The following is a 56,591-nucleotide window of genomic DNA, read 5'->3' on the forward strand; positions in this document are numbered from 1 at the left end:
CAATATGAACCCGTCCGTTCTGAAAGCGGCGTCGAGCACGAGCACGTCCGGCACACATCTTCCCGACGCGGGTCGCTGCCCGGGGGAATCCAGGAAAATGTCGCGGAGCATGTGCGCCTCATCGAGGATGCCGATGCCCACGGTTCCCGGCTGGTCCTCTTCCCCGAACTGTCCCTGACCGGCTACCGCCTGGACCAGCTCGCGGCCCCGGACTCATGGCTGACAACCGATGACTCCCGCCTCAGCCCCGTCCGTGAAATCTGCCGCCGGACGGGAATCACCGCTGTGGTGGGCGCTCCCTTCCGGGAAGCCGACGGCACCAAGCGGCTGGCCTCGCTGGTACTGCACCCGGACGGCAGTACCGAAACGGCATTCAAGACCCACCTGCACGGCCAGGAGCGGGAGCTGTGCGTACCGGGAAACGGAGCCGGCCTCATCGAGGTGGACGGCTGGCGGATCGCCCTGGCACTGTGCTTTGATGCCGCGGTGCCAGGCCACGCTGCTGCCGCAGCCGAGGGCGGGGCGGACGTGTACTGCGTCTCCGCGCTGTACACCAGAAACGAGGAGCACCGGCTTGCCCTGCATCTCGGCGCCCGTGCCATGGACTACCGCATGTTTACGCTCCTCGCCAACCTGGGCGGCAGTACGACAGTGGGGGAGTCCTGCGGACTGAGCGGCGTGTGGAGTCCCGACGGACTGCCCCTGGCGAGTGCGTCAGGAACGCGGACCAAAGTGGTGACCTGCCTCCTGCAACGGGGCGTCGTGAGGAGATACCGGGCCATCCGGGGCGTTTCGACGCCCGGCAACCCCTAATTTGACGTTCATCACGCCCGTGGCATTGTCCTAACCAGCCGGGGACAGGGTAACGTTTTTTCCATGGCTGACTCTTCCGTGCACATCCCTGCCCTCGGTACCCTCCTGACCGCCATGGTCACGCCGTTCACCAAGGACGGCGCCGTGGACTATGAGCAGGCAGCGGCACTGGCCACCAAGCTGGTGGACGACGGCTGCGACGGCCTGGTGGTCACCGGAACCACCGGCGAAACCTCCACCCTCACGGACGAAGAGAACCTGGGCATGTTCCGGGCCGTCAAGGAAGCCGTGGGCGGACGGGCGGCCATCATCGCCGGCACCGGAACCAACGACACCGCACACTCCGTGCACCTGTCCCAGCAGGCCGCAGCCCTCGGCGTCGACGGCCTCCTGCTGGTCACCCCGTACTACAACAAGCCCAGCCAGGCAGGCGTCCGCGCCCACTTCGAAACGGTCGCCTCCGCCGTCGACGTGCCCGTCATGCTGTACGACATCCCGGGCCGCTCCTCCATCGCGATCGAACCCGACACGATGATCCGCCTGGCGCAGCACCCCAACATCGTGGCCGTCAAGGACGCCAAGGCCGACTTCGTCGCCGCCACCCGCGTCATGGCCGAAACGGACCTCCTCTTCTACTCCGGCGATGACGGACTGACCCTTCCCTGGATGGCGCTGGGCGCCGTGGGACTGGTGGGCGTCACAACGCACGTGGCCACGCGGCGCTTCCGCGAACTCATCGATGCCGTCAACGCCAACGACCTCGGAACCGCCCGGAAGATCAACTTCGAACTCCAGCCGGTAGTCCGCGCAACCATGACCCGCCTCCAGGGTGCCGTGGCGGCCAAGCAGATTCTTAAATGGCAGGGAGTCCTGCCCAACTCGATTGTCCGTTTGCCCCTCGTGGAGCCGGACGAAGCCGAGATCGAAATCATCCGCGGGGATTTGGCGGAAGCGGGGCTGGTCTACTCCTGACGGCGAAGACCGGCACCCTTCCGCCTGGAAAGTAGTGCAATATGACCCAAATCGCCCTAACCGGCCTTGTCACCCCTCCGCGCCTGCCCCAGGGCACGCTGCGGATCGTTCCGCTCGGCGGACTGGGGGAAATCGGCCGGAACATGGCTGTGTTCGAAATCGACGGCAAACTGCTGATCGTGGACTGCGGCGTCCTCTTCCCGGAGGAAACCCAGCCCGGCGTCGACCTGATCCTGCCTGATTTCTCCTACATCGAAGACCGGCTGGACGACATCGTCGCCGTCGTCCTCACGCACGGCCACGAGGACCACATCGGCGCTGTCCCGTACCTGCTGCGGCTCCGCAACGACATCCCACTGGTGGGCTCGCAGCTGACCCTCGCCCTGATCGAGGCGAAACTGCAGGAACACCGCATCCGGCCTTACACCCTCACGGTGGAGGAAGGCCAGGTTGAGAAGTTCGGGCCGTTCGAGTGCGAGTTCGTGGCTGTCAACCACTCCATCCCCGACGCGCTGGCCGTGTTCATCCGCACCGCAGGCGGCACCGTCCTGCACACGGGCGACTTCAAGATGGACCAGTTGCCCCTTGACGGCCGCATCACCGACCTGCGGCACTTCGCCAAGCTCGGCGAAGAGGGCGTGGACCTTTTTATGTCCGACTCCACCAACGCAGACGTTCCCGGCTTCACCACCGCGGAGAAGGAAATCGGGCCCACGCTGGAACGGCTCTTCGGCCAGGCCACCAAGCGCATCATCGTGGCGTCCTTCTCCTCGCACGTCCACCGGGTCCAGCAGGTCCTTGACGCGGCGGCGAAGCACAACCGCAAGGTGGCGTTCGTGGGGCGGTCGATGGTCCGCAACATGGCCATCGCCGAGAAGCTCGGCTACCTGGACGTGCCGCCGGGGCTGATCGTGGACATCAAAAACATCGATAACCTGCCGGACAACCGCGTGGTGCTGATGTCCACCGGTTCCCAGGGCGAGCCGATGGCCGCGCTGTCCAGGATGGCCAATGGGGACCACCGGGTGGTGGTGGGGGACGGTGACACCGTCATCCTGGCCTCCAGCCTGATCCCCGGTAACGAAAACGCCGTGTTCCGGATCATCAACGGGCTCCTGAAGCTCGGCGCCGACGTGATCCACAAGGGCAACGCCAAGGTCCACGTCTCCGGCCACGCCGCGGCCGGGGAACTCCTCTACTGCTACAACATCCTCGAGCCGCTCAACGCCATGCCCGTGCACGGCGAAACCCGGCACCTGATCGCCAACGGCAAGATCGCCATCGAGTCCGGCGTTCCGGAGGCAAGCGTCATCCTTGCGGACAACGGCACGGTCATCGACCTCAAGGACCACCGCGCAGACGTGGTGGGCCAGGTTGAGGTGGGCTTCGTCTACGTGGACGGCTCCAGTGTGGGCGAAATCACCGACGCCGACCTCAAGGACCGCCGGATCCTCGGCGACGAGGGCTTCATCTCCATCATCACCGTCATCAACCGGACCACCGGCAAGGTGGTGTCCGGACCTGAAATCCACGCACGCGGCGTGGCAGAGGATGACTCGGTGTTCGACGACATCATCCCGAAGATCAACGCAGCCCTTGAGGAAGCCGTCCTCAACCACGCGGACCACACCAGCCACCAGCTCCAGCAGGTAGTCCGCCGGGTAGTTGGCACGTGGGTCAACCGGAAACTGCGCCGCCGCCCCATGATCATCCCCGTGGTGCTCGAGGCCTGACAAAAAGCGCTGCCCCCACGGCAGCGCCCTGGTGACGTACCCGAAAGGGCCCGGTTCCTGCGGAACTGGGCCCTTCGCGTCCAAAAGGTCCACGGCGTAGCGGCCAGGCAGGACCAGCCGCCCGGAAATCCGCGGAATTCCGGCCCGGTTCCGGTAGCGTGGCTATCATGGCCACACGTACTACTTCCGCGCGCAGTGGAACAGCCAGGGGCAGCTCCGGCACTAAATCCGCCGGGTCCACAGGCCGCGGTTCCGGGTCGGCAGCATCCAAATCCAGCAGGTCCGGGGGCTCCTCCACTACGGCCCGCACCCGCCAGCTTCCCGCCGTCGAACACCACCAGCCGTGGCTGCTGCGGGTGGTGGGCGGCGCCTGGCTGGCCATCGGACACCTGGTGGGCGGGGGAATCCGCCGCATCGGCCATGACGTCAGCGACCTTCCCGCCGAGGAACGGCGCGACGGTGCCGCACTGTTCAACCTTGTCCTCGGCGTCTTCATCGCCACCTTCGCCTGGTGGGGCCTGACAGGCTGGTTCCCGGATGCTGTCTACGCCGTGGTCAACGGCACCTTCGGCTGGATGTCCCTGCTGCTCCCGCTGATGCTGTTCGTCTGCGCCTTCAGGCTGTTCCGGCAGCCCTCCGACGGGCGCGGCAACAACAGGGTGGGGATCGGCTTCCTTGTCATGACATTCGCCGGCTGCGGCCTTGCCCACGTCCTGGGCGGCCAGCCCACCGTGGCCCAAGGCTTTGACGGCCTGCGCCAGGCCGGCGGAATGCTGGGCTTCCTGGCAGCCACCCCGCTCGCGGCCATCCACGCCGCCGTCCCACTGGTTCTCTACGGACTCCTTGCCTTCGTGTCCCTGCTGATCATCACCGCCACGCCGTTCACGGCCATCCCGCGGCGGCTGCGCGGAGCCTACGAGCACCTGATGGGCATCGACCTGATGGACCACGAGCAGTCCAAGGACACACACGACCGCAGCTACCTGGAGCGCACACCTCCCGCCGCACCCAAAAAGAAGAAGCGCCGCCTGTTCGGCAAGGACGAAGAGCCCGACGCCGGCCTGGAAGGCTACGTGGGCGACGAAGCCTTCGAGCACGCCGTCATCGATGACGACGACGACGACGATCCGCAGCCGCCGCGTCCCGCGCCCGGCGTCCGCCGGCCCACCCAGGCGGAGATCGCCGTCGAAAAGATCAAGGCGGCCCAGGGCCTCGGCGCCTCCGCGGCCGCAGCGGAGAACGCCACCGAAGCGATTCCGCTGATCACGCCCGGCATGCCCGCTCCCGGTACTCCTGCTCCCGGTCGCCCGCCGGCTTCGGCCGTACCGTCCGTGCCCTCGACGCCGGTGGCTCCCGCGCCGCCGCCCGTTCCCATCCCGCAGCGCACCGAGCAGCTGTCCCTTGCCGGCGACGTCACCTACACCCTGCCTGCTTCGGACTACCTGACGCCGGGATCCATCCCGAAGGAACGCACCGAAGCCAATGACGCCGTCGTCGCTGCCCTGACCGACACCCTCCAGCAGTTCAACGTCGAGGCCCAGGTGACCGGCTTCAGCCGCGGCCCCACCGTCACCCGGTACGAAATCGAACTGTCGCCCGGCACCAAGGTGGAGCGGGTCACGGCGCTGTCCAAGAACATCTCCTATGCCGTGGCTTCCAGCGACGTCCGGATCCTGAGCCCCATCCCGGGCAAGTCCGCCATCGGCATCGAAATCCCCAACACTGACCGCGAAACCGTCTCCCTCGGCGACGTCCTCCGGAGCCAGAACGCCCGCCGGACCGACCACCCCATGGTCATGGGCGTGGGCAAGGACGTGGAAGGCGGCTACGTCGTGGCCAACCTGGCCAAGATGCCCCACCTCCTGGTGGCCGGCGCCACCGGCGCGGGTAAGTCATCCTTCGTGAACTCCATGATCACCTCCATCCTCATGCGCGCCACCCCGGACGAGGTGCGCATGGTCATGGTGGACCCCAAGCGCGTGGAACTGACCGCCTACGAAGGCGTCCCGCACCTCATCACACCCATCATCACCAACCCCAAGAAAGCGGCAGAGGCCCTGCAGTGGGTGGTCCGTGAGATGGATGCCCGCTACGACGACCTCGCCAACTACGGGTTCAAGCACATCGACGACTTCAACAAAGCGGTGCGCGCCGGCAAGGTCCAGCCGCCCGTGGACTCCAAGCGGGTCATCCGTCCCTACCCATACCTGCTGGTGATCGTGGACGAACTCGCCGACCTCATGATGGTGGCGCCGCGCGACGTTGAAGACTCGATCGTCCGCATCACCCAGCTGGCCCGCGCCGCCGGCATCCACCTGGTCCTGGCCACCCAGCGGCCCTCAGTAGACGTGGTGACCGGCCTGATCAAGGCCAACGTACCCTCCCGCATGGCGTTTGCGACGTCCTCCGTGACCGACTCCCGCGTGGTTCTCGACCAGCCCGGTGCCGAAAAGCTGATTGGCCAGGGCGACGCCCTCTTCCTGCCCATGGGTGCTTCCAAGGCGATGCGCGTCCAGGGCGCCTGGGTGACGGAATCCGAAATCCACAAGGTGGTGGAGCACGTCAAGGGACAGCTGCAGGCCGTCTACCGTGACGACGTCGCCCCCGAGGCGGAAAAGAAGCAGATCGACGACGACATCGGGGACGACCTCGAGGTGCTGCTGCAGGCCACCGAACTCGTGGTCACCACCCAGTTCGGGTCCACGTCCATGCTTCAGCGCAAGCTGCGCGTCGGGTTCGCGAAGGCCGGCCGGCTCATGGACCTGCTGGAGTCCAGGGGAGTGGTGGGACCCTCGGAAGGATCGAAGGCCCGCGACGTGCTGGTGAAGCCGGATGACCTCGCTGCCGTCCTCGCAGCCATGAAGGGCCAGGAGGCTCCGGCATCGGCGGACGCACAGACCGCCGCCCTGAGTGACAACGCCAATGCGAACATCGCGCAGGGCGGCTATGCCGCGGACCTGGTGGCGGCGGACCTGGACCAGCGGAAGCAGAACGTCGAATATTACGACGGGTCGGATACGGCACCCGGGGGCTACGGCGACGACGACGACGGGTCCGAAGACGCCTGGTCCCTCACCGGACGCTAGCCCCAAAGACGGTAGCCTAAGAACGTGACTAGCACCGATGCAACCGCCGCCGGCCCAGGCCGTGCCGGGGTCTGGAACCTCCCCAACGTCCTGACCATGCTCCGCATCGCGCTGGTGCCGTTTTTCGTCTGGTTCCTCCTGGCCGATGCGCCCGGCCTGCGCAGCGAGTCCGGGCTGTGGCGCTGGGCGGCGGTGCTGGCGTTCGCCGTCGCAATCTACACAGACAAGCTCGACGGCGACATCGCCAGGAGCCGGAACCTCGTCACGGACTTTGGCAAGGTTGCCGATCCCATCGCGGACAAGCTCCTTACCGGGTCTGCCCTGGTCATGCTGTCGGTTCTGGGCGAACTGCCGTGGTGGATCACCCTGGTGATCCTGGTCCGTGAATGGGGCATCACCGGCCTGCGCTTCTTCGTCATCCGCTACGGCGTCATCCCCGCGTCCCGCGGCGGCAAGCTCAAGACCGTGGTGCAGACCGCGGCGATCTTCCTCTACCTCCTGCCGCTGGGTGCCTTCGCCCCCTGGCTGGCCTGGGTTGCGTTCGCCGTCATGATGGCTGCTGTCATCATCACCGTCTGGACCGGCGTCGAATATGTTGTTGAAGCGCTGCGCCTCCGGGCCAAGGGGAAGCTGCAGGCAAGGCCCGACCAGGGACAGGAACAGCCATGACGAACCTTCACCACCTCGCCCAACAGGCAGTGCGGCAGGCCCTTGAATCCGGGCGTACCGTAGGCACTGCCGAGTCGCTGACCGCGGGCATGGTGTCGGCCGTCCTGGCCGATACCCCCGGGGCTTCCGGCATGCTCCAGGGCGGTGTCGTCGCCTACCAGAATTCCGTCAAGCAATCAGTCCTGAACGTCCCGTCGGCGCTGCTGGCCAGTGTTGGGTCCGTGGACGGGGACGTTGCAGGCGCCATGGCGGCCGGAGCCCGCACGGTGCTGGGCGCCGATGTTGGTCTTTCCACAACCGGGGTAGCCGGTCCGGAAGGTCACGATGGGAAGCCGGTGGGCACTGTGTACATCGGCATCGCCACGGCCGCCGGCACGTCAGCCTTCGAGTATGTTTTTGACGGCAACCGGGCTGAGATCCGTGGACAGGCATGCGGCGCTGCCCTTGAACGGCTGCTCGAAGCGCTGTCGTCCTGACCCGGGTTCCGGCTGCCCTTGTCCCGGCGAAGTTACCGGGCGTAAAGTTACCGGGAACAAAAGCCGGTACCGATTAGTTATTACATTGTGTCGCTTCCGAAGAGCGGAGGCGCCTAGGATGAAAACACCACGACGGTTCGCCCCACGGCGGACCTGACCAATGAGGGAGCAAGGCGATACAGATGGTAAAGCAGCCCGTATCCGTAAACGGCGTTGTCCGCTGGAAGGATGTGGGCCTCGCCGATCAGGCCAAGAGCGAACAGAAGGAGCGCAAGATGGTTGTACTTCGTCACGAAATTGGTGATGTCCTGCGCGATGTCCGCCAGCGTCAGGGGCGCACGCTCCGTGAAGTTTCGCACAGCGCCCGTGTCTCCCTGGGATACCTCAGTGAAGTGGAGCGCGGCCAGAAGGAAGCGTCATCCGAGCTTTTGTCCTCGATCTGCTCGGCCCTGGATGTTCCGTTGTCCAGCATGCTCCGCGAGGTCAGCGACCGTGTGGCAGTAGCCGAAGGCGTTGCCGTTCCGGACACCGTTCCCCAGGAATTCTCCCAGCGTTACGGCCGTGACCTTGAAAGCGACCTTAACAACGAACTCAACGACGAACTTTCCACCGGTCTTCTCTCCGGCGCCCGCTAAGGGCAGCCCCCACCCGAAGTGGGCCTTGGAATACATGAAGCCCCTGGCCGCTGGCCAGGGGCTTCATCGTTGCTGTCCGGCATAGGGCCGGTTCGTCAGTCCCGCCCTGCGGCTGATGCGGGCGCGTCCTTGGGGAACCCGTCCCGCTCGTAGGTGGAGTTCAGCATCGCCATGTAGCGCGCCAGTTCTTCCAGGTCCTGCACCGGCCATTCGCCCAGGCGCTCACGGAAAACCTGCCGCCGGGCATCCTGAACCTGGTGCATCTTCTCCTCGCCCTTGGGCGTGAGCCGGATCGACTGCGCCCGGCCGTCCAGCGGATCTGCCTCCTTGGACACCAGCCCGATGCTTTCGAGGAACGCGATCTGGCGGCTGATGGACGGCTTGCCCACGCCGATGTTCATGGCAAGGTCGGTGAGGCGGATGGGGCCCTCGCGCCGGATGACGGTCAGCAGGCCGTAGGCTGCCGGCTCCATGTCCGGGTGGACCTGGCGGGACAGCTGGTTGGAGATGGCACGCGTCCGGCGCCAGAACAGGCTGATCTGGTGTTCGACGTTCTGCAGCGCAGCATCGACTGTCGCTTCGTCCGGGCGGCTGTCCGGCAGTGCATCGGGGGAGTTGCTCATGGCAACAATTCTAGGGTCCCGGAGCGTGAGAGAATTTTCGGATGCGAATCAGCGACTACTGGCGGCTCATGGATGACGAATTCGGTGCAGGCTACTCCCGCGTACTGAGCAGCACCCTGGTCCTCGCCGGCGTAGGCAGCCGGACTGCAGACCAGGCACTGGCCGCCGGTGTGGAGCCGCGCAAGGTGTGGCTCGCCGTCTGCGATGTCCAGGATGTTCCTGCGGAACGGCGGCTGGGACGCGACATCAAACCCCTTCGGGACTAGCAGTCCCTGCCGGTTGTCCGCCACCGGTATTTCCCTGACACGCCGCGCCGCTGTTCGAATACCTGTTCGGATAAAGCTATGCTTTCCATAACGGGTTATCCACATAGCCGTCGTCATCCGGCAGGAATGTCAGTGGGTCCCCTTAGCGTCAGAGATGACCAATAAACGGCCGCTGAGGCCACCATCGAGAAAGCATTAGAGGTGTCAACCATGGCGGCAGCCCCGGATCGTGCAAAAGCGCTGGAAGCAGCACTTGCCCAGATTGACAAGCAGTTCGGCAAGGGCTCGGTCATGCGCCTGGGCGATGAAGTCCGTGCCCCGATCGAAGTCATCCCCACCGGTTCCATCGCATTGGATGTCGCCCTGGGAATTGGCGGCCTGCCCCGCGGCCGCGTCGTGGAGATCTACGGACCGGAATCCTCCGGTAAGACCACCGTTGCCCTGCACGCGGTGGCAAACGCCCAGCGCCAGGGCGGTATCGCGGCGTTCATCGATGCCGAGCACGCCCTGGACCCGGAGTACGCCGCCAAGCTGGGCGTGGACACGGATGCCCTCCTCGTCTCACAGCCGGATACCGGTGAACAGGCCCTGGAGATCATGGACATGCTGGTCGGCTCCGGCTCCCTGGACGTCATCGTCATTGACTCCGTCGCAGCCCTGGTGCCCCGCGCCGAAATCGAAGGCGACATGGGCGACAGCCACGTGGGCCTCCAGGCACGCCTCATGAGCCAGGCCCTGCGTAAGATCACCGGCCGCCTGAGCCAGACCAAGACCACCGCCATCTTCATCAACCAGCTCCGCGAGAAGATCGGTGTTTTCTTCGGCTCCCCTGAAACCACCACCGGTGGTAAGGCCCTGAAGTTCTACGCTTCAATCCGCATCGACGTACGCCGTATCCAAACCCTTAAGGAAGGCGCCGATTCCGTCGGCAACCGGACCAAGGCGAAGATCGTCAAGAACAAGATGGCCCCGCCCTTCAAGGTGGCCGAGTTCGACATCATCTATGGCCAGGGCATTTCCCGTGAGGGCGGCATCATCGACATGGGTGTTGAGCACGGCATCATCAAGAAGTCCGGCTCGTGGTTCACCTACGATGGCGACCAGCTCGGCCAGGGCATGGAGAACTCGCGGCGGTTCCTCCGCGACAACCCGGAGCTGGCGGCTGAACTCGAGCGCCTGATCAAGGAAAAGCTTGGTGTCGGCGTGAAGCCGGCGGAGCCCGAATCCAAGGACTCGCCCAAGCTGAAGGCCGTCGACGGGTTCTAGCAGTTGACGGGAAGTGAACGGGAGCGGCGGCCCCGGAGTGCAGGAGGCCGCCCACGCGGCGCCCGCCGGGCCGCCCCTGATGAAGGGGTGGCGGGCGGGTTCGAGGATCCTGAGGCTCCGGGGTTTGGCGATGCGGAGCCCGATCCGGTGTCGGTTGCGCAGGCCATCGTCTACCGCCAGCTGACTGCTTCTGCCAAGAGCCGGCTGCAGCTGGCACGCAAACTCGCCGAACGGAACATCCCGGAAGACGTCGCCGAGGCGGTGCTGGACAAGTTCGAGGAAGTCCGGCTGGTTGATGACGCCGAATTCGCCGACATGTGGGTTCGCAGTCGCTCCCAGTCCCGGAAGCTGGCAAAGGGCGCGCTCCGGCGTGAACTCGCTGAGAAGGGCATCGACCAGGAGACTGCCAGCGCAGCGCTGGAGCAGCTCTCTGACGCCGACGAGGAAGCTGCGGCGCGGACCCTGGTGGAACGGAAGATCCGTCCGGGAACGGACCTCGGCGACCGGGCTGAGCGGGACAAGGCAACCCGGCGCCTGGCGTCCATGCTTGCGCGCAAGGGCTACCAGCCATCCCAGGCATTCCGGATCGTCGGCGAGGTCCTCGATTCGCACGCCGCTCCCGACAATGACCAGCCGGGAAGCCGGTACCCTTAACAGGTGAGTTTGACCATTCCTTCCCCCCTTTCCGGCGCCAACTCCTCCGAAGAGAGCGCACCCGCTGTGCTGTCCGGCGGACATAAGCCGCGCACGTACCAGGTGCGGACGTTCGGCTGCCAGATGAACGTGCACGACTCAGAGCGCATGGCCGGAATGCTCGAGGACGCCGGCTACATTCCCGCCGACGGCGAGCAGGCGGATGTTGTGGTGTTCAACACCTGTGCAGTGCGTGAAAACGCCGACAACAAGCTCTACGGCAACCTGGGCATCCTGGCACCCGTGAAGGCGGCCAACCCCGGAATGCAAATCGCGGTGGGCGGATGCCTTGCCCAGAAGGACCGCGAAACCATCCTCAAAAAGGCGCCCTGGGTGGACGCCGTCTTCGGCACCCACAACGTGGGCGCCTTGCCTGCCTTGCTGGACCGTGCCCGGCACAACAACGAGGCCCAGCTGGAAATCCTGGAATCCTTGGACGTCTTCCCGTCCACGCTTCCCACCAAGCGGGACTCCGTCTACTCGGGCTGGGTGTCCATTTCGGTGGGCTGCAACAACACCTGCACGTTCTGCATCGTTCCCGCTCTCCGGGGCAAGGAGAAGGACCGGCGCCCCGGCGACATCCTTGCCGAAATCCAGGCTCTCGTGGACGACGGCGCTATCGAGGTCACCCTCCTGGGCCAGAACGTCAACTCCTACGGCGTGGAGTTCGGTGACCGGCAGGCCTTTTCCAAGCTCCTGCGGGCCTGCGGCGACATCGAAGGCCTGGAACGCGTGCGGTTCACCAGCCCGCACCCCGCAGCTTTCACTGACGACGTCATCGACGCCATGGCAGAAACCCCAAATGTCATGCCGCAGCTGCACATGCCGCTGCAGTCCGGCTCTGACGGCATCCTGCGCGCCATGAAGCGCTCCTACCGGTCAACGAAATTCCTGGGCATCCTGGACAAGGTCCGCGAAAAAATCCCGCACGCCGCCATCTCAACGGACATCATTGTGGGCTTCCCCGGGGAAACCGAGGAAGACTTTCAAGCCACCCTGGACGTGGTGGAGAAGTCCCGTTTCGCCACGGCATTCACGTTCCAGTACTCCAAGCGTCCGGGTACGCCCGCCGCAGACCTGCCGGACCAGCTGCCCAAGGCAGTAGTCCAGGAACGCTTCGAACGGCTCACCGCCCTGCAGGACCGGATCGCCGCGGAAGAAAACCGGAAGCAGCTGGGCCGCCGCGTGGAAGTCATGGTCACCGCCCAGTCCGGGCGGAAGGCCGGGGAAACCCACCGGTTGTCCGGCCGGTCCCAGGACCAGCGGCTGGTGCACTTTTCCGTCCCTGACGGCGCGCCGGCCCCGCGCCCCGGTGACCTCGTGACAGTCACCATTACCGAGGCTGCCGCCTTCCACCTCGTGGCCGACCCCACCATCGGCGACTACAGCCTCCGCCGGTCACGAGCCGGCGACGCCTGGGACAGGTCCCAGGCGGATTCCTGCGGCGCGCCTGCACCCGGCTCCGGTGCCGGCCGCACGGGAGTCTCCCTCGGCATGCCGTCTTTGCCGCTGCGCACGCGCTGACCGGTGGGCACCCCGCCAGTCATCGCCGTCGTTGGCCCCACCGGTTCCGGCAAGTCTGACCTGGCCGTCAGCCTTGCCCTTGAGCTGGACGGCGAAGTGGTCAATGCCGACGCCATGCAGTTCTACCGCGGCATGGACATCGGCACCGCGAAGATCACCCAGGCCGAACGCAGGGGAGTACCGCACCATCTCCTGGACATCCTGGACGTCACGCAGGAAGCGAGCGTCTCCGATTTCCAACAACAGGCGCGGCAGCTCATCGGCGAAATCCACGCCCGGGGAAAGCGGGCCATCCTGGTGGGCGGGTCGGGTCTCTACGTGCGGGCCGCACTTGATGTCCTGGAATTCCCGGGAACCGACCCGCAGCTGCGCCAGCGGCTGGAGGCAGAGCTCGTTGCCCAGGGTACGTCAGCTCTCCTCGCCCGGCTCCATGCAGTGGACCCGGTCTCGGCCGGCCGGCTGTCCGATGACAGGCGGATCATCCGGGCCCTGGAGGTTTATGAACTGACCGGCCGTCCCTTCAGCTCCTTCATGCCGCAGCGGGAGTACGTCCAGCCTGCCGTGCAAATCGGCCTCGCTGTGGACCGCGAGGCACTCCGGGAGCGTCTGGCGCTGCGGGTCCATGCGATGGTGGACAACGGTTTGCTGGCCGAGGTGCGGCGGCTCGACGCGCAGGGGCTGCGCGAAGGAAAAACAGCACCCCGGGCGCTCGGCTACTCCCAGTTCCTGCAGGTGATCGACGGTACAGCGACCCAAGCGGAGGCGGCCGAAGACACCATCGTTGCCACCCGCCAGTTCGCACGCCGCCAGCTCACCTGGTTCCGTGCAGACCCCCGGATCAGTTGGCTGGACTGGCAGGACCCGCAGCTGCTTGACCGGGCCGCGGCGCTCTGCCGGTAGCCGGTTTTCAGCCCGCCGGGCACGGCCGGTACCCTTGGATCCATGGATGCAACCCTGGCAGAGACCACCGCGCCCGCTTTCCGCACGCTGGGCGGACTCCGCTTCTCGAAGGGGCACGGCACGGGCAACGATTTTGTCCTGGTAGCAGATCCCGAGGGTGCCCACACCATCACGGCCGATCAGGTTGCGGCGCTGTGCGACCGGCACCGCGGCATAGGCGGCGACGGCCTCATCCGGGCCGTGCCCTCGCGGTTCCTCCCCGAGGGGCGTGAACTGCTGGCCGGCACCCCCGAGGCAGAGTGGTTCATGGACTACCGGAACGGCGATGGCTCACTCTCGGAGATGTGCGGCAACGGCGTCCGCGTTTTCGTCCACTTCCTCCGCTCGGAGGGCCTCATCGACCTTCCCGACGGCGGTGCCCTCACCATCGGCACCCGGGGCGGGGCCAAGACCGTGGTCCGTACCGGCGATGACTACGCAGTGGACATGGGTCCCTGGGAGTTCATCTTTCCCGGCGAGGCCACGGCCAAAGCCATGGACTCCCTGGTGACCGCCGACGGCCTGGAAGTTCCGCGCCCGGCACTGTCTGTCAGCATGGGCAATCCGCACACGGTGGTTGCCCTTGCCGAGTTGTCGGAACTGGCGGGAACCCGGCTGTTCACTCCGCCGGGCGTCGAGCCCGTTCCTGCCAACGGGACCAACGTGGAGTTCGTTGTTCCGTCCGAACCACTGGTCCACGACGGCGTCGGGTCCGTCACCATGAGGGTCCACGAACGCGGTGTGGGGGAGACCCAGTCCTGCGGTACCGGAGCCTGCGCAGCCGCCGTCGCGATCCGGCACTGGGCCGGCGCCGAAGCACCTGACACCTGGCGGGTCCACGTCCCCGGAGGAGTGGTGGGCGTCAAGTTCTTCGCCGGCCCCGGAGGGCACGAGCATGTCGAGCTCAGCGGCCCGGCCGTTATTGTGGCAACCGGGACGCTTTCCTGACCTTCAGGATCCGGAAGGACTTTGACGTTGATTCCCTGGTCACGGTGAAGGCGCTGCCGAGTTCGGCCGTAAGCCAGCGCTGAAGGGAATCCGATCCCAGGTTCTTCTGCACCACCAGCCAGGCGGTACCGCCCGGCGCCAGCCGTGGCAGCCACAGGGTCAGCAGGCTGTGCAGCTCATCCTTGCCGATCCTGATGGGGGGATTCGACCAGATGGTGTCGAAGCCTACGTCCGGGTCCACTGCCTCCGGCGTGCTGGCAACGACGTTGGACAGGCCCAGCGCGGCGGCGTTTTCGTTGGTGAGCGCGATGCACCGCTCATTGACGTCCACGGCATAGACCCGGGCGTGCGGTGCCCGCAGGGCCATGGTGAGGGCGATCGGGCCCCAGCCGCAGCCAATGTCCAGCAGGTTGCCCGTGGGGGCTGGCGCCGGAACTTCGGCCAGGAGGATGGCCGTTCCCTTGTCGATCCCGTCCGGGCTGAAGATGCCGCTGGAAGTCCGCAGCCTCCGCGTTTCACCGGCCAGTTCAACAGTGAGGGGCTTGCGGGTAAAGGGGCCGGCGGGCGATGCGCTGAAATAGTGTGCGGACTCCATAACTGGCCAGAGTAGTTCCCCTTGCAGCGTAATGGGAAACTGCCCCCAATCACGCTCTGCTAATCTGGGAGGCATGTTCCTGATCTTCGAGTAGCCGGCACGGGCAAAGCCCGTCCCGAAGCCTGTCCTTCCGCGACAGCCTGTCCCGCAGCGATGCAGGTTATTCCTTCCGCTTGTGCACCGGACCAGACGCATCCCCGTTTGCTCCGGCAGCCGGACAACACTCGAAAGTCAGCTTTCCGCTGGTCCTCTCGCCGTTTTTCCGGCCCGTTCCGTTCCGCCGCCCGTACTTGGTGCGGCACGTCCGCCGCCGCCCCTTCCCGGCCCCCGGCGCAAAACCTCCCAGGAGAACCGCATGACCGCAGGCCGTCAGCCCAGCGCGAATACTTCCCCACAGACCAGCAATCGGCACTATTCTGGAAATGCCGAACCTTCAAAGGAGACCATGACCAGCCAGCCCAACACCGGATCCGATTCAGCCGCCCAGGACATGAGTCCTGAGGAAATCCAGGCTGTTATCGACCGGATTCTCTCCAAGGACGTACCGGCCAAAAACCTCAGCACGCCCCCCACCGACGAACGCGGAGACGGGAAGGTGCTGGGCAAGGCCCAGGCCATTTCCCGCCTGGATGAAGAACACACCACGTTCGACGGCGACCAGCAGGACCTCGAGGAACGCCGCGCACTGCGCCGCACGGCAGGTCTTTCCACCGAACTCGAAGACGTCACCGAGGTCGAGTACCGCCAGCTCCGCCTTGAGCGCGTCGTCCTAGCCGGGCTCTGGTCCGACGGAACCCTCGCCGACGCCGAGAACTCCCTGCGGGAGCTTGCAGCCCTCGCGGAAACGGCGGGCTCCGAGGTCCTGGACGGCCTGGTGCAGCGCCGGGCCAAGCCGGACCCCGGAACGTTCCTGGGCTCCGGAAAAGCCCTGGAACTTAAGGACATCGTGATGTCCACCGGTGCGGACACCGTGGTGGTGGACGCCGAGCTTGCCCCGTCCCAGCGGCGCGGCCTTGAAGACATCGTCAAGGTCAAGGTCATCGACCGCACGGCACTGATCCTGGACATCTTCGCCCAGCACGCCAAGAGCCGCGAAGGCAAGGCGCAGGTTGAGCTTGCCCAGCTCGAATACCTGCTTCCCCGCCTCCGCGGCTGGGGCGAGTCCATGTCCCGCCAGGCAGGTGGCCAGGTGGGCGGCGCAGCGGCAGGTATGGGTTCCCGCGGTCCCGGTGAAACGAAGATCGAACTGGACCGCCGGCGGATCCGCACGCGCATGGCCAAGCTGCGGCGCGAGATCGCCGCGATGAAGCCTGCCCGCGAAACCAAACGCGCCAACCGCCGTCGTAATGCCGTCCCGTCCGTGGCCATCGCCGGGTACACAAACGCCGGAAAGTCCTCGCTGCTCAACAGGCTGACGGACGCCGGCGTCCTGGTGGAGAACGCCCTGTTCGCCACGCTGGACCCCACAGTCCGCAAGGCGGAGACGGCGGACGGCCTGGGGTACACCCTGGCCGACACCGTGGGTTTTGTCCGGTCGCTGCCCACCCAGCTCGTGGAGGCATTCCGCTCCACCCTGGAGGAGGTCGCCGACGCCGACCTGATCCTGCACGTGGTGGATGTGTCGCACCCGGACCCGGAAGGGCAGATCGCCGCAGTCCGCAAGGTCTTCAGCGAAGTGGATGCCCGGAAGGTTCCCGAAATCATCGTCCTGAACAAGGCCGATGCCGCGGACCCCTTCGTGGTGGAACGGCTGAAGCAGCGCGAACCGCGCCACGTAGTGGTATCGGCACGCACCGGTGAAGGAATCGCAGAGCTGCTGAAAGCGATCAGCGACGCCATTCCACGGCCCAGCGTCAAGCTGGAGCTGCTCATTCCGTACAACCGCGGTGACCTGATCAGCAAGCTCCACGAGTCGGACGCCGAGATCATCAGCGTGGACCACGTTGAGGCTGGTACCCGTGCCGTGGTGATGGTGCGGGAAGGCCTCGCGGCCGAACTGGAATCATTCATCAGCAATGACTGACGCCGTGGCCGGCGAAGCCACGGACACGGCCGGCGGGCAGTTCGTTATCGAACTGCTCGACCGGGCCGTGGCCGCCATGGGCGGCCAGAGCCGCGCGGGGCAGCACGAGATGGCCAAACAGGTTGCCCAGGCCATCGAAACAGGGAATCACCTGCTCGTCCAGGCAGGAACGGGTACCGGTAAGTCGCTGGCCTACCTGATACCCCTGATCGCGCACGCCCTGGAGAGCAACAAACCCGCCCTGGTCTCCACGGCAACGCTGGCACTGCAGACGCAGATCGTGGGCAGGGACCTGCCCCGGCTCCTCAAAGCCATCACGCCTGCCCTTGACCGGCCCGTCAAAGTGGCCCTGGTGAAGGGCCGGTCCAATTACGTCTGCCGGCACAAGCTGGAGGGCGGGTTTCCGTCCGAGGAACCTTCCGAGGGCCAGCTCTTTTCGCTGGGGGAGGACACCAGCGTTCCCCACTTCGCAGCTACGGTGGGTGGACCCGCGTCCCAGCTCGGAAAAGAAGTGGTGCGCCTTCGTGAATGGGCAGAGAAGACCACAACCGGCGACCGTGACGAACTCCTGCCCGGCGTAACGGACCGGGCATGGCGACAGGTGTCAGTGACGTCGATGGAATGCCTGGGCGCCCAGAAGTGCCCGATGGCTGCGGAATGCTTCAGCGAGCTTGCCCGGCAGGACGCCGCGGAAGCCGACGTTGTGGTCACCAACCACGCGATGCTGGCTGTCAGCGCTTTCGAGGGCCTGGCGGTCCTTCCGGAATACGACGTCGTGGTGGTGGATGAAGCCCATGAACTCCAGGACAGGGTCACGGGTGCGGTGTCGGGCCAGCTTTCGGTGGCCATGATCCACGCGGCAGCTTCCGGGGCGCGGAAGCATACGGCCATCACGGTGGATGCGCTCAACGCCGCAGCCGCGAACCTCGAGCTCGCCCTCGCGGGCGTGCCCAACGGGCTGCTTCCAAACGGGCTGAATGACGAACAGCTGGACTGCATCGACCAGCTGCGTGAGGCCTGCCGCGCGGCGCTGTCCGACTCCAAGGGGGACAGCAGCACCACGGCCGACGGCGGCAGGCAGCTTGCGCGGTCCCGTCTGATGCTCATCCTGGAACTTTGCGAACGGCTCCTCGCTGCCCGCGAGAACCGCGAGGTGGTGTGGATTTCCCGCGCCAGCTCCTTTGATCCCGCCCAGGGCTATTCACAGGCGGACGAAACAGCGCCGGCCCTGATCAACATCGCACCGCTGTCCGTCGCCGGACGGTTGCGGGAGGGGCTTTTCGCCGGCCACACCGTGGTCCTGACGTCTGCCACGCTTGCCATCGGTTCCGCATTTGAACCGGCCGCAGGCGGGCTGGGCCTGGTGGGCGAGGGCGCTCCCAGCTGGACCGGCGTGGACGTGGGATCGCCCTTCGACTACCCGAAACAGGGCATCCTCTACGTGGCCGGGCACCTGCCCAAGCCTGGCCGGGGTGCGTCCCCTGAATCCCTGGCTGAGCTGGAGGCGCTCATCCGCGCGTCGGGCGGCGGAGCGCTCTGCCTCTTCTCCTCCAGACGCGCCGCTGAAGAAGCGGCCGAGGCCCTCCGGCCCAAGCTGGGCGTGACCGTCCTCTGCCAGGGCGACTCCACCATGACGGCACTGGTCAAACAGTTCGCCGACGAGCCCGACACCTGCCTGTTCGGCACCATGTCCCTCTGGCAGGGAGTGGATGTGCCGGGCGGGTCCTGCCGGCTGGTGGTCATCGACCGGATTCCGTTCCCGCGGCCGGATGATCCCCTGATGACAGCGCGTTCCCGGGCGGTGGCCCAGGCCGGCGGAAACGGCTTTATGTCGGTCTCGGCAACTCACGCCGCCATTCGGCTGGCGCAGGGTGCCGGCCGGCTGATCCGGTCCACCGGCGACAAGGGAGTGGTGGCAGTGCTGGATTCCCGGCTGGCCACGGAACGGTATGCAGGTTTCCTGCGGGCTGCCCTGCCGCCGTTCTGGGCCACCACGGACCGGAAGACCGCGGTGGCGGCCCTTGAGCGGCTGGCCGGGGAGTCCAACTGAAAAGACGGCACCATGCCCGGGATCCGGGAATGGTGCCGTCTTTTTACAGAGTGTGGCTGTAACAGGCCCTGTTATTCCTAGAGTGAGCGCAGGACCGAGACCACTTTCCCCATGATGGTGGCGTGGTCGCCAAGAATGGGTTCGTACTGCGTGTTCTGCGGGAGCAGCCATGTGTGGCCGTCACGCTGGCGGAAGGTCTTGACGGTGGCTTCATCGTCCAGGAGCGCGGCCACGATGTCGCCGTTGGCGGCGTCCGCCTGGCGGCGGACCACCACCCAGTCGCCGTCGCAGATGGCTGCGTCCACCATGGAGTCACCAGCCACCTTGAGCATAAAGAGCTCGCCCTGGCCCACCAGTTGGCGGGGCAGCGGCATGACATCCTCCACCAGCTGGTCCGCCAGGATGGGGCCGCCGGCAGCAATGCGGCCAACCAAGGGAACCATTGCCGTGTCCAGTGCCGTGGGCAGTGCGGTGACTGTTGCGCCGGCGCCAGGCGCCGAAGCGTCCGCAGGCTGGTGTGCCGTCTTGGCCGCCCCGCCGTCCAGCGTGAGGGGCATCAGCACCTCCATGGCGCGCGGCCGCTTCGGATCCCGGCGGAGATATCCCAGCTTCTCCAGCTGCGAGAGCTGGTGCGTCACGCTTGAGAGGCTTGCGAGCCCTACGGTATCGCCGATCTCGCGCATGGACGGCGGATAGCCGTTGTCATTGACGGAGCGCTGGATGGTTTCGAGGATTTTTTTCTGCCGGGGCGTCAACCCTTTGGCGGTCTTCTTCGGCTGCGGGGCTGCCCTGCCCCCGGTGGCTGCTGCTGCCATATTCGCCAATGCCTTTCGGTTGCCACCGGGCTTGTCGCTGCGCCGGACTGGGTGAGCTTCCCTCAATGTCAGACCCTGCTGATCAAGTTCAAGGGTGGTTGTTCTTTCCTTCAAAACTAGGCCAGCCACATTGCTTTTTCAAACATTTGTTCTAGCGAGTCTCGACATTGTTCGTTGATAGGTGCTAAAACTGAAGAAGCAAAGTTCGAACATGTGTTCTACTCGAGGCTTGCATCATTCGAATACAGCGTGCGTTTTTCGAAGAACCAGCCGGAGTGCCGGCGGTGCAGCAGCGGAGCGGGACATAGAAGCAGCAAGGTCGGGCAGCACAGTACGGTCCAGGAGGGCTCAGTTCATGTCAGCTATATCCGCTTCGCAGGCCAAGGGTCCGCGCGTTCATTCCCATCAGTCCGCACACCAGCTTCTGTCGCAACGGAACAGGTCCCGGTCCTCGCAGGGGCCGGCGGGTATGCCGGAGTTCCCGGGCAAGCCGGCACCCCTGCCGCCGTTGCGACTGACGCGCCGGGGCAAGGTTGTCCTGATCGGGATTCCGCTGGTGCTGCTGGCTGCCCTGCTGCTTTCCCTGGCGGGGTTCTTCAACTCGCCGGCCAAGGCGTCCGATGCGCCGGAGGACCTGTCGGTGACACCCACCGTCACGGTGACCGTCCAGCCCGGCGAATCGCTGTGGGCCATCGCGGGCACCGTTGCCCCTGACCGGGACGCCCGCGATGTGATTGCGGACATCGTCCAGCTCAACAACCTGCCGGCCGGAGCAGTTCTCCCCGGGCAGCAGCTCTACGTCCCCACCCGCTGAAGCCGCAGAAGTCCGTGCACGCTGAGCGCGAACAGGGGCCGTCACATTTTCCGGTCTCCGGAACGGCCACTAAACTGTTCAGGTGAATGACCAGCTTGAGCGTCTGAATCGGCTTCCCCTCCGCAGCAACCTCCGCGGGCTGACCCCCTATGGGGCGCCCCAGCTGGATGTCCCCATCCTTCTCAACGTCAACGAAAACACCCACGGTGTTCCCGCGGACGTACGGGCCGCCATCAGCGCCGCGGTAACAGAGGCCGCCGCCGGGCTCAACCGCTACCCGGACCGGGAGTTCACCGAGCTTCGGAAGGCGTTGGCCGAATACCTGGGGCATGGACTGGATGAGGCCAATCTCTGGGCTGCCAACGGTTCCAACGAGGTGCTCCAGCAGATCCTGCAGGCATTCGGCGGTCCGGGCCGGACGGCGTTGGGCTTCCCTCCCACGTATTCGATGTACCCGCTGCTCGCCAGCGGCACCGACACCGAATACATCACAGGCGAACGCGCCGAGGGGTACGGCCTCAGCGCCGAATCCGCAGCACGCCAGGTCAAGGAACTGCAGCCAAACATCGTTTTCCTGAGCTCGCCCAACAATCCCACCGGCACGGGCCTGGGACTGGATGTTGTGGAGGGCGTCTATGCCGCCGGTGAGGCCAGCCAGACGATCGTGATCGTGGACGAGGCTTACCACGAATTTGCCCACGACGGCACGCCGAGTGCCCTGACCCTGCTGCCGGGCCGTGAGCGGCTCATTGTCACCCGCACCATGAGCAAGGCTTTTGCCCTGGCCGGCGCCCGGCTGGGCTACATGGCCGCGGCACCCGAAGTCACGGACGCCCTGCGCCTGGTCCGGCTGCCCTACCACCTGTCCGCCGTCACCCAGGCCACGGCCCTGGCCGCCCTGCAGCACCGCGAAGCACTGATGGCCGATGTTGAGGACATCAAGAGGCAGCGTGACCGGATCGTCTCGGAGCTGACCCGTATGGGCCTTAAGCCCGCTGCCTCGGACTCCAACTTTGTCTTCTTCGGCGGACTGGATCGGCCCCACGACGTCTGGCAGCAGCTGCTGGACGCCGGTGTGCTGATCCGGGACGTCGGAATCCCCGGCCACCTGCGCGTGACCGCCGGCACTGAGACCGAAACCACAGCCTTCCTCACGTCCCTGGAAAGCATCCTTGCAAGCCAGGCTGCCCTTCCAGCCTAGACTTGACCTACCGGGCGCTGGGCGCCCCCAAAATCAAACCTTCTGCCTTAAAGGACACCTGACCATGACTTCCACCGGATCGAACGCGGCCGCCTCCCGGACTGCGCGCATGGAGCGTGCCACCAGCGAGTCGTCCGTGCTCGTGGAAATCAATCTCGACGGCACCGGCATCTCGGACATCGACACGTCCGTGCCGTTCTACGACCATATGCTCACGGCGCTGTGCAAGCACTCGCTCATCGACATGACGGTGAAGGCCACCGGCGACATCCATATTGATGTTCACCACACCGTGGAAGACGTCGCCATCACCTTCGGCGAGGTACTGCGCACCGCCCTGGGCAACAAAGCCGGGATCCGCCGGTTCGGCGAAGCTACCGTTCCCCTGGACGAAGCGTTGGCCCACGCCGTCGTGGACGTTTCCGGACGGCCCTACCTGGTGCACGGCGGCGAGCCGGCCGGCCAGGAGTACCACCTCATCGGCGGCCACTTCACAGGCTCCCTGACCCGGCACATCTTCGAAGCCATCACGCTGCACGCAGGGATCTGCCTGCACATGAACGTGATCGCGGGCCGCGACCCGCATCACATCGTGGAAGCGCAGTTCAAGGCGTTCGCCCGGGCGCTGCGCGCTGCCGTGGAGCCGGATCCCCGCGTTGAAGGCATCCCGTCCACCAAGGGCGCGCTGTGAGCGGCCAGGTCCTGAAAGACGGGGCCATCATCGATCCTTCTGCGTCCCGGAAGCTGCCCTCGCCGGAGGGAAAGCCCACGGTCACCGTCCTGGACTATGGCTCGGGCAACGTCCGGTCGGCCGTGCGCGCCCTGGAACGGGCCGGTGCCGAGGTGGTCCTCAGCGCCAAGCCCGAGGATGTCCTGAACGCCGACGGCCTGGTGGTCCCCGGCGTCGGCGCCTTTGAAACCGTCATGCGCGAACTCAAGGCCGTGGACGGCATCCGCCTTATCGGCAGGCGGGTTGCCGGCGGCCGCCCGGTCCTCGGTATCTGCGTTGGCCTCCAGGTGCTTTTCGAGGCCGGCGTCGAACACGGCACCGAGGCCGAAGGCATCGGGGAGTGGCCCGGGAAAGTCGAGCTCCTCCCGGCGGACGTGGTGCCGCACATGGGCTGGAACACGGTGAAGGTGCCGGAGGGCTCCAAGCTCTTCGCCGGGGTTGAAAACGAGCGGTTCTACTTTGTGCACTCCTATGGAGTACAGGAATGGAACTTCGACGTCATCCAGCCGCGGATGGCGGCGCCCTTGGTCACCTGGTCGGAGCACGGCGCCCCGTTCATCGCGGCGGTCGAAAACGGCCCGCTCTGTGCCACGCAGTTCCACCCGGAAAAGTCCGGCGATGCCGGTTCCCGGCTGCTGCGGAACTGGGTGGAGGCCCTGCGCCGCCCCGCTGCCGGCGGCAATGCCCCGGCTGCGGAGAACCCGGCCGCCGGCGACACTTCAGAGCCGGCCGGCGGCAACGCCTAGATGCTGTGGTCCGTTGTCCTGATGGCCCTCGCCGGCCTGCTGGTGGGCGGAGCCCTGTCCTTCCGGCAGCAGCACAAGCCGCTCTGGACCCAAATATCGTTCTACGTCCTGGCGGGCATGGCTTTGCTTGCCGCCTACCTGCTGACGCTGCCGGCCAACTGACGGCCCGGCCCACCCTGCCCCAACCCTGAAGGATGAAGATGACCACCGCTAACGATCTGCCGGTTCTTGAACTGCTGCCCGCCGTTGACGTCGTGAACGGGCAGGCCGTCCGGCTGGTCCAGGGCGAAGCGGGCAGCGAAACGAGTTACGGCACTCCGCTGGAGGCCGCGTTGAACTGGCAGCAGCAGGGCGCGGAATGGGTGCACCTGGTGGATCTGGATGCCGCTTTTGGACGAGGATCCAACGCTGAACTGCTCCGGGAAGTGGTGGGCCGGCTGGACATCAACGTGGAACTCTCCGGAGGCCTGCGCGATGACGAAACCCTCGAGGCCGCCCTGGACCTCGGCGTAGCCCGCGTAAACCTGGGCACCGCCGCCCTGGAAAATCCGGACTGGACGCGCCGGGCCATCGACCGCTTCGGCGACAAGATCGCCGTCGGCCTGGACGTTCGCGGAACCACCCTTGCCGGCCGCGGCTGGACCAAGGAAGGCGGGGACCTCTGGGAGGTCCTGGGCCGCCTTGAAGAGGCAGGCTGCTCCAGGTATGTCGTCACCGACGTCACCAAGGACGGCACGCTCCAGGGTCCCAACGTCGAACTCCTGCGCCAGATGGTGGAGAAGACGGGCAAGCCCGTGGTGGCCTCCGGCGGCATCTCCAGCCTGGACGACCTGAAGGTCCTGCGTTCGCTCGTGCCGCTCGGTGTCGAAGGCGCAATCGTAGGCAAGGCGCTGTACGCCCGGGCCTTCACACTTCCCGAAGCCCTCGACGTCGCCGGCCGCCGCTAAGGGCGCGGCAACAGGGACCATTCGCAGCATGGCCAACCACGAAGCACCCGCACCGCGTCCCCTTCCAGGGCACATCGCGGCAGCACTGGCAGGCGCGGGAGGTGCCACGGACTCCGCCGGCCAGCCATGGGCGGGCCGCAGCCTCGCCGGCGACGACGCCAGGATCCACAACTTCGAGGACGATGACGGATCGGCTGACGCCGGTTACCTCGCCGCCGTCGCGGACCTCCGGGCAGGCGCAGCGGACGAAACAGCCGTTGTTGCTTCCCTGGCCACCGCCCGGGTCTTCATTCCCATCGTTGCCCAGCTCGCCGAAGAAGGGGAATCCGCCCATGGCCTGCACGCGGATAAGCAGGCTGACATGGCTTTGGTCACCCTGAAAGCCGCAGACGGCCGGACCGCCATGCCAGCGTTCACCTCGGTTGCGGCGCTGGCCAGCTGGCATCCGGACGCCCGGCCGGTAGCCGTCTATGCAGCCCGTGCTGCCTTGTCTGCGGTGGCTGAGGGCGCCGAACTCCTGGTTTTGGATCCCGGGGCCGAGGTCACCTTTGTGGTCCGCCGGCCTGCCGTGTGGGCCCTTGCCCAGCAGCAGGACTGGACCCCCTCCTACATGGATGGGGAACTCGCGGCGGAAATGGGCCGGGCCGCGGCGGATTTTCCCGCTGTCCGGCGCATCGAGTTGTTGCCCGGCGGGGGAGTGGCGTCCCGTACGGCCGACGGATCCGCCATGCCGGGCGGAGGAGCCGGACCCGAGCTGCAGGTGGTGCTTTACCTCGAAGACGGCCTTGACGCGGCAGGGGTTCAGCAACTGGTGGCGGGACTCCAGGCCCAGTGGTCACGGAATGTATTGTTTGGGGAGCGGGTCGACTCAATCGAGATCAAGTTGCGGCGCGCAGCACAGTAGCCGGCAGCCGTGCGGGGTGACCCCCGGTCCGCTGCGGCAGACGTAAGGATCACCTCGTGAATTTCGCTCTCTACCGGGAGTTGCTCGCCGTCCGGCCCATCCGGCGCCTGCTCCTTGTGGGCATGGTCGCCCGTATCCCGCATTCAGCTGCCGGAGTCCTGCTGACCCTCCACATTGTCCTGACCCTCGGCGAGGGGTACGCCGCCGCCGGTGCGGCAGCGGCCGTCATGACCATCGGCATCGCCCTTGGTGCCCCCTGGCGGGGCCGGCGCGTGGACACCGCCGGCCTGCGACGGGCCCTGATCCCGTCCGTCATCTCGGAAACCGTCATCTGGTCCATCGTTCCGCACGTGTCCTACCAGTGGCTCCTGCCGCTGGTGTTCGTGGGCGGCCTGCTTACCCTGCCCATCTTCAGCGTGGTCCGGCAGTCCCTGGGCGTGCTGGCCGACGGCGACCAGCGGCGTACCGCGTTCGCCCTGGACGCCATCACCACCGAGATGGTGTTCATGATCGGCCCGGCCGCGGGCGCAGTGGTCGCCACAAGCGGCTACACCACCGCCGGCTTGACGGTGGTGGGCGTCTCCACATCACTGGCCGGGCTCTTCCTGATCTGGTTCAATCCGCCCACCCGGAGCCCCGAACAGAGCGCGGAGTGTGCCGCTGACCAGCGCCATGCCGCGGAAGTCGCCGTCGTGTCCTCCGCCCCGGCCCACGTGCAGGAGGCGGCTGCCGAGCTGGTACCGGCCGGAGCTACGGCGACGCCCGGACTCCGCAGCAAGGTGGCCCGAAACTTCGCCTGGTTCACCGCCACCGTGGCCGCGCTTTTTGCCGTGGCGGCAGGCGCCGGAATGGTGCTCAGCGGCACCGACGTGGGTATCGTGGCAGCCCTGGAAACCGGCGGCCGCCAGAGCGAAATCGGCATTGTCTTCCTGTTCTGGTGCGCCGCGTCAGTGGTGGGCGGGCTTGTCTACGGCGCCATGCACCGGCCCGTCGCGCCGATTGTCCTGCTGCTCGGCATGGCGGCACTGACCATCCCCATGGGATTCGCCCACGACACCTGGACACTGGCCCTGTTCTCGATCCTGCCGGGACTCCTGTGTGCTCCGGTGCTCTCCTCAGCCTCCGAGAAAGTGGCGGACCTGGTATCCGAGGAGCGCCGCGGGGAGGCCATGGGCTGGTATGGCTCGGCGCTGACCGCCGGAGTTGCCCTGGGCGCGCCGCTCGCCGGGATCTTCATCGACGGCATGGGTCCGTCCGGCGGGTTCGTATCCGTGGGGGTTGCGGGCGTCCTGCTGTGCCTCGTTGGCCTGGTTCTCCAGCTCCGCCGCCGCAGGGTGGCCGCCTGACCTTCCCAGCACACGGCTGCTGTGGGTCAACGGATGGACTGCCGCCTCACCGGAAGTGGGGCAGGAGGCCTGTACCAACGACGACGGCGGGCCGACCCCTCGAGGTCGGCCCGCCGTCGTCGTGGCTGCTTTGGCCCTAAGGCGTCAGGCAGCCGGTGTCATTGCGTGATATCAGTTGACGGCGCCGGTGTACTTCTCGCCCGGGCCCTTCCCGGGGGCATCCGGGATCAGGGATTCTTCGCGGAAGGCAAGCTGGAGCGAACGCAGTCCGTCGCGCAAGGGTCCTGCATGCTGGGAGCCGATCTCGGGCGCAGCTGCGGTCACCAGGCCTGCCAGCGCAGTGATCAGTTTCCGGGCCTCGTCCAGGTCCTTCAGTTCCTCGGCGTTGTCCTCCGCGGCAAGCCCGAGCTTGACGGCTGCGGCGCTCATCAGGTGGACGGCGGCGGTGGTGATGACCTCGATGGCCGGTACCTCGGAAATGTCGCGGATCTGCTGGGAGACGTCGCCGCTGGCGTCGGCGGACTCGAAAACGTATGAATTACTGTCTGGGGTGCTCATACTGGTAAGCTTGACACAGACCAACTGGATGTCGTTATTTCAGAGATTCGGTTCCCACCGGCGCTTCGCTGCGTTGACGGGAATTTTTTCTGTAGAATGGCATGCAGTTTGCAAGCGGAGTTCTCTCCCACCCGCGTCAGCCGCTGTTCCGAGTGTTCTCCTTGAACATCTCCGGGACGCAAGGTTGCCGGGTACCTGGTTGGGCAAGGCGCCGGCGTTCGCCGGGGACCTTGCATGCTGTCCTTTCGCGGGACCGGCATCACCAACCGTTCAGAGGCCTTCGATTGCTCCGGCAGTTGGGGGCCTTCTCTATTTGCCGGATTCCACAACAAAAACAGGAGCTTTAACATTAGCGAGCCAAGAATCAATGAGCGTATCCGCGTCCCCGAGGTGCGGCTGGTCGGCCCTGCAGGTGAACAGGTAGGCATCGTCCGTATTGAGGATGCCCTGCGTCTGGCTGCCGAGTCCGACCTTGATCTCGTTGAAGTTGCACCTCAGGCGAAGCCTCCGGTGTGCAAGCTGATGGACTTCGGCAAGTACAAGTACGAGGCCGCGGTCAAGGCACGTGAAGCCCGGAAGAACCAGACGAACACCGTTCTGAAGGAAATCCGCTTCCGCCTGAAGATCGACACCCACGACTACGAGACCAAGCGCGGACACGCACTGCGCTTCCTCGGCGCCGGGGACAAGGTCAAGGCCATGATCCAGTTCCGCGGCCGTGAGCAGCAGCGTCCGGAAATGGGCATCCGCCTGCTCCAGCGCTTCGCCGACGACGTCGCCGAAGTTGGTGTGGTGGAGTCCAGCCCCCGCATCGACGGCCGCAACATGGTCATGGTGGTGGGCCCGCTCAAGAACAAGGCTGAGGCCAAGGCCGAGGCACGCCGCGCAACGCAGCGTGCCGAAGCGAAGGCGCAGAACGAAGCCAAGGCGTCCGGACGCATCGATGTTTCCGGTGACGACCAGGCCCCCCTGACGCAGTCCCTGGCGGACCTGCTGCCTGAGGGTTTCACCGTCTCCACGGAACCCGAAGCACCGGCCGAGGCCCCCGAGCAGACGCCGGCACCCGCCGTCGAGCCTGCCACAGCCGAAGCCCCCGCGAAGGCCGCCGAAGCTCCCAAGCAGGAAGCTCCCAAGCAGGAGGCCCCTCAGCAGGAGGCCCCCAAGCAGGAAGCCCCCAAGGCTGCCGCACCGGCTCCCAAGGCTGCCGCGCCGGCCCCCAAGCCTGCGGCGGAAAAGCCAGAAGCTGCCCCGGCAGCTGCGGCGCCCAAGCCTGCAGCAGTACCTGCTCCGCCGAAGCCGGTGGCCAGGCCCGCCGCGCCGAAGCCCGCCGCCCGTCCTGCCCCCAAGGCAGTGCCGAAGCCGGCCGGTAAGAAGACCACTTAGTTCACAGCTGCCGGAGGTTCCGCCTTCCGGCAGTCAGCAACCAGCATGCCGCCCGCAGGGGCGGCTGCGCGATGAAGCTGCAGGCATAGCCTGCGGATACGTAAGGAGATCGGTTCCCATGCCGAAGATGAAGACCCACAGCGGTGCTAAGAAGCGCTTCAAGCTGACCGGCAGCGGCAAGCTGCGCCGCCAGCAGGCCAACCGCCGCCACTACCTGGAGCACAAGTCCTCCCGGCTGACCCGTCGCCTCGCCGGTGACAAGATCGTCTTCAAGGGCGACGCCAAGGTCATCCGGAAGATGCTCGGCATCTAATTTCCAAGTTCTTTGACTGACAGCCACCTGGTTGTCAGTCACCTGCCAAACAGCCTTCTCAGGCCGCCGGGAAACCGGCAGTAGATGCTTGGGATCAGATTTTCGAAGGAGTACGCACGTGGCACGTGTGAAGAGGGCGGTCAACGCCCACAAGAAGCGCCGGGTTATCCTTGAACGCGCAAAGGGCTACCGTGGACAGCGTTCACGCCTGTACCGCAAGGCCAAAGAGCAGCTGCTGCACTCGTTTGTGTACAGCTACGGCGACCGCAAGAAGAAGAAGGGCGACTTCCGCCGCCTGTGGATCCAGCGCATCAACGCGGCTTCCCGCGCCAACGGCCTGACCTACAACCGCCTCATCCAGGGCCTGAAGGCCGCTGAGGTTGAGGTCGACCGCCGCATGCTGGCCGAGCTGGCTGTCTCCGACGCCAACGCCTTCGCCGCACTGGTCCAGGTCGCCAAGGACTCGCTGCCGGCCGACACCTCCGCCAAGAAGGTTGTTGCCTAGCAACGCTGCTCCCCGTGAGGGGACAGTTCAGGAACGGGTGGCAGCAGCCACTACAGTTCTTATATGAACGAAACCGGGCGCCCGCAAGATTTTCCACTCTCCAACCCCCGAGCTGATCGGGTCCGGGATGTGGCAAAACTTGCAGGGCGCCCGGCCCGTTTAAAGCGTGGACAGTTCCTCGCGGAGGGGCCCCAGGCCGTGCGGGAGGCCTTGAAGCTTCACCACGAGCGCCTCGCCGCGGGAGCCCCCGGTATCGTCACGGAAGTTTTCGCCAGCGAGGCCTGCCTTGACCGGTTTCCGGAGTTCGAGGAACTCGCAGAAGGAACCAACGCCCGGCTGGCCACGGACGAGGTCCTCGCGGCTATGGCGGACACCGTTAACCCCCAGGGCATCATCGCCGTGTGCGGCTTCGTCGATGTGGCGCTGGAGGAAGTGCTCGACGCCGGGCCCCGCCTGATCGCAGTGCTCTGCCAGGTGCGCGACCCAGGAAACGCCGGCACCGTTCTGCGCGCCGCGGACTCCGCAGGGGCTGACGCCGTGGTCCTGACTTCTTCCAGCGTGGACATTTACAACCCCAAGGCCGTGCGGTCGACAGCGGGGTCCCTGTTCCATCTGCCCGTGGTGCTGGGCGCGGACCCTGCTGAACTCGTGGCCGCCTGCAAGGCCCGGGGGATCGGAGTCCTGGCTGCGGACGGCTATGGCCCGCTGAACCTGGACGCGCTGCAGGACGAAAACGCCCGCCGCCGCCTGACCGGAGCCGGGCCGGAGTCCATCTATGACCTGGCGGCGCCCACCGCATGGCTGTTCGGCAACGAGGCGCAGGGGCTCTCCGCGGATGAGCTTGCGCTGGCCGACCATCGGGTCGCCGTCCCGGTGTATGGGGCCGCTGAAAGCCTTAATCTTGGCACTGCTGCCACCGTTTGCCTTTACGCGAGTGCGCGTTCCCAGCACTTGCCCGCTGACGTGACCGCCTGAGCTTCCGCCGGGCGTGCGGTGGCATGAATAAAGGCCCCGGATTGTCCGGGGCCTTGGTGCCATGAAATTTCAAATGACGGAAAGCATCAGGGTGCGCGGGTGGCTTTTCCGCGTCCGGTGATGGCTCCGTAGATGCCGGCAACGACCAGGCCGCCGACGATAGCGAGAATCCAGGTGCCGAGGTCAAAGAAGGCAAGATCGCCCCTGTTGAACAGGAGGCTGCCGATCCAGCCGCCAACGATGGCGCCCACCACACCCAAAACAAGGCTGGTGACCCAACCGCCGCCGACCCGCCCGGGCATGACCGCTTTAACGATGGCCCCTACAATGAGGCCGAGAATAATCCACGCAAGAAAACCCATGTCTCCTCCTTATGGTTACCGGGATTTAATAGTCCCGATGAGCCTCAAGCTAACATAACGGCACCTTAATGTCAGCAGGCTTACGGCCTGCCGCTGACGCAAGCGGTAGCCGCACCGGCAACCAGTTCCTGCTGACGGCAGGCGGCAGAAAAGCGCAGCAGACCGCAGCGGGGAGCCTCCGTTTTGGTAACGGCCTGGACGCTGGATTACGCGGCCAGCGGCTTTCTGCGTTCCAGCACCCCGCTGACGACGGCGACGCCGAAGCCGAGGATGGCAAGGACGGCACCTACCAGCGCCGGGGCAACGTATCCCCAGCCCAGCGCGATCACGAGCCCGCCGAGGAAAGCACCCAGGGCGTTCGCCACGTTCAGCGCCGCGTGGTTCAGGGACGACGCCAGCGAAGGGGCATCCGGTGAGGCGTCCAGCAGCCTGGTCTGCAGCGCAGGAATCAGCATGGAGCCGGACGCACCCACCACAAACACCATCACGAAGGCTGACCACGGCCACTGGACTGCCACGGCGTAAACCACCAGCGCCACCGCAATGGCCGGGAGCACCTTGTACAGGGTTCCCATGACCGACTTGTCGGCGATCCGTCCGCCAACGATGTTTCCGGCCACCATGCCCAGGCCGTAGAGGGCCACCACGACGGGAATCAGCGACGACGGGATCCCGGCCACCAGCGTCATGGTGTGGGCGATGTAGGTGTAGGTGGCGAAGAAACCGCCGAAGCCCACAACGCCGATCAGGATGGCCAGCCACACCTGCAGCCGCTTCAGCGCGCCCAGTTCCCTGACGATGCTCGCGTCCGGATGGGCTGGCTGGAAGGGGACGAACCGCCACACCAATGCCAAAGTCAGCAGGCCGATGAAGCCCACCAGGACAAAGAGCAGCCGCCAGCCATAGGTCTGGCCCAGCCAGGTGGCGAATGGCACACCGATGACGTTGGAGATGCTCAGCCCCGCCATCACCATGGAGATGGCCCAGCCGCGCTTGGAGGGCGGAACCAGGGAAGCGGCAATGACGGCCGCCACGCCGAAGAAGGCCCCGTGCGGCAGGCCGGCGGCAAACCGTGAAACCAGCATGGTCCCGTAGTCGGGGGCGATGAACGACGCCAGGTTGGCCACCGTGAAAAACACCATCAGGCCGAGCGCAAGGTGCTTGCGGGGGAGCCTGGCACCCACCGCCGCAAGCAGGGGAGCTCCAACCACCACCCCCAGGGCGTAGGCGGATATGAGGTGTCCCGCCTCCGGCGTACTGATCCCCAAACCCTGCTCCACCTCTTTCAGCAGGCCCATCATGGTGAACTCGGTGACACCGATGCCCACGCCGCCCATGGCAAGGGCAATAATGGCCATCGCCAGGTTGCGGGAGGTGGTGGGGGCTGCCGTGGACGTTTGGAGGGCGCTGCTCATATGCCTGCTTTTCGAGGAGAAATTCTGCTGGAAGGAGTGTTGCCACGGCGATGGGGCGGAGGGACCTGGACCCCTGTTCGGAAACCCCTGACCGGTGAGGAGTATTCCCGGTGCCTGGCTGAGGTGCCCGGCTGCTCCCATTGTCCCCCATAGAATGATGCGGTGACTGGACTGATACAGGTGGTGGGCGGAGCCGTGGTGGACCGCTTGGCGGAACCGGCCATGTTGCTGGTGGCCCGGCGCAGCGCACCGGAGAAGCTCGCTGGCCTTTGGGAGTTTCCGGGCGGCAAGGTGGAGCCGGGCGAGGACCCGGAAGCTGCCCTGATACGGGAGCTGTCCGAGGAACTGGGCGTCGCTGTCCGGCTGGGTTCCGAACTTCCGGGGGAGGACGCGTTGGGATGGCCGCTGAATGACCGCGCTGCCATGCGGGTCTGGTTCGCGGAAGTCACGCATGGGGAGCCCGCGCCCCTGGAAGACCACGATGAACTGCGCTGGGTGCCGCTGGCGGATCCGGACACGGTCCTGGGCTTGCCCTGGATTCCTGCGGACTTCCCGATTGTCCGGGCGCTGCTGGCAACCCTGGCCGTTCCTGCCGGCAGGACATCCGGCTGGAACGGCAGCTAGAACAAAGCCTCCTGGTTTGCCTGCCCTGCCTGTCCCCGGGCTTGGCCTGACCCTTGGAGAAGGCTGCCGGCCGCAGCTTCCGGAATGATGCCTGCGGGGTATTCAGCTTCCTCAACGCGTGGATCGTCCAGGTCCCGGTGGCTGAATCCCGACGAATGGGAGAAGCCGTGCCGTGCCTTGAAATAGCGGACTTTCCCGGCAAGCCAGGTGCGGTACTCCTTGGACGCATAGGAGCCCGATTCGTACAGGCGACGGTAGCGGCCTGCCAGCTCGGGATGGTTGGCCGCAATCCACTTCATGAACCATTCCCGGGTGCCGGGCTTCAAGTACAACGCACCTGCGGTGACCCCCGTAGCCCCCGCGGCAGCCAGGGAAGCGAAGAGCGCATCCAGCGCTTCGTCGCTGTCCGAGAGCCACGGGAGGATGGGCATGGCCATCACGCCGCAGGGAAGGCCGGCCTCGCGAAGCCGGGAAACCAGCTTCAGCCGTGCCCGGGGACCCGGCGTGCCCGGTTCAATAGCCTCGGACAGGGCTTCATTGGTCATGGCCAGCGAGATTCCCAGGCCCACTGGAACCTGGGTGGCAGCGCTTTTCAGCAGCGGGATGTCCCGCGCCAGCAGTGTGCCCTTGGTCAGGATGGACAGGGGTGTACCGGAATCCGCAAGGGCGGAGATGATCCCCGGCATGAGCCGGTACCGGCCCTCTGCACGCTGGTATGGATCCGTGTTGGTGCCGAGCGCCACCTGATGGCGGCCCCAGGAGGGTTTGGCAAGTTCCCTGCGGAGCACTTCTGCTGCATTGACCTTGACCACCACCTGGCTGTCGAAGTCCAGGCCGGCGTCGAAGTCCAGGTAGGTGTGGCTCTTGCGTGCGAAGCAGTAGACGCAGGCGTGGCTGCAGCCGCGGTACGGGTTGACCGTCCACTCGAACGGCATGCGGGACCCCGCCGGTACTTTATTGAGCACCGATTTCGCGGTGACCTCATGGAAAGTGATGCCGGCAAACTCGGGAGTGGTCACCGATCGGACCAGCCCGGCGAGCGGGAGGAGCGCCGGAGCGGGTCCGCTGGTTTCCTCCGCAGGTGCCGGCACCAATGCTTGTGCGTCCCATCTCATGCCACCTATTCGAAAACATGTTCGAATAAAAGTCAAGGCCATACCTGGCTTGGCGGATCGTCAGGCGTGCAGTTCCCAGACCACAGTCACCGCTGTTTCCACCCGGCTTTCCCCGGGTTCAATAGCTAGGCTTTCCACGGCGCTGGCCCGCTGGATCCCGGCCAGCGGCACCGGGCCCTGTGCCGGATTGTGTTCAGTTACGGAAACCACAGGTCCCAACGTGGCCGAAGCCAAGGCAGCGAACTGCGCGGCAGCCCGGAGCGCATCCTGCCAGGCGGCCGCGCGTGCCTGTTCCCTGACCGCTGAGTCGTCGGAAAGGGTCAACTGCAGGCCGTTGAGCCGGGCGTCGTTGCCGCCTGCGCGGACGGCTTCCGATATGGTGCCGGACGCGGACGCCAGATCCCGAAGCCGGATGCTTAAAGTGCTGCCGGCAACGTAACCCGCAACCTGCTGGCCTTCGCCCTCGCGCCAGACGAGATCGGCGCGCACCGTAAGCCCGGTTGTCCGGGTGTCCGCGGAGGCAACGCCGGCACTGCGGAAGACGGCGATAACCGCAGCCAGTGCTTCCCCCGCGCCGGAATAAGAGGCCTCAACTGAAGCGGCACGGCACTCCACGCCGATGGAAACGAGCATCAGGTCCGGGGCGGCTTCCGCCCACCCGGTGCCCGTCACCGTGACAGTGCCGGCGCCCCCTTGCCGCTCCAGGTTTTCCCCGTCCCCGCTCTCTTGGTTCCCGTTCATCCGGCCCATGGTCATGACCAACCCCGGGACGCGAGGGATTCCCCGGAGGGGTAGCCTCCCGCAGCCAGTCCGGCGTGCCGCTCAAAGATATTGGCCGTCCCGGGATTCCCGGTCCGCAGGACGGACCACCCGGCGGCGGCGAGATACAGCGGGATGAACGGAACCCCCAGGCACCAGGCGTACTGGGTGCAGTGCCTTTCCTCATGGCCCAGCAGGGCGGGCAGTGACAGCAGATCGTGCGCGGGGCCCCTGCAGAGGACCACGTTTCCCAGCGTGAACGCCCGTGCAAAGGGCAGCCGCCACCGATAGCCCGCGGCGAGGATGAGGCCGCGCGGACCACTGCTGAGGCGGGTGCGGGCGGCAACTGCTACGGCCACACCCAGCACCGTACTGCCGTTGATGAGGTTCGCAGCTTGCCTCAACCGCTGGGCAGCGGTCAGGGGTGGCAGGGATCCCGGGCGCTGCCGCAGTGTCATGAGGCCATGGTAGCCGGAGGGTTCAATTAGACTGGAGGGCAGTGGCCGCCGGTTTTGCCGGTGTGCCCTGACCTGGTCATTGAATGAACTGAATTTGAGGGCATTCATCCATGACCTGCCAGTGACGGACGCGCCGCCGGGAGACCGCGCAGGGCTGCTCCGCTCGCCGGCAGCCACGACTCGTAGCTAAGAACAGTAGATGACTGAAACTTTGCCGGGCGCCGCCATTCCGAACCCCACGGATGAAGCCGCCATCAACGCCGCTGTAGACCAGGCCATCACCGCCATTGCCGGTGCGGCCACCCTTGACGAGCTGAAGGCGGTGAGGCTGGCGCACACGGGGGAGAAGTCCCCGCTGAGCCTCGCCAACCGTGAAATCGGCAAGCTGCCCAAAGACCAGAAGGCGCTCGCCGGAAAACTCATGGGTGCATCCCGCGGGCGGGTCAACAAAGCGCTCGCCGACCGTACCGAAGTTCTCGAGGCCGAGAACGACGCACGCATCCTCCTGGAGGAGACCGTGGACGTCACGGCGGCTCCGCGCCGCCGTCGTGCCGGTGCCCGGCACCCGCTCTCCACACTCCAGGACCGCGTGGCGGACATCTTCGTGGGCATGGGCTGGGAAATCGCCGAAGGCCCCGAGGTGGAATCGGAATGGTTCAACTTCGACGCCCTGAACTTCAAGCCGGACCACCCGGCCCGCGAGATGCAGGACACCTTCTTCGTGGAGCCCCCGGAGGCCCACCTGCTCATGCGCACGCACACCTCACCGGTGCAGGTCCGCTCCATGCTGGAACGCGAGCTGCCCATCTATGTGCTGTGCCCCGGCAAGGTGTTCCGCACCGACGAGCTGGACGCCACCCACACCCCGGTGTTCCACCAGTTCGAGGGCCTGGCCATCGACAGGAACCTGAGCATGGCGGACCTGCGAGGCACCCTGGAGCACTTCGCCCGGCAGATGTTCGGCGACGAAGCCTCCATCCGGCTGCGCCCCAACTACTTCCCGTTCACCGAGCCGTCCGCCGAGCTGGACATCTGGCATCCGGGTGCGAAGGGCGGTCCGCGCTGGATCGAGTGGGGCGGCTGCGGCATGGTCAACCCCAACGTCCTCCGTGCTGCCGGCATCGACCCGGACGTCTATTCAGGTTTTGCCTTCGGCATGGGCATCGAACGCACCCTCATGTTCCGCAACGAGGTAGGCGACATGCGCGACATGATCGAAGGCGATGTACGTTTCAGCGAGCACTTCGGGATGGAGATCTAACAGTGCGTATCCCACTTTCCTGGCTGCGTGAATTCGCAGAGGTACCGGCCGGAGCAACGGCCGAAGATGTGATGGCCGAGCTGGTCAAGGTCGGTTTCGAAGAAGAGGACGTGCACCGTCCCACGGACACCCTGCAGGGGCCCATCGTGGTGGGCCAGGTCCTGAGCCTGGTCAAGGAACCGCAGACCAACGGCAAAACCATCAACTGGTGCCAGGTCCGGGTTGTCCCCGAGGGCAAGGAACAGACCCTCACCGGAGACGGCATTGACCCGTCCGGCGTGCAGGGCATCATCTGCGGCGCCCACAACTTCGTGGAAGGCGACAAAGTGGTGGTCACCCTTCCCGGCGCGGTGCTGCCGGGGAACTTCCACATCTCCGCCCGCAAGACGTACGGCCACCTGTCCGCCGGCATGATCGCTTCGGTGCGCGAGCTGGGCATCGGCGAGGACCACGACGGCATCCTGGTCCTGTCCCGCATCGGACTGGACCCGGAAATCGGCACTGATGCCATGGAGCTCCTGGGCCTCTACGACCAGGCTGCCGAAATCAACGTCACCCCGGACCGTGGCTACGCCTTCTCCATCCGTGGCGTGGCCCGCGAGTACGCGCACGCCACCGGAACAACGTTCACGGACCCGGCCGGCAAGGTCCAGGCCCCGGCTGAACTTTCCGGCGGCTACGGCGTCAAGATCAACGATGACGCACCCATCTACGGCAAGCCGGGCTGCGACCGCTTTGTGGCACGCACGGTCCGCGGCGTGGACGCCACGCGGCCCACCCCGCCATGGATGGTTTCCCGGCTGCGGCTGGCCGGCGTCCGTTCCATCTCCCTGCCGGTGGACATCTCCAACTACGTCATGTTCGAGCTCGGCCAGCCCACGCACTGCTACGACCTGGACAAGCTGTCCGGAGACATCGTGGTCCGCCGCGCCTCCGCCGGCGAGAAAATCACCACCCTGGACAGCAAGGAACGCACCCTCGACGCCGAGGACCTGCTCATCACCGACGACTCCGGCGCCATCGGCATCGCCGGCGTCATGGGCGGGGCGGCCACCGAGGTGAGCGACTCGACGTCGAACATCCTCGTGGAGGCCGCGCACTTCGACGAGGTGTCCATCGCCCGGTCGCGGCGCCGGCACAAGCTGCCCTCCGAAGCCTCGAAGCGGTTCGAACGCGGCGTGGACTGGCAGGTTGCCGGGATCGCCGCGCAGCGTGTGGTGGACCTCCTGGTGGAACTGGGCGGCGGCACCGCCGACGAAACCGGCACTGACGTCGGAACCGCTCCGGACACCGTGACCATCGAACTGCCCGCTGCCTTCGCTGCCGCCAGGATCGGCATCGACTTCACGGAAGAACAGATTGTCACGTCCCTTGAGGACCTGGGCGCCGCAGTGGTGAAGCACGACGGCGGCTGGACCGTTACGGCCCCGAGCTGGCGGAACGACCTCGAGACCAAGGAAGACCTTTCCGAGGAAATTGCGCGGCTGGTGGGCTACGACAACATTCCGGCCACCCTGCCGGTGGCCCCTCCCGGCCGGGGCCTGACGCGTGTGCAGCAGCAGCGCCGCCGCCTGATCCAGGCACTGGCGGACGCAGGCCTCACCGAGGTGCTGTCCTACCCGTTCGTCTCCAAGGCGGCCAACGATACCTTCGGTGTGGCTGAGGAGGGTGCTGCCCGCAGCGCGGTCAAGCTGGCCAACCCGATCAGCGAGGAGCAGGGCTTCCTGCGGACCTCCATCCTGCCCGGCCTGATCGAGGTGGCCAAGCGCAACCATTCGCGGGGCTTCCGTGACCTGGCGCTGTTCGAATCCGGGCTGGTGTTCCTGCCGGGCGAGAACCTGGGAACCGCCTCCATCCCGCCGCTTGGTGCCAAGCCCGCCGATGAGGTGCTGGATGCGCTGTACGACGGCGTCCCGGCGCAGCCCTTCCACCTCGCCGCTGTCCTGACCGGCCATGATTCACCGGCCGCCGCAGAGCACGCCCCTCGGGCCTGGGACTGGGCCGACGCGCTGGACATCGCGCGCCTTGCCGGCGACGTCCTGGGTGTTGAGCTCGTGGTCACGCAGGGCAGCCACCAGGCATTCCATCCTGGCCGTGCGGCGCAGTTGTCGCTGCGCACGGGCGAAGTGGTGGGGTACGCAGGTGAGCTCCACCCCAAGCTGCTGGCTTCGGCGGACATGCCTGCCCGCTCGGTGGCACTGGAGATCAACGCCGATGCCCTGTTCGAGGCTGCGCCGGACGTGATCGTGGCCCGCCACATCTCGGCCTTCCCGGTAGCCACCCAGGATGTTGCCCTTGTGGTTCCGGCGGATGTGCCGGCGGACGAGGTCCTGGCCGCGTTGCGCGAAGGCGCCGGTGAACTGCTGGAGGACGTTGCACTCTTCGACGTGTACGCGGGCAAGGGCATTGAGGACGGCAAGAAGTCGCTGGCCTTCGGGCTGCGGTTCCGCGCTGCAGACCGGACCCTGACGGCCGACGAAGCCTCCGCCGCCCGGGAAAGTGCAGTAGCGCTGGCCGGCGAACGGTTCGGGGCAGTCCAGCGGTAACAGCCGTTCGGGCGGAGAGCTCTTGAAAGGGCGGTGCATGGTGTCGCAGCTTGTGGTGCGGGCCATCCCGCCCTTTCTGCTGCCCGGGGAAGCCGGGCAGGTCCGCCGTGACGCTGAAACTGCGCTTGACGCCTCCGAGCTGGCAAGGGCACGGGCCATGGAGCCGGCAGCCGGGGACGGCTTCCTGGCGGGGCGGCTCGCCCAGCGGCTGTTCGCGGCCGAACTGCTGGCCGTGCCCGCCACGCAGCTGGCGGCTTCCTACACCTGCCCCCGCTGCGGCGCCGGACCCGACGTCAGCCACGGCCGCCCGGGTTACCTGCTGGGCGGCGTGCCGGCACCGCTGGCCCTCAGCCTGTCCCGGGCGGCGGGCTGGACACTGCTCGCCGCTGTGGTTGACCCTGAACCCGGACTCCGGCTGGGAGCGGACGTGGAGGATCCCGCCCGCACCGGGTTCGACGGGTTCCCGGCACTGGCACTCAGCGCCGCCGAGCAGCACAGCCTGCGGGCCCTCGACGGCCGGGACCTGCTTGCGGCGAGGGCGAGGCTGTGGGCGCGCAAGGAAGCCTGGCTGAAGATGACGGGGGACGGGCTGCGCACTGCACCGTCGTCGGTGGACGTCCTGGCGCGCCCGGAGGTACAGGACCTGGACCCGGCCGGGACCGGTCTGCCCGCCCGCCTGGCGGCCGCCGTCGCGCTTTCCCCCTAGGTGGCGTCAGCGCACCGGCAGGGGCGGCAGGACCTCTTCATACAGCCACGGGTGCAGCAAAGCCTCCGTGTCCAGGGCGGTGGCCCGGTCCACTGCGAGGATGAAGTCATGGGTGGAGACGGAACCGTGGCGGTGCCGGGCGGTCCACTCCTGGAGCAGGGCGAAGAATGCGAGGTCGCCGCATGCGAGCCGTACGGCGTGCACGGCCAGCGCTCCCCGCTTGTAGACGCGGTCATCAAACATGTGCTGCGGTCCCGGATCACCCACCAGGAGGTCCTGGGCGTCCGCCGCCAATCGGCGCCACGCAGCTTCGGCGCGGGCGGCGACGGGCATGACCCCGGCTTCCTCCGACCAGATCCATTCCGCATAGCAGGCAAAGCCCTCGTGCAGCCAAATGTCCTGCCATGAGGCCGCGGTCAGGGAGTTGCCGAACCACTGGTGCGACAGTTCATGGGCGATCAGCCGCTGCGATTCCCAGTCCTGGTCCAGGTGGTTGGGGCCCAGGATGGACATGCCCTGGGCTTCGAGCGGGATTTCCAGCTCATCCTCCGTCACCACCACGGTGTAACCGGGGAACGGGTACGGTCCGAAACAGTCGATGAAGGTCCGCATCATGGCCGGCTGCAGTGCCAGTCCGGCCCGTGCACGGTCGGCCAAGGCGGCGGGTACGGCAACGGGCTGGGGCACCGGGGCAGCATGCCTGCCCGTTTCAAGTTCCAGGACGCCATAGCGGCCGATCTGCACCGTCGCCAGGTAGGTGGGCATCGGTTCGGCCTGCTCATAAACCCACGTTTCGCGGCTGGAGCGGGTGGTGCGCGACTGCAGGACACCGTTGCATACGGCGCGGTACCCGGCGTCGGTGGTCACGGTAAGCCGGTAGCTGGCCTTGTCCCTGGGGTGATCGTTGCACGGGAACCAGGAGGGCGCCCCGTTCGGCTGCCCGGCCACCAGGACGCCGTCGGACAGCTCCTCCCAGCCCACCTCGCCCCACAGGCCCCTGCGCGGTGACGGATTGCCCTCGTAACGGATCTCAAGCGTGAACTGTTGCCCCGGCTGCAGCGGGGAAGGCGCGGACACCACCAGTTGTTCCGGCCGCTGGCTGAACCTGCCCGCCTTCCGGCCGTCCAGCTGCACCTTCGTGGCCCGCAGGCCGGTGAAGTCCAGGACGATGGCCGACGTCGGCACCCGGGTCACGCCGTGCAGCACAGCCCTGCCGCTGAGCCGGTTGGTGCTGACCCTGTAGTCAAGCTCCAGTTCGTAGCGGTCCACGGTGAAGGCATCGGTGCCGGAGCCGGGCAGGTAAGGGTCGGGGGCAGCGTCCCTGGACACGGGGACGTGGCCACCGGCGGCTGATACTGGAGAACTCATGGATAACCTTTGCTTGCTTTTAGGCAGGGGGTGCTGCGGGTCCCCGCCACGGACTGACCGGGTTGCCCATCCAGTACGTTGCGGCGGGGACTGTTTCGCCGCGCATCACCAGGGACGCCGGTCCCACTGTTCCGCCCGCGCCAACACTTGCCTGCGGGAGGATGACGCCGTGCGGGCCCATGGTGGCCCCGTCTTCGAGCGTAACAGCGTCAATGCTCATCACCCGGTCGTGGAAAAGGTGCGTCTGCACCACGCATCCGCGGTTCACCGTGGCGTTCCGGCCCAGCGTCACCAGGTCGGCCTCCGGCAGCCAATAGCTCTCGCACCACGTGCCGGACCCGATTTTCGCGCCGAGGGAACGCAGCCACCAGACCAGGGCGGGGGTGCCGGTTGCGGCGCGGGCAAACCAGGGCGCACTGACCAGTTCGATGAAGGTGTCCACCACTTCATTGCGCCAAATGAACGAACTCCACAGCGGGTGCTCGCCGGCACGGATCCGTCCCACCAAAATCCATTTGGCGATGACGGACGCTGCGGCGGCCACCGCCCCGGCCAGGAGCATCACGACGCCGCTGAGGATGGCCGCGCCACCATAGCTGAAGGTTGCGGCCAGCCAGTCAAAGGCAAGCATGGTGCCGACGGCGATTCCCGCCGTGAGCACCACCGGCACGAACCTGCCCAGTTCCCAGAGGGACCGGGCCAGTTTGAGTTTCAGCGGTGGCTGGAATGTGCGGGAGTCGTCGGAGGCGATGGCTGTCCGCCGCAGCCGGACGGGTGGGCTGCCCAGCCAGGAGGTGCCCGACTTCGCCTTCGCGGGGGTCGCGGAGAGGACTGCCACCAGGGAATTCTTGGGAACGCTGCGTCCTGCGGCCGTCATTCCTGAATTGCCCAGGAAGGAACGCTTGCCGATTTTGGCAGGAGCCACCCGGAGCCAGCCGCTGTCCAGTTCGTAGGAGGCAACCATGGTGTCATCGGCCAGGAACGCACCTTCGCCCACGGTGGTCATTGCGGGAATCAGCAGGACGGTGGACGCTTCCACGTTTTTGCCGATCTTTGCCCCCAGCAGCCGGAGCCACACGGGCGTGAAAAGGCTCGCGTAGATGGGAAAAAGCAGGTCCCGGGCAAGGTCCAGGACGCGCTCCGTGGCCCAGACCTGCCAGCCGACGCGGCTGCGCACCCGGTGATACCCCTCGGTCAGGCCGATGCTGAGCAGCCGCGTGACGGCCAGGATCAGCAGGGCATTGGTGACGAACCATGCCAGGGAGGCCAGTGGAAGGGCCAGCAGCAGCTGCGGCAGGGCAGCTGACAGCGAGGCGCTGCCCTGGATGAAGAGGAAAGCCACCCAGAGCGCTGCGGCCGCCGACAAATAAGGGATCACCGCCAGGGCTGCCGAGGCCGCGGCGAAGCCGGCAAACCACAGCCTCGCCGCGAAGGGGCCCGGGGCCGGGGCATCGGGCACCGCATGTTTTGCCTTGCCCTGCCGCCGGGCGGGGGAGCCGGCTACCAGCTGGCCTGCCTTGACCTTGCCCAGTACTGCGGATCCGGCCTCCACCTGGGCGCCAGCTCCCACGGAGGCGCCGGGCATCAGGGTGCTGCGGGCCCCCACCGTGGCCCCGGATCCGATGCGGATGGCACCAATGTGGACGTTGTCGCCGTCGATCCACCAGCCGGAGAGGTCAACCTCCGGTTCCACGTTGGCTCCGTTGCCCAGCGACAGCAGCCCGGTGACGGGCGGCAGCGAGTGGAGCTGGACGTCCTTGCCGATTTTCGCGCCCAGTGCCCTGGCGTAATGGGGGACCCAGGGTGCGCTGGCGAGGCTGATGGCACCGGCCAGGTCCTGGATTTGTTCGGCGAGCCAGAGGCGCAGGTGGACCTTCCCGGAGCGCGGGTATGTTCCGGGCTTGACGCCACGCAGCAGGTACCTGGCCGAACCGACAGAAATCATCATCCGCCCGGCCGGGCTCACAAACACCAGCCAGGAGGCGCCCACCCACCACCACGAAACGGTGGGGGCAGCGGAGAAGCCCGCCAGCATGGCGAGCACGTTGTTGATGGCCATGACGTACGTCAGCCACCGCATGCCCACCAGCACGTGCAGCGGAACGCCCATCAGGGTTTGGAAGACCTGCGACTTGCGGGCCGTTGGCCGTACTGCACGCTCGGGAGCGGGGCCCGTATCTCCCTCCGGCCGGGACTGCCGTGCCACCTCGATCAGGGCACCCACCCGGGGCGTGGCGTAAATGTCGGCCACCGTGACGGTGGGGTAGCGGACGCGCAGGGCGGACACGAGCTGGGCGGCGGACAAAGATCCTCCCCCGTAGGCGAAGAAATCGGCGTCGAGGGACGTGACCGGGCTGCCCAGGACTGCGCTCCACTGCTCCACGATCCAGGCGGCATCGTCGGGCAGGTTCAGGGATGCGGCATCGGCCTCTGCTGCGCCGGCCCCGGCAAGGGGCCAGGGCAGGGCATGCCGGTTCACTTTGCCGCTGGTCTTCGTGGGCAGCGATTCCACCAGGGTGAGCAGGGGGACCAGCGCGGCGGGCAGGCTGGCCGAGAGCTGGTCCCGGGCAGCGGCCAGGTCAGGGTCCTGCCCGGCGACGGGCGCGAGGTAGCCCACCAGGATCTGGTTGCCGGCCGCCGTCGTCTGGACTGCCGCGGCAGCTCCGGCCACCTGCGGGAGTGACTGCAGGGCCGCGTCAATTTCGCCAAGCTCAATCCTGCGCCCGCCCAGCTTCACCTGTTCGTCCGCCCGGCCCTGGAAAATCAGGCCCGCCTGCTCATAACGCACCAGGTCTCCTGACCGGTAGGCACGCGACCAGCCCAGCCCTGGCATCGGTGCATATTTCTCCGCGTCCTTGGCCGGGTCCAGGTAGCGGGCCAGGCCCACTCCGCCGATGATCAGCTCACCCACCTCGCCCTCGGCCACCGGCACGCCGTTTCCGTCAACCACGGCCAGGTCCCAGCCGTCCAGCGGCAGGCCGATCCGCACGGGACCCGGCCCGCCCAGGGGCGCCGCGCACGCTACCACGGTTGCTTCCGTGGGGCCGTACGTGTTCCAGACCTCCCGCCCGGCCACGGCCAGGCGCGTAGCCAGCTCAGGCGGACACGCTTCGCCGCCGAAGATCAGCAGGCGGACGTTCTCCAGCGCTTCGGCAGGCCACAGCGCTGCAAGCGTGGGGACTGTGGAAACGGCGGTGATTCCGTGGTTGATAAGCCACGGGCCCAGGTCCATGCCGGTCCGCACCAGCGCCCGCGGGGCCGGGACCAGGCAGGCTCCGTGCCGCCACGCCAGCCACATCTCCTCACAGGAGGCGTCGAATGCCACCGAAAGGCCGGCCAGGACCCGGTCCGGCGGTCCCAGCGGTTCATCCTGGAGGAAGATCCGCGCTTCGGCATCCACAAAGGCTGCTGCTGACCGGTGGCTGACGGCCACGCCCTTCGGGGTGCCGGTGGAGCCCGACGTGAAGATGACCCAGGCGTCATCGTCAGGAACAGGCGGGCGGGCACCGGCAAAAGGAACTGTGCGGGCGGGACCGCCCAGGGTGGATTCCTGGAGTACACCACCGGCTTCCAGGACGCCCGCCACCCGGGCCTCGCCGAAGACCAGCCGCGCACGTTCGTCGGGATCGTCCGCGTCGACGGGAACGTAGGCCGCCCCCACCAGGAGCACCGCGAGAATGGAAACGTAGAGTTCGTTGGTGCCGGACGGAATCCGCACGCCGATTCTGTCGCCGGCACCCAGGCCTGCCTGGTGCAGCCGCCTGGCCGCAGCCCGGACTTCTCCCATCAACTGCGAGTAGCTGAGCGAGCGGTGGCCGTCGTCCAGGGCTGAAGCGTCGGGATGCCGGGCTGCAGTGTCCCGCAGGATGTCGATGAGGGTCCGCTCCGGGGGCGCAGCCAGGGACCCGGGCAGCTGGGGAGCGTACCTTGGGGCTTCCCCTGAGGGCTGTCCGCCGGGCGGGACGTCACGGGAGGGACGGACGTCCTCAAGGGGGACCTGCTGCTGAGTCACTCCGGCATTCTGCCCGTGCCAGATGAACAGAAGATGTCCCGGATGACCGAACATTCCATTCCTGCAGGTCTTGCGTTCACCTTTTGTTCATCTTTTCTGTGGCGGCAGCCACTACGGGATCAGGATCACTTTGCCGGTGGTGTTCCGTGCTTCCAGGTCGCGGTGCGCCTGGGCGGCCTGGGACAACGGGTAGCGGGCACCGATGCGGACCTTCAAGCTTCCATTGGCTGCGGCGGCGAAGATCTCCCCGGACCGCCAGCGCCGCTCCTGCTGGTTGAGCAGGAAGTGGCCCAGGGTCGGCCGGGTCAGCGTCAGCGATCCGCCGGCGTTGAGGCGCTGCGGATCCACCGGGGGAACCGCTCCTGAAGCGGCCCCGAACAGGACCAGCATTCCGCGCGTCCGCAGGCAGGACAGGGAACCGTCGAAGGTGTTGCGGCCAACGCCGTCGTACACCACATCAACGCCTTGCCCGTTGGTCAGCTCACGGACGTGGTGGGGAAATCCGTCGTACCGAAGCACATGGTCCGCCCCGGCAGCCCGGGCAAGTTCTGCCTTGGCGTCGGAGGAAACAGTGGTGATGACCCGGGCGCCCCTTTCCTTCAGCAGTTGGGTCAGCAGCAGGCCCACGCCGCCGGCGCCCGCGTGCGTCAGCACCGTGTGTCCGGGCTCCACCCTGAAGGAGGAGTTGATCAGGTAGTGGGCAGTCATGCCCTGGAGCGGCAGTGCCGCGGCGGTGAGGTCATCCACCCCGTCCGGCACCGGGAGGGCTTTGGCTTCGTCGATCAGGGTGTACCCGGCATAACACCGCGAGCCTTCCGCCGTGGCCACCCGGCTGCCTACGGTGAAGGATTCGACCCCCTCGCCCACCTCCTCGACCGTCCCCGCGGCTTCTGATCCGGGCGTGAAGGGGAAAGGCACCTGGTACATGCCGCCCCGCTGGTAGGTTTCGATGAAATTGACTCCCACCGCTGCCACCTTCACCAGCAGCTGGCCCGGACCAGGGACGGGCCGCTCAACATCCGCATACTCAAGGACTTCCGGGCCGCCTGCCTGCCGTGCGACGATTGCATGCGTCATTGCTCTCCTTCCCCGGGCCCGGCTTTTCCGGCCCCGGCTGCCGGAACCATCCTAGGGACACTTCTCCCTCAGCCGACAAGCCATGCATAAATATCGGCGCTTATGCATAACTATTGCTGTATAGTCGGGGTCATGACTATTTCTGTTGCAGTGTCGGGCGCCAGCGGCTACGCCGGGGGAGAGGTCCTCCGCCTCCTGGCCGGTCATCCGGACGTCACCATCGGCGCCATCACGGCCCACAGCAACGCCGGCTCCCGGCTCGGCGAACTGCAGCCCCACCTGCACGGACTCGCCAGCCGCATCCTCGAAGACACCACCGTGGAGAACCTGTCAGGGCATGACGTGGTCTTCCTGGCCCTGCCGCACGGTGCCTCCGCGGAGATCGCCGCACGCCTGCCCGAAGGGACGGTGGTGATCGACGCCGGCGCCGACCACCGCCTGGAGGACCCCGCAGCGTGGGAAAAGTTCTACGGCTCCGCGCACGCCGGAACGTGGCCCTACGGACTCCCGGAGCTTCCGGGCCAGCGCGAGGCGCTTAAGGGCGCCACCCGCATCGCCGTTCCCGGCTGCTACCCGACGTCGGCCCTGCTGGCACTGACGCCCGGGTTCGCGGCCCACCTTTTGGAGCCCGACGACGTCGTCATCGTTTCCGCGTCCGGCACCTCGGGTGCCGGCAAGGCAGCCAAGGTAAACCTGATCGGTTCCGAAGTCATGGGTTCCATGAGCCCCTACGGCGTGGGTGGCGGGCACCGCCATACTCCCGAGATCGAGCAGGGCCTGTCCAATGCTGCAGGTGGGCGGGTGACCGTCTCCTTTACCCCCACGCTGGCCCCCATGAGCCGCGGCATCCTTACCACCGCAACAGCCCGCGTGAAAGCCGGTACCACGGCAGCGCAGCTGCGGCAGGCCTGGACCGACGCGTACGACGACGAACCGTTCGTGCACGTCCTTTCCGAGGGCCAGTGGCCCACCACCAAGTCCGTGCAGGGATCCAACCATGCCGCGATGCAGCTGGCCTTCGACGCCCACACCGGCCGCGTGATCGTCACCTGCGTCATCGACAACCTCACCAAGGGAACGGCCGGCGGCGCCGTCCAATCCATGAACATCGCACTCGGCCTGCAGGAAACCGCCGGCCTTAACCTGCAGGGAGTAGCCCCGTGACCATCACCGCACCCCAGGGATTCCGGGCCGCCGGCGTCACCGCCGGACTGAAGGCCTCCGGCAAGCCTGACCTGGCCCTGGTGGTCAACGACGGGCCCGAAAAAGCCGCTGCCGCCGTGTTCACCAGCAACCGGGTGGCTGCAGCGCCCGTCCACTGGTCCCGCCAGGTGGTCTCCGATGGCCGGGTGGACGCCGTGGTCCTCAACTCCGGCGGCGCGAACGCCTGCACTGGGCCCACCGGTTTCCAGAACACGCACAGCACTGCCGAAAAGGTTGCAGAAGTGCTGGGCATTTCCGCCACCGACGTCTTTGTCTGCTCCACGGGCCTGATCGGCGAGCAGCTTCCCATGGACAAGATCCTTCCCGGCGTGGAGGCTGCCGCCGCGGCCCTCAGCACCGACGGCGGCCCGGCCGCCGGCACCGCCATCATGACCACGGACTCCGTCCCCAAATCCGCGCTGTTCATCGGCACGGACGCCGACGGCCAGGAGTTCACCATCGGCGGCATCGCCAAGGGGGCCGGCATGCTTGCACCCGGCCTCGCCACCATGCTCGTTGTACTCACCACGGACGCGGGGGTGCAGCCGGAACTGCTCGACGTCGTCCTCCGCGACGCCACCCGCGTCACCTTCGACCGGGCCGACTCGGACGGTTGCATGTCCACCAACGACACCGTGGTCCTGCTGGCCTCCGGCGCCTCCGGGGCCGTGCCCACTGCCGAGGCTTTCACCGCCGGCCTCACACAGGTCTGCGCCGAGCTGGCGCGGAAGCTCATCGCCGACGCCGAAGGTGCCAGCCACGATATCGCCATCCGGACGTTCAACGCGGCCAGCGAAGCGGACGCCGAGACGGTGAGCCGTTCTGTTGCCAGGTCCAACCTCTTCAAGGCCGCGATCTTCGGCAAGGACCCCAACTGGGGCCGCGTGCTTTCCGCGGTGGGCACCACCGACGCCGTCTTCGAACCGGACCAGCTCAACGTGGCCATGAACGGCATCCAGATCTGCCGCAATGGCAGCATCGGCGACGACCGCAGCCTGGTGGACCTTGAGCCGCGCGAGGTCCTGGTGGAGATCGACCTGCAGGCCGGCGACGCCGAAGCCACGATCTGGACGAATGACCTCACCCACGACTACGTGCACGAGAACAGCGCCTACTCCAGCTAGGTGCACTGGCCCATCACCGGAACCCCTGCGGAAGCGACAGCATGAACACCCAGACGCGCGAGACCACCAGCATGTCCGACGCCCAGGCGAAGGCCGGCACCTTGATCGAGGCACTGCCCTGGATCCAGCGCTTTGCCGGCACCACCATGGTGATCAAGTACGGCGGCAACGCCATGGTCAACGATGACCTGCGCCGCGCCTTCGCCGAGGACATCGTGTTCCTCCACCACGTGGGGATCCACCCCGTGGTGGTCCACGGCGGCGGGCCGCAGATCAACTCCATGCTCGGCCGGCTTGGCATCGAATCCGAATTCAAGGGCGGACTCCGCGTTACCACCCCTGAAGCCATGGACGTTGTCCGCATGGTGCTCACCGGACAGGTGGGACGGGAATTGGTGGGGCTTATCAACTCCCACGGGCCCTACGCCGTCGGCATGTCCGGGGAGGACGGCGGCCTGCTGCGCGCCGTCCGCACCGGGACAGTGGTGGATGGCGAAGAAGTGGACCTTGGACTGGTGGGCGAGGTGGTCGGCGTCGACCCCGCCGGGATCAAGGACATTCTCGACGCCGGGCGCATCCCCGTGATCTCCACCGTGGCCCCGGAAATTGTCGACGGCGGCGACGGCGTCCCCGGTGCCGCCAGGTTCCAGCCCACCGGCCAGGTGCTGAACGTCAACGCCGATACCGCCGCCGCTGCCGTTGCCTCCGCGCTGGGTGCGTCCAAGCTGGTGATCCTGACTGACGTTGAGGGACTCTATGCCAACTGGCCGGACAAGTCCTCGCTGATCTCCTCCATCACGGCCACCGAGCTGCGGGGAATGCTGCCGAAACTTGAATCAGGCATGATCCCCAAAATGGCAGCGTGCCTCAAGGCCATTGACGAGGGAGTGGAACGGGCGCACATCGTGGACGGCCGACTGCCGCACTCCATGCTTCTTGAAACTTTCACGACCGCCGGAATCGGTACCCAGGTGGTTCCGGACGAGGAGACCAACGCATGAACCAGAATCAGAAGGCCACGGTGGCTGAGCTGCCCGAAACCCCGTTGACCGAACTGGTGGAAACCAGCGGCCACGCAGGGTCGGAGTGGCTGGCCCGCTACTCCACCTCCCTGATGGGCGTCTTCGGCACCCCGCAGCGCGTCCTGGTCCGCGGTGCCGGCTGCCTGGTCTGGGACGCCGACGGGAAGGAATACCTGGACCTGCTGGGCGGCATCGCCGTCAACGCGCTGGGCCACGCCCACCCGTTCGTCACCTCGGTTATCGCCAGCCAACTGGCCACCCTGGGGCACGTCTCCAACTTCTTCACCAGCCCCACCCAGATCGCGCTGGCCGAAAAGCTCCTGGCGCTGGCACACGCGCCGGCCGGGTCCAAAGTGTTCTTCACCAACTCCGGCACCGAGGCCAACGAGGCCGCGTTCAAGCTCGCCCGCCGCAACTCCGGTGCAGCCGCAGGTGAAACGCCCACGCGGACAAAAATCGTGGCACTGGAGGGGGCCTTCCACGGGCGCACCATGGGAGCGCTGGCCCTCACCGCCAAGGAAGCGTACCGGACGCCGTTCGAGCCGCTGCCCGGCGGCGTGGTCCACATTCCGTTCGGTGACATTGCTGCACTGGAAGCCGCCGTCGACGAAACGGTGGCCGCCGTTTTCCTGGAGCCCATCCAGGGTGAAGCCGGTGTCCGCCCCCTTCCGCCGGGGTACCTGCAGGCAGCCCGGGACGCCACCACCAAGGCGGGTGCGCTGCTGATCCTGGACGAGGTCCAGACCGGCATCGGCCGGACCGGCAAGTGGCTCGCCAGCGAGGACGCCGGGATTGTCCCGGACGCCATCACCCTGGCCAAGGGCCTGGGCGGCGGCTTCCCCATCGGCGCGCTGATCACGATGGGCGGGCAGACGTCGTCGTTGTTGTCCGCAGGCCAGCACGGCACCACCTTTGGCGGGAACCCCGTGGCGACGGCGGCGGCCCTCGCCACGCTGCACGCGATCGAAAACCAGCATGTGCTGGACAACGTGCGCCTGGTGGGGGAGCACCTCCGCTCCGCGCTGGCGGCCGTCCCGGGCGTCACCGAGGTCCGCGGCGAAGGCCTGCTGATCGGCTTCGACCTTGACGCCGACGTGGCGCCGGCCGTGGTGCAGGCCGGGCTGGATGCGGGCTTCATTGTCAACAGCCCGGGACCGCGCACCATCCGCCTGGCACCGCCGCTGGTCCTCACCACGGCCCAGGCCGACTCCTTCCTCGCCGCCTTCCCGGCAATCCTCCAGAAAGCTAAGGACGCCCAGTGACTTCTGCCGTTTCCACCAGCGCAGCCCCTGAGAAGAACACCACCCGGCACTTCCTCAAGGACACCGACCTCAGCCCGGCAGAACAGGCTGAGGTCCTGGAGCTTGCCGCGCGCATGAAGGCGGCGCCCTACAGCGTCCAGCCCTTCGCGGCGGAGGGCAACAGCCGCAAGACCGTCGCCGTGATCTTCGACAAGACCTCCACCCGCACCCGCGTCTCGTTCGCCACGGGCATCGCGGACATGGGCGGCAACGCCCTGATCATCAACCCCGGCGAGGCGCAGATCGGCCACAAGGAATCCGTGGAGGACACCGCCAAGGTCCTGGAACGGATGGTCTCCACCATCGTGTGGCGTACCGGTGCACACTCCGGCCTGGTGGCCATGGCGGAAAACTCGAAGGTCCCCGTCATCAACGCGCTGTGCGACGACTACCACCCGTGCCAGCTCCTGGCCGACCTGCTGGCCGTCAAGGAGCACAAGGGCGAGCTCAAGGGCCTCACCATGAGCTACCTGGGAGATGCGGCCAACAACATGGCCAACTCCTACCTGCTGGCCGGGGTCACGGCTGGAATGCACGTCCGCATCGCCGGGCCTGAGGGTTACCTGCCTGCCGCGGACATCGTGGCCGCTGCCGAGGAACGCGCCGCCCAGACGGGCGGCTCGGTCCTGATCACCACGGATGCAGCAGAAGCGCTCAAGGGCGCCGACGTGGTGGCCACGGACACCTGGGTGTCCATGGGCCAGGAAGCGGAAAAGGAAGCCCGGCTGCAGCTGTTCCGGGAGTACTCCGTGGACGAGGCGGCCATGGCACAGGCTGCGGAAGACGCCGTCGTGCTTCACTGCCTGCCCGCCTACCGCGGCTACGAAATTTCGGCAGGGGTCATTGACGGCCCCCAGTCCATCGTGTGGGACGAGGCGGAAAACCGCCTGCACGCCCAGAAAGCGCTGATGGCCTGGCTGATGCACCGCTCCGGCCTGGCATTCGTCGACGGTCTTGCACCCGTTGAAGGCACCGGGGAGAGCACGTTCTAGTGTCCACCAGCCCGTCGGTGCCGGGCTCCAGCCCGGCCACCAAAACCGCCCGCCAGGCGCGCATCACCGCCATCCTGACGGGTGAATCGGTGCGTTCCCAGGCCGAGCTGGCCGCTTTGCTGGCGGACGACGGCGTGCAGGTCACCCAGGCAACGCTGTCGCGGGACCTGGTGGAACTGGGAGCGGTCCGCGTCCGCGGGAAAGAGGGCGTCCTGGTCTACGCAGTCCCCGGCGAAGGGGGCGAGCGGGCCGCGAAGAGCGGCGTCAGCCAGGAAATCCTGGACGCACGGCTCGCCCGGCTGTGCAGCGAACTGCTGGTGACGGCCGAAGCGTCGGCCAACATCGTGGTGCTCCGGACCCCGCCCGGCGCAGCCAACTTCCTGGCCCTGGCCATCGACCATTCGGTGATGCCGTCCATCCTGGGCACCATCGCCGGGGACGATACCGTCCTGCTGGTCTCCCGGGACCCGCTCGGAGGTCCGGACCTCGCCGCCCGCTTCCTGCAACTGGCAGAGGAAGCCGGGCAATAAGCTTGAAGGCAACAACCAACAACCCCCCAACAAGGAGCATTTAAAGTGACTGAACGCATTGTGCTGGCCTATTCCGGCGGCCTGGACACGTCCGTAGCCATCGGCTGGATCGGTGAAGCCACCGGCGCTGAGGTCATCGCCGTGGCGGTGGACGTCGGACAGGGCGGCGAGTCCCTCGAGACCATCCGCCAGCGCGCCCTGGGCTGCGGCGCCGTCGAAGCCTACGTCGCCGACGCCTCCGACGAGTTCGCCAACGAATACTGCGTCCCCACCCTGAAGGCCAACGCCCTCTACCAGGGCCACTACCCGCTGGTCTCCGCCATCTCCCGCCCCGTGATCGTCAAGCACCTGGTCAAGGCCGCCCGCGAGTTCGGCGCCACCACCGTTGCCCACGGCTGCACCGGCAAGGGCAACGACCAGGTCCGCTTCGAGGTCGGCATCCAGACCCTCGGCCCGGACCTGAAGTGCATCGCACCGGTCCGCGACCTCGCCCTGACCCGCGACAAGGCCATCGCCTTCGCCGAGGAAAAGGGACTGCCCATCGAGACCACCAAGAAGAACCCGTACTCGATCGACCAGAACGTCTGGGGCCGCGCCGTCGAAACCGGCTACCTCGAGGACATCTGGAACGCCCCCACCAAGGACATCTACGACTACACCGCCACCCCGGAGTTCCCGCCGGCACCGGATGAGGTCACCATCTCCTTCGAAGCCGGCGTGCCGGTAGCGATCGACGGCGTCCGGGTCACCCCGCTGCAGGCCATCAAGGAACTCAACCGCCGTGCCGGCGCCCAGGGCGTTGGCCGCATCGACGTCGTCGAGGACCGCCTGGTGGGCATCAAGTCCCGCGAAATCTACGAAGCCCCCGGCGCCATGGCACTGATCACGGCGCACAAGCACCTCGAGGACATCACCATCGAGCGCGAGCAGGCCCGCTTCAAGGCCACCGTTGGCCAGCGCTGGGCAGAGCTGGTGTACGACGGACAGTGGTTCTCCCCGCTGAAGCGCTCCCTGGACGCCTTCATCGAGGACACCCAGAAGTACGTCTCCGGCGACATCCGCATGACCCTGCACGGTGGCCAGGCCATCGTCAACGGCCGCCGCTCCGACACCTCCCTGTACGACTTCTCGCTGGCCACCTACGACACCGGTGACACCTTCGACCAGTCGATGGCCAAGGGCTTCATCGAGCTGTGGGGCATGTCCGCCAAGGTAGCCTCCGGCCGCGACATCCGGGTCGCGGGTCAGTGACCAGCGCTACCAACGAGGGCGCATTGTGGGGCGGCCGGTTCGCCGGCGGCCCCGCCGATGCCCTCGCGGCGCTGAGCAAGTCCACGCACTTCGACTGGCGGCTGGCGCGCTACGACATCGCCGGTTCCAAGGCCCACGCCCGCGTGCTGCACAAGGCAGGGCTGCTGGACGACGGCGAGCTTGAGGGCATGCTCTCGGCCTTGACGCAGCTGGACGAGGACGTTGCTTCGGGCGCCTACCTGCCGGCGGAGTCCGACGAGGACGTCCACGGATCCCTGGAGCGCGGCCTCATCGAGCGGGCCGGGGTCCAGCTGGGCGGCAAGCTCCGCGCCGGCCGGTCCCGCAACGACCAGGTGGCCACCCTGGGCCGGATGTTCCTGCGCGACCACGCCCGGATCATCGCCCGCGGTGTGCTCGCAACGGTGGATGCCCTGGTGGACCAGGCCAAGGCCCACCACGGCGTGGCCATGCCGGGCCGCACCCACCTGCAACACGCCCAGCCGGTCCTGCTCAGCCACCACCTGCTCGCCCACGCCTGGGCACTGCTGCGCGATGTGCAGCGGCTCCAGGACTGGGACAAGCGGGCCGGTGTCTCCCCGTACGGTTCGGGCGCGCTGGCGGGGTCCTCGCTGGGCCTGGATCCCGAAGCCGTGGCTGCGGACCTTGGCTTCTACTCGGCAGCCCACAACTCGATCGACGGCACCGCATCGCGCGACGTCTTCGCCGAGTTCGCCTGGGTGTGCTCCATGATCGGCGTGGACCTCTCCAGGATCTCCGAGGAAGTGATCTTCTGGGCCACGAAGGAGTTCTCCTTCGTCACGCTGCATGATTCGTACTCCACGGGGTCCTCGATCATGCCGCAGAAGAAGAACCCGGACGTGGCCGAACTGGCCCGCGGCAAGGCAGGGCGCCTGATCGGCAACCTGACCGGGCTGCTGGCCACACTCAAGGGCCTGCCTCTGGCGTACAACCGCGACCTGCAGGAGGACAAAGAGCCGGTTTTCGATGCCGCCGACACCCTGGAGCTTCTGCTTCCGGCCGTCTCGGGCATGATTGCGACGCTGAAGTTCAATACTGAGCGGATGGAGTCGCTGGCACCGCAGGGCTTCGCGCTGGCCACCGACATTGCCGAATGGCTGGTCCGCCAGGGTGTGCCGTTCCGCGAGGCGCACGAGCTGTCCGGTGCGGCGGTCAAGCAGGCCGAAAGCCGCGGCGTGGAACTGTGGGACCTGACCGATGAGGAGTATGCCGCCATCTCGGACCACCTGACGCCCGAGGTCCGGACGGTCCTGTCCACGGAGGGGTCGCTGAACAGCCGCAACTCCCAGGGCGGCACCGCACCCGCCGCCGTCGAACGCCAGCTGGTTGCGCTGGAAGCCGAGCTCGCGGGCGTACGGGAGTACGCGGGCTAACCACCCCGCGAGATGGCACTTCGCGGCAATGTTTTTCATAAACACTGCCGTGAAGTGCCATCTCGCGGCGTTTAAGCTGAGCACATGAGCGAAACGTTCCGAAAGTTCCTTCGCACGCTTCCCGACTTTCCGGAGTTGCTGCCGGGCTTTGACCCGGAGAACGCGCCGGCAGATCCCGTGGAGCTGTTCAAGCAGTGGCTGGACGAGGCACTGGCCGCAGGGGAGCAGCAGCCGCACGCGTTCAGCCTCGCCACGGTGGGCGGGCAACAACCGTCCTCCCGGATGCTGATCCTGAAAAACATCGACGACGACGGCTGGCACTTCGCCACGTCCCGCACCTCCCGCAAGGGCCGGGAGCTTACCGAGGCACCGCGGGCGGCCATGAACTTCTACTGGCCCTCCCAGGGCCGGCAGGTCCGGGTGGCGGGTCCCGTCGTGGAACTGTCGGCGGAGGCGTCCGCCGTTGACTGGCACGAGCGGCCCCGCGCCGACGGCAGCGACAACCCCAACTGGCAGCTATATGCCCTCCAGCCCACGGAGTACGAGTTCTGGCAGGCCAGCAACGACGGCGAGCACGTGCGGCACCGTCTCGGTCCCGACGGCAACCGTCCGGGCTAGGATGGGCGCCATGACAGCTCCCGCACCCGATGACCTGATCGCATGGCTCCACAAGGCCGCCGACACCGTTGCCGCTGATGCTGCAAAGTTCAGCGATGAGGACGTGCGGGCTCCCTCCGCCCTTCCAAATTGGACACGGGGGCATGTCCTTGCCCACCTCACCGGGATCTCTAATGCCATGGCCCGGCAGCTCGAGTATGCAGCGCGCGAGGAGACCATTGAGTTGTACGACGGCGGTATGGAGGGCCGGAACAGGGCCATCGAGATGGCTGCAGGACATGACGCCGCCACCCACCGTGCAGACCTCGGTGCGGCTCTGCAACGGGTCCTCAAGGCCTTCGACGCGCTGCCGGACGTCAAGGATTCCTCGGCCCACCGCATCGGGTGGTGGGCCCCCATCGCCTACCGCGGGGGAGTGGTGCTCGACGGCGGCATGGCGCTCTGGCGCGAACTCGTCATCCATGCCTCGGATCTGAACACGGGCAGGGGGCCGGAAACGTGGAGCCGGCAGTTCTGTGACCACCTGTTCGAATTCCTCGCTGCGCGGGTACCGTCGGAGGACAAGCTGGTGCTGCAGCCCTTGGGCCTGCCGCCCGTCAGCATCGGCAGCGGAAACCGTTCCATCGTGATCAGCGGCATGCTCACGGACATTGCCGCCTGGCTGGCCGGCCGCGAGCCATCACTGGGCAGCCTGCGGGCGTCTGCCGCCGCCGACGGCACCGACCTGCCCCAGCTGCTGCCTTGGCCGGCGGGCACGCCGGCCCCCAAATAGCCGGGCAGGCCTTCCGTTGCCCCATCACTCTTGGTCGCTAAAACCCTGGTTTGGGAACCACAAGTGATAGGGCAATGAGGGCTGTTCAGATTTTTTCGCGGGCCAGGAGGCTCTC

54 protein-coding genes (2 of these 54 only partly in view) are annotated in these 56,591 nt (G+C 66.8%); 41 read left to right on the top strand and 13 right to left on the bottom strand.

The annotated features are described in order from the left end of the window. The 7 genes from AC5RWA_RS13580 to AC5RWA_RS13610 all read left to right on the top strand — a co-directional run. Nucleotides 1-813: the 3' portion of a carbon-nitrogen hydrolase family protein gene (locus AC5RWA_RS13580; RefSeq protein WP_494057999.1), read on the top strand. It extends 30 nt beyond the left edge of the window; the window shows 813 of its 843 coding nt (coding positions 31-843); the start codon falls outside the window, past its left edge; the stop codon is at nt 811-813. Nucleotides 814-876: 63 nt separating this feature from the next. Continuing rightward, nucleotides 877-1,785: a 4-hydroxy-tetrahydrodipicolinate synthase gene (gene dapA, locus AC5RWA_RS13585; RefSeq protein ID WP_494058000.1), complete on the top strand. Its 909-nt coding sequence runs from the start codon at nt 877-879 to the stop codon at nt 1,783-1,785. A gap of 41 nt (nt 1,786-1,826) precedes the next feature. Next, nucleotides 1,827-3,518: a ribonuclease J gene (locus tag AC5RWA_RS13590; protein ID WP_476246861.1), complete on the top strand. Its 1,692-nt coding sequence runs from the start codon at nt 1,827-1,829 to the stop codon at nt 3,516-3,518. Nucleotides 3,519-3,685: 167 nt separating this feature from the next. Beyond that, complete coding sequence (locus AC5RWA_RS13595) at nt 3,686-6,604, top strand: FtsK/SpoIIIE family DNA translocase (protein WP_494058001.1); 2,919 nt, start codon at nt 3,686-3,688, stop codon at nt 6,602-6,604. 24 nt (nt 6,605-6,628) lie between these two features. Further along, nucleotides 6,629-7,273, top strand: a complete 645-nt coding sequence (pgsA, locus tag AC5RWA_RS13600) for a CDP-diacylglycerol--glycerol-3-phosphate 3-phosphatidyltransferase (protein WP_494058002.1) — start codon at nt 6,629-6,631, stop codon at nt 7,271-7,273. Next, a complete protein-coding gene (locus tag AC5RWA_RS13605; RefSeq protein ID WP_115525026.1) occupies nt 7,270-7,749 on the top strand; it encodes a CinA family protein in 480 nt (159 codons plus the stop codon). Before pgsA ends, AC5RWA_RS13605 begins: the two co-directional genes overlap by 4 nt. Before the next feature lie 182 nt (nt 7,750-7,931). Next, nucleotides 7,932-8,384, top strand: coding sequence for a helix-turn-helix domain-containing protein (locus AC5RWA_RS13610; RefSeq protein ID WP_079595481.1), 453 nt, complete (start codon nt 7,932-7,934; stop codon nt 8,382-8,384). A 95-nt stretch (nt 8,385-8,479) separates the two neighbouring features. Here AC5RWA_RS13610 and AC5RWA_RS13615 read toward each other — a convergent pair whose 3' ends face one another. Next, entirely contained in the window at nt 8,480-9,007 is a 528-nt protein-coding gene (locus AC5RWA_RS13615; protein ID WP_079595480.1) for a MarR family winged helix-turn-helix transcriptional regulator, read from the bottom strand. Between the two features lie 41 nt (nt 9,008-9,048). On the opposite strand from AC5RWA_RS13615, the gene AC5RWA_RS13620 reads away from it, so the two are divergent. From AC5RWA_RS13620 to dapF, 6 genes are all read left to right on the top strand, one after another. Continuing rightward, nucleotides 9,049-9,273: a DUF3046 domain-containing protein gene (locus tag AC5RWA_RS13620; RefSeq protein ID WP_115525025.1), complete on the top strand. Its 225-nt coding sequence runs from the start codon at nt 9,049-9,051 to the stop codon at nt 9,271-9,273. Between the two features lie 210 nt (nt 9,274-9,483). Then, a complete protein-coding gene (recA, locus tag AC5RWA_RS13625) occupies nt 9,484-10,539 on the top strand; it encodes a recombinase RecA (protein ID WP_079595873.1) in 1,056 nt (351 codons plus the stop codon). Between the two features lie 147 nt (nt 10,540-10,686). Beyond that, complete coding sequence (locus AC5RWA_RS13630; protein ID WP_115525043.1) at nt 10,687-11,193, top strand: regulatory protein RecX; 507 nt, start codon at nt 10,687-10,689, stop codon at nt 11,191-11,193. 3 nt (nt 11,194-11,196) lie between these two features. Next, complete coding sequence (gene miaB / locus AC5RWA_RS13635) at nt 11,197-12,756, top strand: tRNA (N6-isopentenyl adenosine(37)-C2)-methylthiotransferase MiaB (protein ID WP_275729000.1); 1,560 nt, start codon at nt 11,197-11,199, stop codon at nt 12,754-12,756. 3 nt (nt 12,757-12,759) lie between these two features. Continuing rightward, nucleotides 12,760-13,656, top strand: a complete 897-nt coding sequence (miaA, locus tag AC5RWA_RS13640) for a tRNA (adenosine(37)-N6)-dimethylallyltransferase MiaA (RefSeq protein ID WP_494058003.1) — start codon at nt 12,760-12,762, stop codon at nt 13,654-13,656. Nucleotides 13,657-13,698: 42 nt separating this feature from the next. After that, complete coding sequence (gene dapF, locus AC5RWA_RS13645) at nt 13,699-14,643, top strand: diaminopimelate epimerase (RefSeq protein ID WP_494058004.1); 945 nt, start codon at nt 13,699-13,701, stop codon at nt 14,641-14,643. Here the strand turns inward: dapF and AC5RWA_RS13650 are convergent. Beyond that, complete coding sequence (locus tag AC5RWA_RS13650) at nt 14,615-15,238, bottom strand: class I SAM-dependent methyltransferase (protein ID WP_494058005.1); 624 nt, start codon at nt 15,236-15,238, stop codon at nt 14,615-14,617. The genes dapF and AC5RWA_RS13650 overlap by 29 nt on opposite strands. A 445-nt stretch (nt 15,239-15,683) precedes the next feature. Here AC5RWA_RS13650 and hflX point away from each other — a divergent pair, with 445 nt between their 5' ends. After that, nucleotides 15,684-17,261, top strand: a complete 1,578-nt coding sequence (gene hflX, locus AC5RWA_RS13655) for a GTPase HflX (RefSeq protein WP_476246854.1) — start codon at nt 15,684-15,686, stop codon at nt 17,259-17,261. Continuing rightward, nucleotides 17,254-19,311, top strand: a complete 2,058-nt coding sequence (locus tag AC5RWA_RS13660; RefSeq protein ID WP_494058006.1) for an ATP-dependent DNA helicase — start codon at nt 17,254-17,256, stop codon at nt 19,309-19,311. Before hflX ends, AC5RWA_RS13660 begins: the two co-directional genes overlap by 8 nt. A 77-nt stretch (nt 19,312-19,388) precedes the next feature. Here AC5RWA_RS13660 and lexA read toward each other — a convergent pair whose 3' ends face one another. Continuing rightward, nucleotides 19,389-20,126, bottom strand: a complete 738-nt coding sequence (gene lexA / locus AC5RWA_RS13665; RefSeq protein ID WP_494058007.1) for a transcriptional repressor LexA — start codon at nt 20,124-20,126, stop codon at nt 19,389-19,391. A 469-nt stretch (nt 20,127-20,595) separates the two neighbouring features. Between lexA and AC5RWA_RS13670 the strand changes: the two genes are divergently transcribed. The 8 genes from AC5RWA_RS13670 (at nt 20,596) to AC5RWA_RS13705 (ending at nt 26,814) form a co-directional block, all read left to right on the top strand. Continuing rightward, on the top strand, nt 20,596-20,940 hold the full coding sequence (locus AC5RWA_RS13670) for a LysM peptidoglycan-binding domain-containing protein (protein ID WP_494058008.1): 345 nt from the start codon (nt 20,596-20,598) through the stop codon (nt 20,938-20,940). An 82-nt stretch (nt 20,941-21,022) separates the two neighbouring features. Further along, nucleotides 21,023-22,141 (top strand): histidinol-phosphate transaminase, encoded by a 1,119-nt coding sequence (locus AC5RWA_RS13675; protein WP_494058009.1) that lies wholly within the window; start codon nt 21,023-21,025, stop codon nt 22,139-22,141. A 64-nt stretch (nt 22,142-22,205) separates the two neighbouring features. Next, nucleotides 22,206-22,832: an imidazoleglycerol-phosphate dehydratase HisB gene (gene hisB, locus AC5RWA_RS13680; RefSeq protein WP_115525016.1), complete on the top strand. Its 627-nt coding sequence runs from the start codon at nt 22,206-22,208 to the stop codon at nt 22,830-22,832. After that, nucleotides 22,829-23,617, top strand: a complete 789-nt coding sequence (gene hisH / locus AC5RWA_RS13685) for an imidazole glycerol phosphate synthase subunit HisH (RefSeq protein WP_115525015.1) — start codon at nt 22,829-22,831, stop codon at nt 23,615-23,617. Before hisB ends, hisH begins: the two co-directional genes overlap by 4 nt. Beyond that, a complete protein-coding gene (locus AC5RWA_RS13690; protein WP_181884810.1) occupies nt 23,618-23,779 on the top strand; it encodes a hypothetical protein in 162 nt (53 codons plus the stop codon). Between the two features lie 38 nt (nt 23,780-23,817). Then, nucleotides 23,818-24,564, top strand: a complete 747-nt coding sequence (priA, locus tag AC5RWA_RS13695) for a bifunctional 1-(5-phosphoribosyl)-5-((5-phosphoribosylamino)methylideneamino)imidazole-4-carboxamide isomerase/phosphoribosylanthranilate isomerase PriA (protein WP_115525014.1) — start codon at nt 23,818-23,820, stop codon at nt 24,562-24,564. A gap of 28 nt (nt 24,565-24,592) precedes the next feature. Beyond that, nucleotides 24,593-25,468: an SseB family protein gene (locus AC5RWA_RS13700; RefSeq protein WP_115525013.1), complete on the top strand. Its 876-nt coding sequence runs from the start codon at nt 24,593-24,595 to the stop codon at nt 25,466-25,468. 56 nt (nt 25,469-25,524) lie between these two features. Beyond that, entirely contained in the window at nt 25,525-26,814 is a 1,290-nt protein-coding gene (locus tag AC5RWA_RS13705; RefSeq protein ID WP_115525012.1) for an MFS transporter, read from the top strand. A 171-nt stretch (nt 26,815-26,985) separates the two neighbouring features. Here the strand turns inward: AC5RWA_RS13705 and AC5RWA_RS13710 are convergent, their stop codons facing one another. Then, on the bottom strand, nt 26,986-27,372 hold the full coding sequence (locus AC5RWA_RS13710) for a DUF1844 domain-containing protein (protein WP_079595872.1): 387 nt from the start codon (nt 27,370-27,372) through the stop codon (nt 26,986-26,988). A gap of 390 nt (nt 27,373-27,762) precedes the next feature. Between AC5RWA_RS13710 and infC the strand changes: the two genes are divergently transcribed. The 4 genes from infC (at nt 27,763) to AC5RWA_RS13730 (ending at nt 30,548) form a co-directional block, all read left to right on the top strand. Continuing rightward, nucleotides 27,763-28,755, top strand: coding sequence for a translation initiation factor IF-3 (infC, locus tag AC5RWA_RS13715; protein ID WP_494058010.1), 993 nt, complete (start codon nt 27,763-27,765; stop codon nt 28,753-28,755). A 118-nt stretch (nt 28,756-28,873) separates the two neighbouring features. Continuing rightward, nucleotides 28,874-29,068 (top strand): 50S ribosomal protein L35, encoded by a 195-nt coding sequence (gene rpmI, locus AC5RWA_RS13720; protein WP_009358635.1) that lies wholly within the window; start codon nt 28,874-28,876, stop codon nt 29,066-29,068. Between the two features lie 118 nt (nt 29,069-29,186). Next, the gene (rplT, locus tag AC5RWA_RS13725; protein ID WP_050055645.1) at nt 29,187-29,573 is read left to right on the top strand and encodes a 50S ribosomal protein L20; all 387 of its coding nucleotides are present in this window, start codon (nt 29,187-29,189) and stop codon (nt 29,571-29,573) included. 63 nt (nt 29,574-29,636) lie between these two features. Then, complete coding sequence (locus tag AC5RWA_RS13730; RefSeq protein ID WP_079595463.1) at nt 29,637-30,548, top strand: TrmH family RNA methyltransferase; 912 nt, start codon at nt 29,637-29,639, stop codon at nt 30,546-30,548. An 86-nt stretch (nt 30,549-30,634) separates the two neighbouring features. Here AC5RWA_RS13730 and AC5RWA_RS13735 read toward each other — a convergent pair whose 3' ends face one another. Beyond that, entirely contained in the window at nt 30,635-30,910 is a 276-nt protein-coding gene (locus tag AC5RWA_RS13735) for a GlsB/YeaQ/YmgE family stress response membrane protein (RefSeq protein ID WP_009358633.1), read from the bottom strand. 206 nt (nt 30,911-31,116) lie between these two features. Beyond that, nucleotides 31,117-32,325 (bottom strand): MFS transporter, encoded by a 1,209-nt coding sequence (locus AC5RWA_RS13740; RefSeq protein WP_079595462.1) that lies wholly within the window; start codon nt 32,323-32,325, stop codon nt 31,117-31,119. Nucleotides 32,326-32,487: 162 nt separating this feature from the next. On the opposite strand from AC5RWA_RS13740, the gene AC5RWA_RS13745 reads away from it, so the two are divergent. Beyond that, nucleotides 32,488-32,949 (top strand): (deoxy)nucleoside triphosphate pyrophosphohydrolase, encoded by a 462-nt coding sequence (locus AC5RWA_RS13745; protein ID WP_494058011.1) that lies wholly within the window; start codon nt 32,488-32,490, stop codon nt 32,947-32,949. Here AC5RWA_RS13745 and AC5RWA_RS13750 read toward each other — a convergent pair. Genes AC5RWA_RS13750 through AC5RWA_RS13760 form a run of 3 tightly spaced genes read right to left on the bottom strand, consistent with a single transcriptional unit; the run spans nt 32,946 to nt 35,281 of the window. Then, entirely contained in the window at nt 32,946-34,064 is a 1,119-nt protein-coding gene (locus AC5RWA_RS13750) for an Rv2578c family radical SAM protein (RefSeq protein ID WP_494058012.1), read from the bottom strand. The two genes, AC5RWA_RS13745 and AC5RWA_RS13750, sit on opposite strands and share 4 nt — an antisense overlap. 60 nt (nt 34,065-34,124) lie before the next feature. Continuing rightward, nucleotides 34,125-34,805: an SIMPL domain-containing protein gene (locus AC5RWA_RS13755; protein WP_115525041.1), complete on the bottom strand. Its 681-nt coding sequence runs from the start codon at nt 34,803-34,805 to the stop codon at nt 34,125-34,127. Nucleotides 34,806-34,816: 11 nt separating this feature from the next. Further along, nucleotides 34,817-35,281: a hypothetical protein gene (locus AC5RWA_RS13760; RefSeq protein WP_181884807.1), complete on the bottom strand. Its 465-nt coding sequence runs from the start codon at nt 35,279-35,281 to the stop codon at nt 34,817-34,819. A 199-nt stretch (nt 35,282-35,480) separates the two neighbouring features. On the opposite strand from AC5RWA_RS13760, the gene pheS reads away from it, so the two are divergent. The 3 genes from pheS to AC5RWA_RS13775 are packed head-to-tail and all read left to right on the top strand — an operon-like array spanning nt 35,481 to nt 39,794. Continuing rightward, nucleotides 35,481-36,542 carry a phenylalanine--tRNA ligase subunit alpha gene (gene pheS, locus AC5RWA_RS13765; protein ID WP_115525007.1) on the top strand — a complete coding sequence of 354 codons (1,062 nt, stop codon included), beginning with the start codon at nt 35,481-35,483 and terminating at the stop codon, nt 36,540-36,542. Between the two features lie 2 nt (nt 36,543-36,544). Then, nucleotides 36,545-39,088: a phenylalanine--tRNA ligase subunit beta gene (gene pheT / locus AC5RWA_RS13770; protein ID WP_494058013.1), complete on the top strand. Its 2,544-nt coding sequence runs from the start codon at nt 36,545-36,547 to the stop codon at nt 39,086-39,088. 37 nt (nt 39,089-39,125) lie between these two features. Beyond that, complete coding sequence (locus AC5RWA_RS13775; protein ID WP_494058014.1) at nt 39,126-39,794, top strand: 4'-phosphopantetheinyl transferase family protein; 669 nt, start codon at nt 39,126-39,128, stop codon at nt 39,792-39,794. A gap of 6 nt (nt 39,795-39,800) precedes the next feature. Here AC5RWA_RS13775 and AC5RWA_RS13780 read toward each other — a convergent pair whose 3' ends face one another. From AC5RWA_RS13780 to AC5RWA_RS13790, 3 genes are all read right to left on the bottom strand, one after another. Continuing rightward, entirely contained in the window at nt 39,801-41,162 is a 1,362-nt protein-coding gene (locus AC5RWA_RS13780; RefSeq protein WP_494058015.1) for a M1 family metallopeptidase, read from the bottom strand. Nucleotides 41,163-41,181: 19 nt separating this feature from the next. Next, nucleotides 41,182-45,075, bottom strand: coding sequence for a Pls/PosA family non-ribosomal peptide synthetase (locus AC5RWA_RS13785; RefSeq protein WP_494058031.1), 3,894 nt, complete (start codon nt 45,073-45,075; stop codon nt 41,182-41,184). A gap of 210 nt (nt 45,076-45,285) precedes the next feature. Then, the gene (locus AC5RWA_RS13790) at nt 45,286-46,251 is read right to left on the bottom strand and encodes a quinone oxidoreductase family protein (RefSeq protein WP_115525002.1); all 966 of its coding nucleotides are present in this window, start codon (nt 46,249-46,251) and stop codon (nt 45,286-45,288) included. 132 nt (nt 46,252-46,383) lie between these two features. Between AC5RWA_RS13790 and argC the strand changes: the two genes are divergently transcribed. From argC to AC5RWA_RS13840, 10 genes are all read left to right on the top strand, one after another. After that, nucleotides 46,384-47,415: an N-acetyl-gamma-glutamyl-phosphate reductase gene (gene argC / locus AC5RWA_RS13795; protein ID WP_079595453.1), complete on the top strand. Its 1,032-nt coding sequence runs from the start codon at nt 46,384-46,386 to the stop codon at nt 47,413-47,415. Further along, a complete protein-coding gene (gene argJ / locus AC5RWA_RS13800; protein ID WP_494058016.1) occupies nt 47,412-48,578 on the top strand; it encodes a bifunctional glutamate N-acetyltransferase/amino-acid acetyltransferase ArgJ in 1,167 nt (388 codons plus the stop codon). Before argC ends, argJ begins: the two co-directional genes overlap by 4 nt. Before the next feature lie 41 nt (nt 48,579-48,619). Further along, on the top strand, nt 48,620-49,579 hold the full coding sequence (gene argB / locus AC5RWA_RS13805; RefSeq protein WP_079595451.1) for an acetylglutamate kinase: 960 nt from the start codon (nt 48,620-48,622) through the stop codon (nt 49,577-49,579). Continuing rightward, entirely contained in the window at nt 49,576-50,862 is a 1,287-nt protein-coding gene (locus tag AC5RWA_RS13810; RefSeq protein WP_494058017.1) for an acetylornithine transaminase, read from the top strand. The genes argB and AC5RWA_RS13810 overlap by 4 nt, the downstream gene beginning before the upstream one ends. Continuing rightward, nucleotides 50,859-51,893: an ornithine carbamoyltransferase gene (gene argF, locus AC5RWA_RS13815; RefSeq protein ID WP_079595449.1), complete on the top strand. Its 1,035-nt coding sequence runs from the start codon at nt 50,859-50,861 to the stop codon at nt 51,891-51,893. The genes AC5RWA_RS13810 and argF overlap by 4 nt, the downstream gene beginning before the upstream one ends. Beyond that, entirely contained in the window at nt 51,893-52,423 is a 531-nt protein-coding gene (locus tag AC5RWA_RS13820; protein ID WP_079595448.1) for an arginine repressor, read from the top strand. Before argF ends, AC5RWA_RS13820 begins: the two co-directional genes overlap by 1 nt. A gap of 45 nt (nt 52,424-52,468) precedes the next feature. Beyond that, nucleotides 52,469-53,674 carry an argininosuccinate synthase gene (locus AC5RWA_RS13825; protein WP_079595447.1) on the top strand — a complete coding sequence of 402 codons (1,206 nt, stop codon included), beginning with the start codon at nt 52,469-52,471 and terminating at the stop codon, nt 53,672-53,674. Then, complete coding sequence (argH, locus tag AC5RWA_RS13830; RefSeq protein WP_494058018.1) at nt 53,671-55,086, top strand: argininosuccinate lyase; 1,416 nt, start codon at nt 53,671-53,673, stop codon at nt 55,084-55,086. Before AC5RWA_RS13825 ends, argH begins: the two co-directional genes overlap by 4 nt. Nucleotides 55,087-55,170: 84 nt before the next feature. Further along, nucleotides 55,171-55,704, top strand: coding sequence for a pyridoxine/pyridoxamine 5'-phosphate oxidase (locus AC5RWA_RS13835; protein WP_494058019.1), 534 nt, complete (start codon nt 55,171-55,173; stop codon nt 55,702-55,704). A gap of 10 nt (nt 55,705-55,714) precedes the next feature. After that, on the top strand, nt 55,715-56,476 hold the full coding sequence (locus tag AC5RWA_RS13840) for a maleylpyruvate isomerase family mycothiol-dependent enzyme (RefSeq protein ID WP_494058020.1): 762 nt from the start codon (nt 55,715-55,717) through the stop codon (nt 56,474-56,476). A gap of 85 nt (nt 56,477-56,561) precedes the next feature. On the opposite strand, the gene AC5RWA_RS13845 is transcribed toward AC5RWA_RS13840, so the two are convergent. Next, nucleotides 56,562-56,591, bottom strand: partial view of a methylated-DNA--[protein]-cysteine S-methyltransferase gene (locus AC5RWA_RS13845; protein ID WP_494058021.1) — the 3' end only. Its footprint extends 465 nt past the window's final position; only the last 30 of its 495 coding nucleotides appear in the window; its start codon lies beyond the right edge, outside the window; its stop codon occupies nt 56,562-56,564.

It is taken from the genome of Arthrobacter sp. 210 2 (genome assembly GCF_059093025.1).

What these genes read in the sequence shown, in the direction of transcription:
- dapA (WP_494058000.1), top strand. Translation starts at nt 877, where the DNA reads ATGGCTGACTCTTCCGTGCACATCCCTGCCCTCGGTACCCTCCTGACC.
- AC5RWA_RS13590 (WP_476246861.1), top strand. Translation starts at nt 1,827, where the DNA reads ATGACCCAAATCGCCCTAACCGGCCTTGTCACCCCTCCGCGCCTGCCC.
- AC5RWA_RS13595 (WP_494058001.1), top strand. Translation starts at nt 3,686, where the DNA reads ATGGCCACACGTACTACTTCCGCGCGCAGTGGAACAGCCAGGGGCAGC.
- AC5RWA_RS13605 (WP_115525026.1), top strand. Translation starts at nt 7,270, where the DNA reads ATGACGAACCTTCACCACCTCGCCCAACAGGCAGTGCGGCAGGCCCTT.
- AC5RWA_RS13610 (WP_079595481.1), top strand. Translation starts at nt 7,932, where the DNA reads ATGGTAAAGCAGCCCGTATCCGTAAACGGCGTTGTCCGCTGGAAGGAT.
- AC5RWA_RS13615 (WP_079595480.1), bottom strand. Translation starts at nt 9,007, where the DNA reads ATGAGCAACTCCCCCGATGCACTGCCGGACAGCCGCCCGGACGAAGCG.
- AC5RWA_RS13620 (WP_115525025.1), top strand. Translation starts at nt 9,049, where the DNA reads ATGCGAATCAGCGACTACTGGCGGCTCATGGATGACGAATTCGGTGCA.
- recA (WP_079595873.1), top strand. Translation starts at nt 9,484, where the DNA reads ATGGCGGCAGCCCCGGATCGTGCAAAAGCGCTGGAAGCAGCACTTGCC.
- dapF (WP_494058004.1), top strand. Translation starts at nt 13,699, where the DNA reads ATGGATGCAACCCTGGCAGAGACCACCGCGCCCGCTTTCCGCACGCTG.
- AC5RWA_RS13650 (WP_494058005.1), bottom strand. Translation starts at nt 15,238, where the DNA reads ATGGAGTCCGCACACTATTTCAGCGCATCGCCCGCCGGCCCCTTTACC.
- hflX (WP_476246854.1), top strand. Translation starts at nt 15,684, where the DNA reads ATGACCAGCCAGCCCAACACCGGATCCGATTCAGCCGCCCAGGACATG.
- AC5RWA_RS13660 (WP_494058006.1), top strand. Translation starts at nt 17,254, where the DNA reads ATGACTGACGCCGTGGCCGGCGAAGCCACGGACACGGCCGGCGGGCAG.
- lexA (WP_494058007.1), bottom strand. Translation starts at nt 20,126, where the DNA reads ATGGCAGCAGCAGCCACCGGGGGCAGGGCAGCCCCGCAGCCGAAGAAG.
- AC5RWA_RS13670 (WP_494058008.1), top strand. Translation starts at nt 20,596, where the DNA reads ATGCCGGAGTTCCCGGGCAAGCCGGCACCCCTGCCGCCGTTGCGACTG.
- hisB (WP_115525016.1), top strand. Translation starts at nt 22,206, where the DNA reads ATGACTTCCACCGGATCGAACGCGGCCGCCTCCCGGACTGCGCGCATG.
- AC5RWA_RS13690 (WP_181884810.1), top strand. Translation starts at nt 23,618, where the DNA reads ATGCTGTGGTCCGTTGTCCTGATGGCCCTCGCCGGCCTGCTGGTGGGC.
- priA (WP_115525014.1), top strand. Translation starts at nt 23,818, where the DNA reads ATGACCACCGCTAACGATCTGCCGGTTCTTGAACTGCTGCCCGCCGTT.
- AC5RWA_RS13700 (WP_115525013.1), top strand. Translation starts at nt 24,593, where the DNA reads ATGGCCAACCACGAAGCACCCGCACCGCGTCCCCTTCCAGGGCACATC.
- AC5RWA_RS13710 (WP_079595872.1), bottom strand. Translation starts at nt 27,372, where the DNA reads ATGAGCACCCCAGACAGTAATTCATACGTTTTCGAGTCCGCCGACGCC.
- rpmI (WP_009358635.1), top strand. Translation starts at nt 28,874, where the DNA reads ATGCCGAAGATGAAGACCCACAGCGGTGCTAAGAAGCGCTTCAAGCTG.
- AC5RWA_RS13730 (WP_079595463.1), top strand. Translation starts at nt 29,637, where the DNA reads ATGAACGAAACCGGGCGCCCGCAAGATTTTCCACTCTCCAACCCCCGA.
- AC5RWA_RS13735 (WP_009358633.1), bottom strand. Translation starts at nt 30,910, where the DNA reads ATGGGTTTTCTTGCGTGGATTATTCTCGGCCTCATTGTAGGGGCCATC.
- AC5RWA_RS13740 (WP_079595462.1), bottom strand. Translation starts at nt 32,325, where the DNA reads ATGAGCAGCGCCCTCCAAACGTCCACGGCAGCCCCCACCACCTCCCGC.
- AC5RWA_RS13750 (WP_494058012.1), bottom strand. Translation starts at nt 34,064, where the DNA reads ATGAGATGGGACGCACAAGCATTGGTGCCGGCACCTGCGGAGGAAACC.
- AC5RWA_RS13755 (WP_115525041.1), bottom strand. Translation starts at nt 34,805, where the DNA reads ATGAACGGGAACCAAGAGAGCGGGGACGGGGAAAACCTGGAGCGGCAA.
- AC5RWA_RS13760 (WP_181884807.1), bottom strand. Translation starts at nt 35,281, where the DNA reads ATGACACTGCGGCAGCGCCCGGGATCCCTGCCACCCCTGACCGCTGCC.
- pheS (WP_115525007.1), top strand. Translation starts at nt 35,481, where the DNA reads ATGACTGAAACTTTGCCGGGCGCCGCCATTCCGAACCCCACGGATGAA.
- AC5RWA_RS13775 (WP_494058014.1), top strand. Translation starts at nt 39,126, where the DNA reads ATGGTGTCGCAGCTTGTGGTGCGGGCCATCCCGCCCTTTCTGCTGCCC.
- AC5RWA_RS13780 (WP_494058015.1), bottom strand. Translation starts at nt 41,162, where the DNA reads ATGAGTTCTCCAGTATCAGCCGCCGGTGGCCACGTCCCCGTGTCCAGG.
- AC5RWA_RS13790 (WP_115525002.1), bottom strand. Translation starts at nt 46,251, where the DNA reads ATGACGCATGCAATCGTCGCACGGCAGGCAGGCGGCCCGGAAGTCCTT.
- argC (WP_079595453.1), top strand. Translation starts at nt 46,384, where the DNA reads ATGACTATTTCTGTTGCAGTGTCGGGCGCCAGCGGCTACGCCGGGGGA.
- argB (WP_079595451.1), top strand. Translation starts at nt 48,620, where the DNA reads ATGAACACCCAGACGCGCGAGACCACCAGCATGTCCGACGCCCAGGCG.
- AC5RWA_RS13810 (WP_494058017.1), top strand. Translation starts at nt 49,576, where the DNA reads ATGAACCAGAATCAGAAGGCCACGGTGGCTGAGCTGCCCGAAACCCCG.
- AC5RWA_RS13835 (WP_494058019.1), top strand. Translation starts at nt 55,171, where the DNA reads ATGAGCGAAACGTTCCGAAAGTTCCTTCGCACGCTTCCCGACTTTCCG.
- AC5RWA_RS13840 (WP_494058020.1), top strand. Translation starts at nt 55,715, where the DNA reads ATGACAGCTCCCGCACCCGATGACCTGATCGCATGGCTCCACAAGGCC.